Annotated in this window: 49 protein-coding genes and 8 pseudogenes (1 of these 57 running past the window's edge); 18 read left to right on the top strand and 39 right to left on the bottom strand. The window is 57.4% G+C overall.

The window, feature by feature from the left end; genetic code table 11:
• The 5 genes and pseudogenes from M3I56_RS31430 to M3I56_RS31410 form a co-directional block, all read right to left on the bottom strand.
• Positions 1–604, bottom strand: partial view of an IS4 family transposase gene (locus M3I56_RS31430; protein WP_254357246.1) — the 5' portion only. The gene continues 422 nt to the left of window position 1, outside the view; the window shows 604 of its 1,026 coding nt (coding positions 1–604); it begins with the start codon at positions 602–604; its stop codon lies beyond the left edge, outside the window.
• Between the two features lie 2 nt (positions 605–606).
• Complete coding sequence (locus M3I56_RS31425; RefSeq protein ID WP_254357245.1) at positions 607–1,230, bottom strand: tyrosine-type recombinase/integrase; 624 nt, start codon at positions 1,228–1,230, stop codon at positions 607–609.
• A gap of 8 nt (positions 1,231–1,238) precedes the next feature.
• Positions 1,239–1,607, bottom strand: a complete 369-nt coding sequence (locus tag M3I56_RS31420; RefSeq protein WP_254357244.1) for a site-specific integrase — start codon at positions 1,605–1,607, stop codon at positions 1,239–1,241.
• A gap of 2 nt (positions 1,608–1,609) precedes the next feature.
• Positions 1,610–1,930 (bottom strand): hypothetical protein, encoded by a 321-nt coding sequence (locus M3I56_RS31415; protein WP_254357243.1) that lies wholly within the window; start codon positions 1,928–1,930, stop codon positions 1,610–1,612.
• A gap of 126 nt (positions 1,931–2,056) precedes the next feature.
• Positions 2,057–2,491: pseudogene (locus M3I56_RS31410) on the bottom strand (ATP-binding protein); the annotation flags it as partial.
• Here M3I56_RS31410 and M3I56_RS41755 point away from each other — a divergent pair.
• From M3I56_RS41755 to M3I56_RS31400, 3 genes and pseudogenes are all read left to right on the top strand, one after another.
• Positions 2,464–2,649: pseudogene (locus tag M3I56_RS41755) on the top strand (DUF5372 family protein); the annotation flags it as partial. The pseudogenes M3I56_RS31410 and M3I56_RS41755 sit on opposite strands and share 28 nt — an antisense overlap.
• Before the next feature lie 142 nt (positions 2,650–2,791).
• Positions 2,792–2,980, top strand: coding sequence for a hypothetical protein (locus tag M3I56_RS31405; protein WP_254357242.1), 189 nt, complete (start codon positions 2,792–2,794; stop codon positions 2,978–2,980).
• Positions 2,967–4,886 carry a recombinase family protein gene (locus M3I56_RS31400; protein ID WP_309249197.1) on the top strand — a complete coding sequence of 640 codons (1,920 nt, stop codon included), beginning with the start codon at positions 2,967–2,969 and terminating at the stop codon, positions 4,884–4,886. The genes M3I56_RS31405 and M3I56_RS31400 overlap by 14 nt, the downstream gene beginning before the upstream one ends.
• A gap of 192 nt (positions 4,887–5,078) precedes the next feature.
• Here M3I56_RS31400 and M3I56_RS31395 read toward each other — a convergent pair.
• The 22 genes and pseudogenes from M3I56_RS31395 to nodB form a co-directional block, all read right to left on the bottom strand.
• Positions 5,079–5,405, bottom strand: a pseudogene (locus M3I56_RS31395) (ATP-binding protein); the annotation flags it as partial.
• Positions 5,406–5,420: 15 nt separating this feature from the next.
• Entirely contained in the window at positions 5,421–6,974 is a 1,554-nt protein-coding gene (gene istA / locus M3I56_RS31390; protein ID WP_254357241.1) for an IS21 family transposase, read from the bottom strand.
• Positions 6,941–7,825, bottom strand: a complete 885-nt coding sequence (locus M3I56_RS31385; RefSeq protein WP_254357240.1) for a tyrosine-type recombinase/integrase — start codon at positions 7,823–7,825, stop codon at positions 6,941–6,943. The genes istA and M3I56_RS31385 overlap by 34 nt, the downstream gene beginning before the upstream one ends.
• Positions 7,822–8,787, bottom strand: a complete 966-nt coding sequence (locus tag M3I56_RS31380; protein WP_254357239.1) for a tyrosine-type recombinase/integrase — start codon at positions 8,785–8,787, stop codon at positions 7,822–7,824. The genes M3I56_RS31385 and M3I56_RS31380 overlap by 4 nt, the downstream gene beginning before the upstream one ends.
• An 806-nt stretch (positions 8,788–9,593) precedes the next feature.
• A complete protein-coding gene (locus tag M3I56_RS31375) occupies positions 9,594–10,370 on the bottom strand; it encodes a glycosyl hydrolase (RefSeq protein WP_133191097.1) in 777 nt (258 codons plus the stop codon).
• Positions 10,371–10,463: 93 nt separating this feature from the next.
• Positions 10,464–11,318 (bottom strand): sterol desaturase family protein, encoded by an 855-nt coding sequence (locus M3I56_RS31370; RefSeq protein ID WP_133191099.1) that lies wholly within the window; start codon positions 11,316–11,318, stop codon positions 10,464–10,466.
• A 758-nt stretch (positions 11,319–12,076) separates the two neighbouring features.
• Positions 12,077–13,008 (bottom strand): annotated as a pseudogene (locus tag M3I56_RS31365) (IS5 family transposase); the annotation flags it as partial.
• Between the two features lie 559 nt (positions 13,009–13,567).
• Entirely contained in the window at positions 13,568–14,914 is a 1,347-nt protein-coding gene (locus M3I56_RS31360; RefSeq protein ID WP_254357238.1) for a carboxyl transferase domain-containing protein, read from the bottom strand.
• 71 nt (positions 14,915–14,985) lie between these two features.
• Complete coding sequence (locus M3I56_RS31355) at positions 14,986–16,326, bottom strand: amidase family protein (RefSeq protein ID WP_133189704.1); 1,341 nt, start codon at positions 16,324–16,326, stop codon at positions 14,986–14,988.
• Between the two features lie 35 nt (positions 16,327–16,361).
• Positions 16,362–18,050: an NAD(P)/FAD-dependent oxidoreductase gene (locus M3I56_RS31350; RefSeq protein ID WP_133189702.1), complete on the bottom strand. Its 1,689-nt coding sequence runs from the start codon at positions 18,048–18,050 to the stop codon at positions 16,362–16,364.
• A gap of 661 nt (positions 18,051–18,711) precedes the next feature.
• A complete protein-coding gene (locus tag M3I56_RS31345; RefSeq protein ID WP_254344031.1) occupies positions 18,712–21,756 on the bottom strand; it encodes an efflux RND transporter permease subunit in 3,045 nt (1,014 codons plus the stop codon).
• A gap of 11 nt (positions 21,757–21,767) precedes the next feature.
• Positions 21,768–22,919, bottom strand: a complete 1,152-nt coding sequence (locus tag M3I56_RS31340) for an efflux RND transporter periplasmic adaptor subunit (RefSeq protein ID WP_254316868.1) — start codon at positions 22,917–22,919, stop codon at positions 21,768–21,770.
• Between the two features lie 94 nt (positions 22,920–23,013).
• Entirely contained in the window at positions 23,014–24,513 is a 1,500-nt protein-coding gene (locus M3I56_RS31335) for an efflux transporter outer membrane subunit (protein ID WP_375541821.1), read from the bottom strand.
• 186 nt (positions 24,514–24,699) lie between these two features.
• Entirely contained in the window at positions 24,700–25,317 is a 618-nt protein-coding gene (gene cysC, locus M3I56_RS31330) for an adenylyl-sulfate kinase (protein WP_254316866.1), read from the bottom strand.
• A gap of 77 nt (positions 25,318–25,394) precedes the next feature.
• Positions 25,395–27,125, bottom strand: coding sequence for a nodulation protein NodU (nodU, locus tag M3I56_RS31325; protein WP_309249196.1), 1,731 nt, complete (start codon positions 27,123–27,125; stop codon positions 25,395–25,397).
• A 1-nt stretch (position 27,126) separates the two neighbouring features.
• Complete coding sequence (gene nodS, locus M3I56_RS31320) at positions 27,127–27,756, bottom strand: nodulation methyltransferase NodS (RefSeq protein WP_254344029.1); 630 nt, start codon at positions 27,754–27,756, stop codon at positions 27,127–27,129.
• 85 nt (positions 27,757–27,841) lie between these two features.
• Positions 27,842–28,432: a NodA family N-acyltransferase gene (locus tag M3I56_RS31315; protein WP_254357237.1), complete on the bottom strand. Its 591-nt coding sequence runs from the start codon at positions 28,430–28,432 to the stop codon at positions 27,842–27,844.
• A gap of 218 nt (positions 28,433–28,650) precedes the next feature.
• The gene (locus M3I56_RS31310; protein ID WP_254357236.1) at positions 28,651–29,382 is read right to left on the bottom strand and encodes a sulfotransferase; all 732 of its coding nucleotides are present in this window, start codon (positions 29,380–29,382) and stop codon (positions 28,651–28,653) included.
• 107 nt (positions 29,383–29,489) lie between these two features.
• Positions 29,490–30,278, bottom strand: coding sequence for an ABC transporter permease (locus M3I56_RS31305; protein WP_254357235.1), 789 nt, complete (start codon positions 30,276–30,278; stop codon positions 29,490–29,492).
• A 3-nt stretch (positions 30,279–30,281) separates the two neighbouring features.
• On the bottom strand, positions 30,282–31,196 hold the full coding sequence (gene nodI / locus M3I56_RS31300; protein WP_254316860.1) for a nodulation factor ABC transporter ATP-binding protein NodI: 915 nt from the start codon (positions 31,194–31,196) through the stop codon (positions 30,282–30,284).
• A gap of 64 nt (positions 31,197–31,260) precedes the next feature.
• Positions 31,261–32,496, bottom strand: a complete 1,236-nt coding sequence (gene nodC, locus M3I56_RS31295; RefSeq protein WP_254357234.1) for a chitooligosaccharide synthase NodC — start codon at positions 32,494–32,496, stop codon at positions 31,261–31,263.
• 427 nt (positions 32,497–32,923) lie between these two features.
• On the bottom strand, positions 32,924–33,589 hold the full coding sequence (gene nodB / locus M3I56_RS31290; RefSeq protein WP_254344028.1) for a chitooligosaccharide deacetylase NodB: 666 nt from the start codon (positions 33,587–33,589) through the stop codon (positions 32,924–32,926).
• A 245-nt stretch (positions 33,590–33,834) separates the two neighbouring features.
• Here nodB and M3I56_RS31285 point away from each other — a divergent pair, with 245 nt between their 5' ends.
• Positions 33,835–34,743 carry a LysR family transcriptional regulator gene (locus M3I56_RS31285; protein WP_133189678.1) on the top strand — a complete coding sequence of 303 codons (909 nt, stop codon included), beginning with the start codon at positions 33,835–33,837 and terminating at the stop codon, positions 34,741–34,743.
• 8 nt (positions 34,744–34,751) lie between these two features.
• Here the strand turns inward: M3I56_RS31285 and M3I56_RS31280 are convergent.
• The 4 genes and pseudogenes from M3I56_RS31280 to M3I56_RS31265 form a co-directional block, all read right to left on the bottom strand.
• Positions 34,752–35,522, bottom strand: a pseudogene (locus M3I56_RS31280) (IS5 family transposase).
• A 51-nt stretch (positions 35,523–35,573) separates the two neighbouring features.
• Positions 35,574–36,887 (bottom strand): acetyl-CoA carboxylase biotin carboxylase subunit family protein, encoded by a 1,314-nt coding sequence (locus M3I56_RS31275; protein WP_254357233.1) that lies wholly within the window; start codon positions 36,885–36,887, stop codon positions 35,574–35,576.
• Positions 36,888–36,901: 14 nt separating this feature from the next.
• The gene (locus M3I56_RS31270) at positions 36,902–38,125 is read right to left on the bottom strand and encodes an ATP-grasp domain-containing protein (RefSeq protein WP_254357232.1); all 1,224 of its coding nucleotides are present in this window, start codon (positions 38,123–38,125) and stop codon (positions 36,902–36,904) included.
• The gene (locus M3I56_RS31265; RefSeq protein WP_254357231.1) at positions 38,122–38,835 is read right to left on the bottom strand and encodes a hypothetical protein; all 714 of its coding nucleotides are present in this window, start codon (positions 38,833–38,835) and stop codon (positions 38,122–38,124) included. The genes M3I56_RS31270 and M3I56_RS31265 overlap by 4 nt, the downstream gene beginning before the upstream one ends.
• Positions 38,836–39,291: 456 nt before the next feature.
• Here M3I56_RS31265 and M3I56_RS31260 point away from each other — a divergent pair, with 456 nt between their 5' ends.
• The 8 genes and pseudogenes from M3I56_RS31260 to M3I56_RS31225 all read left to right on the top strand — a co-directional run bounded on the left by M3I56_RS31260 (position 39,292) and on the right by M3I56_RS31225 (position 47,060).
• A complete protein-coding gene (locus M3I56_RS31260; RefSeq protein WP_133189672.1) occupies positions 39,292–40,224 on the top strand; it encodes a LysR family transcriptional regulator in 933 nt (310 codons plus the stop codon).
• Between the two features lie 439 nt (positions 40,225–40,663).
• Positions 40,664–42,310, top strand: a complete 1,647-nt coding sequence (gene nifA, locus M3I56_RS31255; RefSeq protein ID WP_254344022.1) for a nif-specific transcriptional activator NifA — start codon at positions 40,664–40,666, stop codon at positions 42,308–42,310.
• Between the two features lie 229 nt (positions 42,311–42,539).
• Positions 42,540–44,033, top strand: a complete 1,494-nt coding sequence (gene nifE, locus M3I56_RS31250; RefSeq protein ID WP_254344020.1) for a nitrogenase iron-molybdenum cofactor biosynthesis protein NifE — start codon at positions 42,540–42,542, stop codon at positions 44,031–44,033.
• Between the two features lie 22 nt (positions 44,034–44,055).
• Positions 44,056–45,411 carry a nitrogenase iron-molybdenum cofactor biosynthesis protein NifN gene (gene nifN / locus M3I56_RS31245; protein ID WP_254357230.1) on the top strand — a complete coding sequence of 452 codons (1,356 nt, stop codon included), beginning with the start codon at positions 44,056–44,058 and terminating at the stop codon, positions 45,409–45,411.
• Between the two features lie 55 nt (positions 45,412–45,466).
• Positions 45,467–45,880: pseudogene (gene nifX / locus M3I56_RS31240) on the top strand (nitrogen fixation protein NifX); the annotation flags it as partial.
• Between the two features lie 75 nt (positions 45,881–45,955).
• Positions 45,956–46,156 carry a CCE_0567 family metalloprotein gene (locus tag M3I56_RS31235; protein ID WP_254344035.1) on the top strand — a complete coding sequence of 67 codons (201 nt, stop codon included), beginning with the start codon at positions 45,956–45,958 and terminating at the stop codon, positions 46,154–46,156.
• Between the two features lie 15 nt (positions 46,157–46,171).
• A complete protein-coding gene (gene fdxB / locus M3I56_RS31230; protein ID WP_254344017.1) occupies positions 46,172–46,477 on the top strand; it encodes a ferredoxin III, nif-specific in 306 nt (101 codons plus the stop codon).
• 16 nt (positions 46,478–46,493) lie between these two features.
• Positions 46,494–47,060 carry a nitrogen fixation protein NifQ gene (locus tag M3I56_RS31225; protein WP_254357229.1) on the top strand — a complete coding sequence of 189 codons (567 nt, stop codon included), beginning with the start codon at positions 46,494–46,496 and terminating at the stop codon, positions 47,058–47,060.
• Between the two features lie 340 nt (positions 47,061–47,400).
• Here the strand turns inward: M3I56_RS31225 and M3I56_RS31220 are convergent, their stop codons facing one another.
• A complete protein-coding gene (locus M3I56_RS31220; RefSeq protein WP_254344037.1) occupies positions 47,401–47,589 on the bottom strand; it encodes a hypothetical protein in 189 nt (62 codons plus the stop codon).
• A 551-nt stretch (positions 47,590–48,140) separates the two neighbouring features.
• On the opposite strand from M3I56_RS31220, the pseudogene M3I56_RS31215 reads away from it, so the two are divergent.
• Positions 48,141–48,358: pseudogene (locus tag M3I56_RS31215) on the top strand (IS66 family transposase); the annotation flags it as partial.
• 112 nt (positions 48,359–48,470) lie between these two features.
• Here M3I56_RS31215 and M3I56_RS31210 read toward each other — a convergent pair.
• The 7 genes and pseudogenes from M3I56_RS31210 to nifV form a co-directional block, all read right to left on the bottom strand.
• On the bottom strand, positions 48,471–48,956 hold the full coding sequence (locus M3I56_RS31210; protein WP_254316852.1) for a hypothetical protein: 486 nt from the start codon (positions 48,954–48,956) through the stop codon (positions 48,471–48,473).
• 76 nt (positions 48,957–49,032) lie between these two features.
• On the bottom strand, positions 49,033–49,332 hold the full coding sequence (locus M3I56_RS31205; protein ID WP_254344013.1) for a ferredoxin family protein: 300 nt from the start codon (positions 49,330–49,332) through the stop codon (positions 49,033–49,035).
• On the bottom strand, positions 49,329–50,642 hold the full coding sequence (locus M3I56_RS31200) for an FAD-dependent monooxygenase (protein WP_254344011.1): 1,314 nt from the start codon (positions 50,640–50,642) through the stop codon (positions 49,329–49,331). Before M3I56_RS31200 ends, M3I56_RS31205 begins: the two co-directional genes overlap by 4 nt.
• An 11-nt stretch (positions 50,643–50,653) precedes the next feature.
• Positions 50,654–51,766, bottom strand: coding sequence for an electron transfer flavoprotein subunit alpha/FixB family protein (locus M3I56_RS31195; RefSeq protein WP_254344009.1), 1,113 nt, complete (start codon positions 51,764–51,766; stop codon positions 50,654–50,656).
• Entirely contained in the window at positions 51,763–52,614 is an 852-nt protein-coding gene (locus tag M3I56_RS31190; protein WP_133189650.1) for an electron transfer flavoprotein subunit beta/FixA family protein, read from the bottom strand. Before M3I56_RS31190 ends, M3I56_RS31195 begins: the two co-directional genes overlap by 4 nt.
• Positions 52,615–52,699: 85 nt before the next feature.
• Positions 52,700–52,924: pseudogene (locus tag M3I56_RS41750) on the bottom strand (nitrogenase-stabilizing/protective protein NifW); the annotation flags it as partial.
• A gap of 68 nt (positions 52,925–52,992) precedes the next feature.
• Positions 52,993–54,129 (bottom strand): homocitrate synthase, encoded by a 1,137-nt coding sequence (gene nifV, locus M3I56_RS31185; RefSeq protein WP_254344005.1) that lies wholly within the window; start codon positions 54,127–54,129, stop codon positions 52,993–52,995.
• Between the two features lie 407 nt (positions 54,130–54,536).
• Between nifV and nifB the strand changes: the two genes are divergently transcribed.
• The 5 genes from nifB to M3I56_RS31160 all read left to right on the top strand — a co-directional run.
• The gene (nifB, locus tag M3I56_RS31180; protein ID WP_375541820.1) at positions 54,537–56,138 is read left to right on the top strand and encodes a nitrogenase cofactor biosynthesis protein NifB; all 1,602 of its coding nucleotides are present in this window, start codon (positions 54,537–54,539) and stop codon (positions 56,136–56,138) included.
• A gap of 67 nt (positions 56,139–56,205) precedes the next feature.
• Complete coding sequence (locus M3I56_RS31175; RefSeq protein WP_133189644.1) at positions 56,206–56,400, top strand: 4Fe-4S binding protein; 195 nt, start codon at positions 56,206–56,208, stop codon at positions 56,398–56,400.
• Positions 56,401–56,464: 64 nt separating this feature from the next.
• Positions 56,465–56,869 (top strand): iron-sulfur cluster assembly accessory protein, encoded by a 405-nt coding sequence (locus M3I56_RS31170; protein ID WP_254344002.1) that lies wholly within the window; start codon positions 56,465–56,467, stop codon positions 56,867–56,869.
• On the top strand, positions 56,866–57,315 hold the full coding sequence (locus M3I56_RS31165; RefSeq protein ID WP_254344000.1) for a nitrogen fixation protein NifZ: 450 nt from the start codon (positions 56,866–56,868) through the stop codon (positions 57,313–57,315). The genes M3I56_RS31170 and M3I56_RS31165 overlap by 4 nt, the downstream gene beginning before the upstream one ends.
• A gap of 32 nt (positions 57,316–57,347) precedes the next feature.
• The coding region (locus tag M3I56_RS31160; protein ID WP_254357248.1) for a helix-turn-helix domain-containing protein at positions 57,348–57,671 on the top strand (324 nt) is incomplete at its 3' end.

Genomic DNA, 57,671 nt, shown 5'->3' with positions numbered 1-57,671 from the left:
AGCGGACTGGCAGGTTGGTGATCAGTTTCCATTCGATACGAGCACGCCCGGCCGGCGGATCGCGCTCCTGTGCATGAAGGACTGTTAGCTGTAACTCAGGGTAGCGGCTCTGCTTGCCGATGGGCGGCAGGACAGTCATCTGCTGATAGCGCAGTTCAAGCGTCGCGTTTATCGGATGGCCCTTCGCATCTCGAAGCTCGACGCGATGGAGTCCCTTGACCTGAACATGCTGCATGGCTTTGGAGATCGTGTGCTGCCCATCTCCCGCGAGCCTGTCGACGCAGGTACGCACGAGGAAGTAGGTGCACAGATCGTATGCGGTACAAAACAGCTCGTAGATGTCGCTTTCCCGGTCGCCGATGTGAATGCAGCGCACAGGGTCATCGAGAAGTTGAGTCGACTGGCGCATATTCTCAAGCCAGCGCCAGCTTTCCTTTTCCTCAATCGGTACGCGGGTGGGATTGATATGACGCTTAGAGGGGCGCCCGGGATTCGTAAATACCTGAAGCTTCAGGTATTCACGATTACCCACACCCTGAATATAGGCGAAGCGATGGCCGGAGGGCCTTCTGCAGCGACCAACCCCAGCCATCGCGATGCGCATAATCAGAGAGTTTCGAGGAACGTCATGACCTTGTCAGTCGCGTGGAATCGTGGCGTACGCTGTCCGGCAGGCCGCAGGCGGCCTAACGCTTCTTCCTTGTGGGCAAGGCTGGACTCCATGTAGATGTGCGTCGTGTCGATGCTTTCATGGCCCAACCACAGTGCGATAACGCTGATGTCGACGCCAGCCTCTAACAGATGGGTCGCCGTCGCGTGTCTTATCACATGAGGCGAGATGTGTTTTTGACGCAGACTCGGACAGGCGAGCACCGCACCGGAAACCGCCTTCTGCAGGATGCGGTCGATGCCGTTACGGGTCAGTTGCTCGCCGCGAGAATTGGTGAACAGATGCGCCGTAGGCGCGGCATCCTGCTCACGCATCCATTTCCTGATCGCATCGGCGGTCCTGACCCAGAGTGGGACGCATCGCTCTTTTCGACCTTTCCCGTGGAGCTGCACGAAACTGCTACGGATGCCGAGTTCGACCTGGCTGCACGCCATTGATGTAATCTCAGAGACCCGTGCACCAGTGTTGTAGATCGTCAGCAGCATCGTGTGATCACGTCGTCCGCTCGACGTTGAGAGGTCGGGGGCACCAAGAATCGCTTGAATTTCGGCGCGTGACAACGCGCAGATCAAACGGCGATCAGTGCGCTTGGTGGGGATCGCCAGTACGGACGTGGATAGTCCCGCAAAGTCGGGTCTGGATATCGCGACCCAACGAAAGAACGAATGGCTGCCAGTCTAGCGTTGCGAGATCTCACCGTGTTATTGCGCTCCACCTCAAGACTGTCGAGAAACGCGAGAATGACTGCCGGATTTAGCTGATCGAGCTTAAGCGCAACCGGTTGGATATTCATCTTGGTGGCGATGAACCGGAGAAGGAGGCGAAAGGCATTGCTGTAACTCGAGAGCGTTTGTGGGCTGACGTTTCGATGCGTCAGCAGATGCTTGATGAAGAATTCCTGGAGCAGTGGCCCAACAAGTGCATCGGAGTACTTCACGATCAATCTCCCAGGGCGGCGAACACGCGGAAGCGGTCCGATGCGCTGCCCAGTAGTTCAGGTGTTGCAGAGACGTACCAGTAGCTTTCTCTGGGGCTGACGTGGCCGAGGTAGACCGAGAGCGTCGGAGCGAGTTCTGCTGCCGAGGCCCCATCTTCGTACCATTGTGTGAGCCGATGAACGGCGAACGAGTGCCGCAGGGAGTGCAAGGTCGGGCGTCGTCCATCGGGTAAATGCAACCCGAGCTTCGCCGTTGCGCGCGCAAACCACCGCCCAAGGGAATCATGATCGAGCGGTTGTCCCCAATCTGTGACGAAGAACATCGGTGCCCGCCTTGCATGACACTTGTGTGCGTATTTCGGGGAAGTTGAACGCCCGTTTCGGTGAAGTCGAACAGGCCAGGAGGGAAGTGCTGCGTAGTGCTTAGATTGTACTGCGCGTGTTCGAGATCAGGCTACTTTTTGATCAGGTGCGTTCTTCTTGCGCATCGAATCGCCCTTCAGCGGGAGCTTGTGAGCCTGATGGACGAGGCGGTCGAGGATTGCGTCGGCGAGAGTCGGGTCTTGCAGCCAGGCGTGCCAGTGGTCAAGGGGCAATTGGCTTGTAATGATCGTGGATCTCGTGCCGACGCGATCGTCGAGCACTTCGAGCAGATCGTTGCGCGCGCCCTGGTCGACGTCCTGCAGTCCCCAGTCGTCGAGCAACAGGACGTCCATCTTGGCGAGCTGCGCGAGCCGACGTGTAAAGCTGCCGTCGCCGTGGGCGATTTTCAATTCCTCGAACAGCCGCGCGACGCGCACGTACAGCACGGAGAAGCCCTGTCGGCAGGCCTGCTGGCCGAAGGCGCAGGCGATCCATGTTTTTCCGGCGCCAGTCGAAGCAGTCACATACTGCCCGTGAACAGCTCGTAGAGCTGGTTCGCATCAACTATCCGTTCCATCCTCGTGCGGGTCAGGAGGTCGAGGTACTTGGCCAATCCAGGCACGGCTCAGAGGACTTCTTTATCGTCCGACAGCCCGACGGCACGAGGACGCATCTTCCACAATGGATGACGCTGCCGACGGCCGGCGACGTTCCCACGCACTTGCCACCGCGGTTGCCATTGCGTTGTTTGCTGGCATTGCGCCGCGAACTCGACTCTGCCTTATCTTCATCGACGACAGCCCTATCACACGGAGGCGTCGATGAAGCCAACCCCGCCACGAGCGCACCCGCTCGTGCAGACCGACCTGTTCGACGCCGTAGCCGCGTCGATGCCACTGGCGAACCTGCAACAGCATCACGACGAACTCGTCGAACTGCTGAGCCAGCTCCTGTGGCAAGTGGCAAGCCAGGCAGACGTTTCGGAACGACCGGAGGATGATGATGAGTAAGATCAGCCCTGATCATTTGGCGCGCGGCGCCTACGTATACGTACGACAGTCCACCGCCGACCAATTGCGCAACAACCCCGAGAGTCGCCGACGGCAATACGCTCTGGCGGATCGGGCGCGCGGACTCGGTTGGACAGAGGTCGTGGTTATCGACGACGATCTCGGCGTGTCCGCCGGAGGCGTCGCACGGCCGGGTTTCGAGCGACTGCTGGCAGCGATCTGCGGCGGACACGTGGGCGCAGTGGTCTCCATCGAAGCGTCGCGTTTGGCGCGCAATGGTCGTGACTGGCACACGCTGCTGGAATTTTGCGCACTAGTGAATAGCGTCATCGTGGACGAGGACGGCGTCTACGATCCGCGCTGCGTCAACGATCGGCTGCTGCTGGGCATGAAGGGCACGATGTCGGAGATGGAGTTATCCTTTCTGCGCCAACGGTCCGTCGAAGCCATCAAGCTCAAGGCTGCGCGAGGTGATCTTCACACGACGGTTGCCATCGGCTACGTGCGCAGCGAGGGAGACCGGATCGAGCCCGACCCCGATCTGCGTATCCGCGAGGCGATCACGACAGTGTTCAGCCGATTGGCCCAGGCTGGGAGCGTGCGCCAGACGCTGCTGTGGTTTCGGCAAGAGCACATGGAACTGCCCGCGGTCGTCTACGAAGAGGGACGGCGCCGCGTGGTCTGGCGGCTGCCGGTCTATAACACGGTGCTCAAGATCCTCACTAATCCCGTCTATGCCGGTGCTTACGCGTTCGGTCGCACCGAAACGCGAGTGCGGATCGAAGCCGGCCGCAAGTGCATCGTGCGCGGCCATCGTCGTCCTCAGGACCATTGGCAGGTCTTGATACAGGACCACCACGAAGGCTATATTGACTGGCATACCTACGAGCACAACCAACGCGTGATCGCCGACAACACCAACATGCGCGGCAATATGGCCCGCGGCGCGCTGCGTCGCGGCGAGGCCTTGCTGGCAGGGTTGCTGCGATGCGCGCACTGCGGGCGCAAGCTGCACGTTGCCTATAGCGGCCGCAACGGGAACACGGCCCGCTACCACTGCAGGGGCGCCGCGATTAACCACGGAATGGAACATGGTTGCATCTCATTCGGCGCTCTACGCGTGGACGAGTCGGTCTCCCGTGAAGTACTGAGCCTGCTACGTCCGCTCGGGGTACAGGCAGCGGTTCGCGCTATTGAACAACGGGCCGACGACGGCCACATAAAGCGGCGACAGCTCGAACTCGCGTTGGAGCAAAGCCGCTTCGAGGCAGCGCGTGCGCAGCGACAGTTCGATGCCGTTGACCCGGGCAATCGACTGGTAGCCGCCGAGCTCGAGCGGCGCTGGAACGAGCGGCTCGCCGAGGTCGCCCGGCGCGAGGCGGGGATCGAGGCATTACAGAGCCACGCTGACTCGAGTCTGACGCCACGGCAGCGTGAAGAACTGATGGCGCTGGGCACGGACTTGCCGCGTGTGTGGTCTCATCCTTCGGCAAGCAACGAAGTGCGCAAGCGCATCTTGCGCTGCGTTCTCAAGGAGATTGTGGCACGCGTGGTCGAGACGCATATTGAACTTGTCATTCATTGGCAGGGCGGCGACCATACCGAATTGAGCGTGATGAAGAACCGCAACGGACAGCACCGCTGGGCCACCGATATCGAGGTCAAGACTCTGATCACGCAACTCGCACGCCAGCTAAATGACGCTTACATCGCCTCGCTGCTGAACCGTCTCGGCCATCGGACTGGCAAGGGGCATACCTGGACAGAGATGCGGGTACGCTCGTTCCGAAGCGACCACCACATTGCGGTCTACCGAAGCGGCGAGCGCGAAACGCGCGGCGAACTGACGCTGGAGCAAGCTGCTGAAGCTCTCGGCACGAGCAAGATGACAGTACTCTGCGCATGATTAGCGCCGGCACACTAGCGGCCAAACAGGCCTGCAAGGGAGCACCCTGGATCATCAAGGCCGTCGATGTACACCGTCCCGAGGTCTGCGCATTGGTCCCAACCCGTAGCGCGGGTCCGCTACCAGAGGATCCGCAGCAAATTCCCCTTGAACTTCAATAACGTGGCGAGGTGAGCATTATGTCGCGTGCTCGGTTGGCCCTGTCAGGATGAGGTTCTGTGCATTGCGGATCCAGTCACAGTTGGCGAGTGTGGCGACGATACTCTTGTCGAGCCCACGGCTCTGCCGGTACTCGATGTCCTCAACGCAGGCTTGTGGATTCTTGAGTTTCGCAGACTTGAGCAATCGCTCAAGCCGCCGGGTATCGCGCCAGGCGATCTCACGATCCACGACCATGCCGAAGCGTTCCTCGAACGACAGGCTCGTGCTGGCCGTCAGCGTCGCCTGTTCCTCGAACGCGCGAGCCATGCCGTCCAGCTTGAGGGCCTTGAGCTGGGAGAGGGTTTGCTGCATCAACATCGTGACCTCCTTGGGTCAGTGGTAATACTTGGGCCCTCGCACGTTCTCGTGCAGGGGCGACCGCCATTCGGTGGCCCCGTTTTGTGGCAGTGGCTGCTTGTCGGAGCCGGTTTGCAGGATGGTGCGCACGGACCGCTGGGTCGGCGCGCCAATCACGAGTGCGCGCTGGCACGCCGCTTCCAGCCGCTCCTTACCGTACTTGCGCGACAGCGACAGCAGACCCAGGCAGGCGCGGTATCCCATTTCCGGGTGCGGACGGTTCGTCAGCAAATGCCTGACGATGGCCTCGGCGCTGACGCCGATTGATGCGCCCCAGTTCAGCAACCGGCTCGGGGTCCATTCCATGTGGGCGCGGTAAGCCGCAGGCATATGCTCGGCTACGGTGGTGTACTTCCCCTTGAGCCGACTGCGAGCGTGGGCGGCGACGCGCTTGCCGCCGTGCAGGACTTCCACACCGTAACGCGTTACGCGCGCGTGCACTTCCTGACGCACAAGACTGTGCGGTGCGCTGTAGTAGTGACCGTCGACCTCGATGTGCGCGTCAATGTTGACGCGGCACTTCTGGAAGGTGGCGATTTCGTAGCGGCGCGTCGGCAGCGGGCGCAGCGCCGGTTTGTCGAGCCGCTCGAACCACTCGCGTCGAGTGCCATCGAGCTTCTTGAACGGCCGAGTATTCAGATCGTTGATCAGCCCGGCGATCGCCTTATTCAGTTCGGCCAGACTGTAGAACCGGTAATTCCGGAGGTGGGCGAGAATCCATCGTTCGACGATCTGTACGCCGACCTCGACCTTCGCCTTATCCTTCGGCTTGCGCGGGCGCGCGGGCAGCATCGCGGTACCGTAATGGCTCACGAAGTCCTGCGTGGTCAGGCCGAGCGTGGGTTCGTAGCGGTCGGCGTTCGAGATCAGTGCCCTCGGGTTGTCGGGCACAAGCAGCCTTGGCACGCCGCCGCAGAACTCCATCGCGTCAATGAGGCCGCCGATCCAGTCGGGTGTCGCTTCCGAACGCGTGGCGCACGCATACGTGTAATTCGATGCGCCGAGCACGGCGACGAAGATGTGCGCCTTGAACGCAATGCCGCCGGTGCGATCGAGAATCGGCACCGTTTGCCCGGCGTAGTCGGCGAACAACTTCTCACCGGCGTAATGTTGCTGGGGCATCGACCGCTTCAACGTCTGGGCCCAGTCCTTGTATCGCTGACAGAACTGCGTGTAGCGCAAGGTCTTCTGGCCGGGGTTCGCGCCAACGTACTCTTCCCACAGCAGTTGCAACGTCACGCCTTTGCGGCGCAACTCCCGATGAATCCAGGCGCAGTCAGGCTCCATGCGCTTGCCTGCGGCCATTGTCGGAACGGCGCCGTTGACTAGCAACTGCTCCAGCTCTGCCTCGGACAGCGGCTCGATCTTCGCCCAGTCCAGGCCGGCCGAGGCGGCAAGCTGCAAATATTGGGTAATGGTGCCGAGCCCGACCCCGAGCGCGCCGCTCACCTGCCGGTGAGACAGATTACAGGTCCATTTCAGGCGAAGCACATCTTTTATTTTGCGCATGGTCGTCCGGTGAGCCGGCATCGTCGGGTTCTCCCAAAAGGAGCAACCTTAACCGCCGGCCGATTGAGCCATCCGCAGTACCGCCAACCAAAACCGCGCCTTTCGTTTCGGCTCACCGAACACGCATTTCGGCGGAGTGAATAGCCGTTTCGGCGGGCTGAACACCGATTTCGGGAAGATGAACACGCGTTTCGGAGCGCCGAACACCGATTCCGGAATACCCCGAAACCGTTCGACTTCAACCGAAATCCGTGTTCGACTTCGCCGAAATACGCACACTTGTGTCCCCGTCGGCCGGCGTACTGCCTCAGATGAGCTGCGGTTGTTGGATGCAAGGGTACGATGCGTGCCTTTTTGAATTTACTTTCGCGAACAACGATATGTGGCAGATCTTCCCCAAGGTGCACGTCGATCGCCTTGAGGTGTAGAGCTTCGCCGATACGTAACCCGGAACTGGCAAGCAACCCCAAGATTGCGACGTAGGCAGCAGATCGCAGACCACCCCGCGGTCGCGCAGTCGTCGCCAGATTCAGGATCGATTGCAGTTGTGCAGCGCTCAGAACGTACGGCGGATTGCGACGTGGAGTTGCCAGCAGATGTTTGCCGGGTACCGAGGTCGCTGGATCGACAGCCTTTACGAAGCGCAGAAACCCGCGCAGGGCACTGAGGATGGCAGACTGGCTCGACGGTGCACGGCGAACCCGCATGATCCATTCGATGACATCAGTAGTCTTTATCGATTCACCGGCGCGATCGTGGATAATGTCCTTAACGAAACGTGCGAGCGTTCCGCTATAGGCTTGCCGGTAACCCAGCAACTTGCGGTCTTCGACGTAGCGGCTCAGCAGCTCCTGAAGTTCCTCACCGTTCATGATCTGTCTCCCGGCCACGGCATGGCGATGCGCGACAGCGATGACAGGTCCAGCTTCGCGTAAATGGCGGTGGACTGAAGGGATCGATGACCCAGCACATCGGCGATGTTTTTGAAACTCGATCCGCGTGTCAACATGGTTGTTGCCACGGCATGACGTATCAGGTGTGCTGAACCGCGTGCGGGAGCGATATCTGCTCGAATCAGGGCTCGCCGGACGATCTTGGAAATCGCGCTGGAGTCGGTGAATGGCTGCGACGGCGGAATCGCTTGCAGAAATATCGTCCTGTACGATGATGGAGGACGCTCCCGTTTGAGGTATGCCAGCAAGGCGCGCCCCACATCTCGGGATAATGGCAGGTCACGGTCACGACGGGTCTTGGTTTCACGGATATGAATGACGCCGCAGGCCCAGTCAACGTCATCCAGACTGAGGCGAGCGACTTCGGCAGCACGCATCCCGGTTCTTGCGAGCAGCAGCACTATTGCCGTATTCCGCAATGGTTGAAACGTCGCAGCATCGCCCACGCATTTGATCAGCCGATCGACATCGGCGCACGACAAACGCGGCGGAAGCGTCGCATGACGCCAACGCCGAATTCGTGGAAGCGTTTCCTCCAGACCGGGCTGCGTCAATCCCCTGACGGCGAGAAAGCGCAACATTGCGCGCAGCGCGACGATCGGTGAATTCGATGGCCGCCGCTTCCTGATCGAGAATTCGTGACGCAGGTATGTGCGGAGATGTTCGGTTGAAAGGTCTTGCCAATTCGGCGGACTGTCACCGCACCACTCATCCAGGAAGAGTTGAACGAACCGGCCATACTTCCTTCGGGTGCCCTGCGCCAGACCCCTGACGGCGCCGAGGTATGAATCAAACTCGCTCAGAAACTGGGCTGCGGTCGTGATTGATGGCAAGCGCGCTTCGGGGTATTCCTTCCCGCGCAACAGTTCCGGATGCGTCATGGTCTTCTCCTTGCCGGCCATCATGGCCGGTAGGAAAAGTTCAGGAAATTATGCGAACCTTTGCCATCCTGTCGATCTTGCACAGCGCCGCCTCAGTAATGCAGGGCGCTTTCGCCGTCACCGAGCTTCGCCTAATTCAGCGGTGGGGGTAATCGTTAATATCTGAAGCTTCAGATATTCGCGAATCCCGGCCGACCCTGCTCTAAGCAGCACGAAACAAATGGGCGCGCGTGCAGTGCACCGGTCGTCGTTACATGATGCTCACCCGTAACAGCGGTGGTGGCACGGTGCGTTTCTCGCTCACGCTCAACTGGTCGCAAACGAGCGTCCGGTCGACGGCTAGGCGCCGCTGCAGAACGGCCAATGGATACATGTGGCCGTGACGCTCTCGGGCACCACTTTCACCCTGTATTACGCAATGCGGCCAACTTCGCTACCGCTCTTCAAGCGATAAATCGTTATCCCTGCAAGGCGCGCTAGCCGAATTAGTGGGCACTTTAGCGCTTCTGTGAACACCGTTAGCAGAAAATGTGAGCCGCAACACCCGGCTTCTTCTCCGCAGACTGTGTCAAAGTGATGCCCATCAGATTGGAAATGATGGGCATCACTTCGATGTCGCCCTCAGCCGCCGTCTATAACGGCCGGCACGAGTCGCTTACCCTGCTCCTGCGCCACCGCACGGATCGCTTGACGTCAATCAAATTTTCGCCGTTGGGAAGAACGACGGTCATCCCGGCTGACCGGTTCCGAGAATTCTGCATTACCAGCGGATATAAATATACAGGCGAGGACGGGAGGCGCCGATATCACTCCGCGGTGATGGAGAAGTTTTTGGACGCGAAAGGCAGACCGCCAGGCGACGACGTTATCTCGAAGCCGTACTGAACATCGCCGAGCACGACATCATCGAAATAATTCCGCGACTTGAGGTAATTCATGAATGCCAGCACGTCGAGCGTGGTGTGGTCGGTCTTTTTTGTGCGAAGAAACGAATAGACCGTGTTACTGCTATTGCTGCCCACGTAGACATTCCAGTAAGCGCCCGACAGCTGGACATCTTTCTGAATTGGGATCGCGCAGCCGGAAAACGTCCAGTTCGCGGAAATCGGTTTTACGTTGCCGCAGCCATCAGGGGATCCGGTATAGTTGAGCCAGATCATGATTTCATGCGCGTTGTTTCCGGCCCAGATATCGAAGGTCGATTCCCAAGCGCCGCTAGAAGGGGTGATCGCTGAGACGACAGCAGTCAGCGACTTAAGCGAACTGAGGGACTTGTTGACCGCATATCCGATGTGTGGATAGGACTTGATGTGGCCGGTGTCGGGTTGATTTGAAGAGACGCCCCAGTCAAGGTTGCTGTTGGCCCAGATCGTCTGCTTGCCTGCAGCGACACCTTGGCAGGGCGACCAGACGTCATTGTTGAACGTGTAGCTTCCGTAGGAGCTGGAAGCAAAAAGGAGATCGGACGGATAGCAGGACGAGGCTTCGGGCGAAGTTGCAGACCAGGCCTCGGCCTGTGCTTCTGCACTGCAAACCATCAAAGCTGTGGCGGCACAGCCGGCGAGGAATGGCATTCGCTGCATAAGGTTGCTGTCTCCTATAGGGTCGATGATGTCAGTCGAGATTGGTCTCCCTTGGCTTTTAGCCGCGATATGAGCCGTAACATTGCCGAACTGTCATTCATTCCCTTTGCCACTTTTGATTGCCGGTCGGAACCAGCGGCGTTGGTCAAACGGGAACAGAACGTAGTCGCGAACCGTATGCGGTTCCGGTTGGTTGCGAAGACCCACTTCCGGCCATTCCTCTTTTTCCGGCCAGTATGCAGTGCGAAAAACTGTGTCCCAGATGGTGGTGAAGAATCCATAGTTTTGGTGCCGGTGATGCGATTCCATTGAGTGGTGAATGCGGTGAAACTGGTTATCGCCGATGATGTATCGGAGCGGCCCGAGATTCACACGCGTGCTGGAGTGAGAAAGATGCGCCTGAAAGCTAATTAGCGTCATGGCAACCGCGGGCACGACACCGGACTTGAAGTGGATTAGCGCGAGTGGCAGTGCTACAAACATCGCGTAAACAATCGGTTCGGAAATGTGATGATTACAGTTCCATGCAGTCAACTCGCGGATCGAGTGATGAGTCGCATGCAAGCGCCACAGGAACGGAATTGCGTGCTGCGCGCGGTGCATCCAGTAGTAAAAGAAGTCGCCGGCAATTGCAACCAGAACGCCAGAAAAAACCGCCATAAACACCCCGGCGATCGTGTTGCCGGAATGGAGCAACGCCCCAAAATCCACTGTCAGGAGTGGTTTCACCCCTAGCCATTGCAGCCCCATAGCGTAAAGGTGCCAGATTAATGCACCACAACCGATGCGGATTATCCAGTTCCGCACGCCCCGAATGTATGACGAAAAACTGTAGCGGTAGGCCGGGAAGATCAGCTCGAGTACGACGCAGACGTTAGCGAAGACCATCACGAGCTCAAATGAGTTCACGAAGAACAGGGCCATCTGATCAATATCGACAACGTGCATTCATTTGCTCCGGCGAATCGGCGCTCTATGCGCGAGCCTAGGTAAAAGTGGTACTGGCCAGCCAGCGGCCTGACAGCTGTCGGTTCACAGGTCCGAAACTATTTGGCCCAGCGTATCCTATAAATGCCGGCTCGGCATGCAATTGGAAGTGCGGGCGGTAGTGCACGGGTTGCACCTAGCAGGTCAAGCAACATCAGGACCGTAGTACTTCAAACCATAACAGTGACGACTACACAGCAGGTTCTAGTATGCATCGCTTCGCGCCATTGTGAAAATTGATTGTTTGGATCGGAAACATCCGCGTTCTAAATGCCGTTTGCACCTCAGTACGTAAGTACTGGCGGCATTCAGCCACAACGGATTTGTTGCAAGAGTTGATTGCCACACTGTTCACCGACCCTGCTCTTCTACGACACGACGGCAATCTGATCGCGGTCGACCGTCATTCCTATACCGCCACAGTGGGGTTGGCGTGGCACGAAACCCACAGCGGCGAGTTCGTCTCTCGGGGACATCTGGCCACTGGGACAAGCGAGAAACGACAGCTGGCATTTAACGATTTGATTTTCCTGGCTGCCGCACCGATATAGTCCTACATCATAAATTGAGCGGATGGCGAGGTACGAAAGAACCGACGATCGCTTGTAAGGCGTCCTCTATGGGACCAGTTAAGTGGTGTACTCGAGGCGGCGTTGTTGCATAAATCGAGCATAGGGACGAAGTGGCCTCCATGTTTTCAACCTCAGGCCATACGAACGGACTGCGGGCGGGCGGGCGAGCGCCGCCATGCGGTTGAGCACGCCTGCACGAATCGATACCTCGGTCGCCTGGGAGCCGATCGCGCGCGCCCACAGGCAGGGGCCCGTGAGTATCTTGAGGCGGTACATCAGGGTCTCTGCAAGCGAGCGCCGGTGGTAGCCGCTCTCTTGCTTCCATTCGCTCCTGCTGCTCTGGGCGATTGCATCGATGGCCGCATTGCGCCACGCCGCACCGGGCGTGCTGTCAGGCCAGGGCATTGCGCCCTCGCGTGGTGGAATAGACGGCGTAGCGGCGCGCGCGGCAATCTGCGCGTGGCACGGCCTGGTGTTGTAGGCGCCGTCGCCACCAGCGGTGTCGATCGCCACGTCAGCGGGAATCTGGTCGAGCAGATCGGGCAGCACTTCGCCATCTCCCTCGTCCTGATGCGTCATCAGCGCGGCGCAAATCTGGCCGGTGTTCGCGTCCATCGTCAGATGGACCTTGCGCCAGGTGCGGCGCTTGGACCAGCCGTGTTTACGGACCTTCCACTCGCCTTCGCCGTAGACCTTCGGTCCAGTACTATCGACGACGAGGTGCAACGGCTCGCCGGTGTGCAGCACTGGCAGCGCGACCTTCAGGGTCTGCGCGCGGCGGCACCGGCAAGCCGGCGAAGGCAAGCTGCCCAGGCTGAGCGCGAACCCTTGGAGTGCGCGCAGTGGCAGGCGAAAGACCTGCTTGAGGCCGAGCAACATCTGCACGAGCGCATCCGGGTAGACGCAGGGGCGGCCACGGGCACGTACGTCCAGCTCGGGGGGGGCGCCGCGAACAGGCTTGGGTCGATCTAAACCGTCACGTCCCCTCGAGCAATGAGGCCAGCGTTGTACTGCGCCCAGTTCTTGACGCGGTATTCGGCTTTCGAACTCGATTGCTTGCTGGTCGTGTCCTTGCGCATCTTCTCGGCAAAAATCGAGAATGTACGCAGGAAACCGAACTGTTATCAGAGCCACGCCCGTACGGTGTTGCGCGTAAACGTCAGCATGTCGCGGCCAGATTTATGCAACAACGCCACTCGAGGCGGTAATGTCAGAAGTCCCGGTGCTGGACTGACAACGCCGACGATTAGCGGCTGATAGCAAATTCGCTGGCACGCGCGACGGTCTTCGCCACGTTGTCCCCGACAGACGATCGGGTGAAACAGGGACATGCGCGCAAATTACCGACACGATGCAGGAACTCGGGCATGGCAACGTACGTGGAACGTCGCGATGGCAGTAAGGCGCAGGCGCGCAACTTCACGTGAGCACCTGAGTTTCTGCGACCTTCTTCCAAATTCTGCGGCGGCAGTCCGGTTCTATGTAGAGGTAAACGATCAGGTATGGCTGATTGCGCATCGTCAGATGCCTCGATTTTGCTCAAACTTCCTGAGGGCTTTTGATGGTGCAAAATGGTCCTCTTCGAGGCGCCATTGCGCGCGGCCGTACGCTCAAATCTTCCGTGAGGAACAGACCGTGTCACGTCGGAAACAGATATCTGACAACCTGTTGTCTAGTTTCTTCGATTTCTATTACGTCTGTAATCAGGCCATCAGCCTTCAAGAGATTTGGATTCTGGATCTCGTCCGATAGCTTTCGCATAGTGTCTTTAATAGCGCCTTCAGCACCAGACATCACTTTGCTCATCGTGTCCGCGCTAAAAACGCCGATGTGCGCCTGGGGATACGCCAGCACGGCTATTGGATCGAATCCGGGGCCGCTCATCGCATACACGCCGCCGGTGTAGGCTTTTCGGACGACAAGGAGTAGCTTAGGTACGTTGCATCTGACATGTGCTCTGAACAACTCCGCTGCTGCCAAAAATATGCCGCTATTTTCAGCTTCCCTGCCTATCATGAACCCGGGAACGTCGGCAAGGAAGATGATTGGCATGCTGGTCTTTGCAGCAATGTTTATCATCTTTGCCATCTTGGCCGCGGATTTCCGGTGGATGGCGCCGCTGTTGAATCGCGGGTTGTTTGCCACGATTGCCGCGAAATGTCCCTTAATGCGCGCATAGCCCGTCAGTGCTTCTCGCGCGTATTCGGCGTTTGTTTCAGTGAAGCTGCCTTTGTCGACAAAAGAGAGCAGCAAATGATGCATGTCGTAGGGGGTGCGGTGATTGGATGGAATCAGATTTTCAAAATCGACTGCGTCGGGTTCCTCATATTCAAGCGCTGTGTCTTTGACGAGGCAGCGTAGAAAATCTCTTACGCATTCAAATAAACGGCGTTCATCTTTGAACGCGAGCTGAACTGACCCCGAGCCCCTGCAGTGAACGTCTGTTCCGCCAAGCGAATACAGATCTGACTGCTCAGCCAGCATCGCCTTCACCATATCCGGACGGCCCATACATAGAGCCCCTTTCTCAGTCATCAACACCAGATCGGCGAGCATAATCGGAAGAGCCAACGGGCCTGACGTCGGTCCTAGTATTGCTGAGATCAGCAGATTGGCTTCTGCGAAGTCTGCAAGCGACGCGCTGACCCTGCCCATGCCTGCTGGAGACAAAAGCAATCTCGACATATCCGACGAGATTACTTTCGTTGTATCGAAACTGCCCACCTCTCCCGGATGATCCTGAATGTAGATCAACGGAGCCCGCTGGTCCCGGGCGTGATTCACTGTGCTTATGATTTGCTCGGCGGTACGCCATTGTCCGGCTCCCTTGAACATACAGTCTTGTCCACGATTCATGACCAGAAACGACTTGACCGAATTGATTAGTCCCTCGCCGCAGAGGAAGTGGGCGTCCGCTCTTGGATAATGGTCCACAAAGCTACCCGCGTCAAAAAGCATGCTTATTCTTTGCGACGAAATCTGCATGGATTGCTTACCTCCGAGCAGTGCGTGAGCGTTTGGAAGTCCAGCGCCAGCGCGGCTGAAAGTCGCGTACGCTACGAAGCAAGAATCTCTTCCACAGCGGCTGCCATCAGGAGGAGCCGGCGGTCTTGGCCGCGTGCGGCATCAAGGCTTATTCCCACGGGTAATGCATCGTTCGGCGCCACAGGCAAGGTAATGGAGGGCATTGCGACATTGCTGGCGAGGTCGGTGTTGCGTATTACGTCTGCGAACAGTCCTGGACGCTGTGCATCGCTAACGTGAGGAGTGCTGCGCGGGACAGTGGGATAAGCGAGAAAATCGATCCCTTGGGCGTTGAGCAGCGCATTCATTTGTAGCCGCAAAGCGTTAATGTTCTGTACTGCGGCGGTATAGTCTTTCGCGGAGATCAGACTTCCGTCAAGGTGTTGGTGAATGATGCTCCTCACGCACTTGTCATGGATGTTGTCGAACACAGCATTAACCCTACTTCCCCATCCAAACGAGAGCAGTGCGCGCGGAAAGTCCGTAAAAAATTCGTAGACTGGAATAGTAAAAGTGCCGAACTTATTTAATTCGGAAACAACCGCGTCATCGAGGTCGACGCACTGAAAGCCTGCGCGAGTGAGACGCCTGATCGCCTGCCAGCAATGCATCCGAACATCATCATCCAAGTCGTCCCACATGGAGCGTGGAAGACCGATTCGACAGCGAGTATTTGTTTGTTTTGACGGGATTTGGCTATCGGAGCTCAGCAAGTCGTATAGAAACAAAGCGTCTTTTGCCGTTCGCGTCAGGAGGCCCGGTGAATCCTTCGTGCGTGAAACCGGAATGATTCCGGCTGAAGACCAACGGCCACTTGTTGGTCTGAAACCCGCTATGCCGCAAAAGGCCGCAGGTATCCTCACCGAGCCGCCAGTGTCGGTTCCAATCGCCATCGGGACAATACCCGCTGCCACAGCTGCGGCGCAGCCGCCGCTGCTTCCGCCGGCCAAATGGCCCGGAGCCGCCGGATTGCCCACGGTTCCCCAATGGGGATTGACGGACGTGATTCCAAAGCTCAGTTCATGCATGTTGTTCTTGCCGGCGACGACGGCGCCGAGGGATTTGAGCTTTCTGACCACAAGTGCGTCGCGTGTGGCTATACAATCTTCCATGCCCGGTGTCCCGGCGGTTACAGGGAGTCCCTTGACGCAGATATTGTCCTTTGTAGAAAAAGGAATGCCGTAGAGTGGCGCGCCTCTCAGATTGTCCCTCGCTCTCGCGAAGTGCGCCTCCGGGCTGCGAGCACGTATGAAACAGTTTAGATGTGTCTGGTTAGCTTCGGCGTTCAGTGCGCGATCCCGGATCTCTTCCGCTGTAACTGTTCCAGACATTATGACGTCGCAAAGCGATTCAAGAGTGTTTTGAAAATGCATGAAATTTTGCACGTGGGAGGTCGGGGAGTGCGATATTAGTAGCAGTAGGCACTGCGTATATCGTCAAGAGGGTTGCCAGGTAAAAGATCACCCCCGACGCTACGTATAACGGCGCATGCGCTGTTGATCGCTGTCTGCACGGCTCCCTCAATCCACCCACCGGTGAAAGAACAGCCGCATCCTGCCAAGTAGAGCCCTGTATCGCTTGCTGGATCGTTTGCCGTCTGGAATTGAAAAAACAGACGCTGCGAATAGACATCCTCACCTGGGTAGTTGAGCTTGAAGGCGCCGGACGAATGCGGATCTGTCAGCCAGTCATGATGGAGGACGCAGCGTTCATAGTCCTCATCTGCAGGGACGAGGTGACGCGCAAGTTCTGGATGGAAGGTAGACAGGTCGTCGACGAAGCACTCGCACCGCTCCTTTTTGTCTGAAACACTCAGCAACTTGTGAGCGTCGTCCTCCCAAGTGTAGCTGAGCAAAACCACACCCCGACCATCTGGATTGTGAGGTTCGTAATCAAGGCAGTATACGCCTCGTGCGAAGCTGTCAGACTGGATGGTGACGGGCAGTTTCTTGTTTATCCAGAACTTGTCTCGGGTGAGCATGAAGAGCTTTGACGATCCAGTCAGGTGAGTTTCTCTGACTGCTCTGGAAACGTCGCGGCTGAGAAACGTTTCGTCATCTGTCAAGCAATGAACCATCTGCATCGCCCTGTTGTTGCTGGTGACGATCACCCGGTCAAAGGTCGCAATTTCGTTATTGTCGGTCACGAGCTTGATCTCTGCACCTTCTTTGTAGATGCGACCGACGCCGCTGAAGCGAACCCGTTCGGCGACGGTGCTTCCATAAATATTCTCGTTTGCAATACGTTCAGCCAACGTTGAAATTCCGCACGAGATGAGGCGTTGATCGTCCATGTAACCGTTAATGACGAGACGCAAAATTTCGGTGAATCCGGCCTGATAGACGGAGAGAAAACCACCCGAGCCAATCCCAAGAGATCCAAATAGCTCGAAGTCGTACGGCCTTTCCCAAGCAGTACCTCCAGGCGGGCAAGGACCCGTGAAAATGGTGACGATGGCGGCATAGAACGAACTGTCGCGAAATAAATCCAGCCATGTTTGCCACGCGGCGCATGCCTCATTAAAGCGCTGCGATTTCAACATGGCCGTAATTTCGGCCGGCGCGACGAGAGATGTGCCATTGATCACGCATCCATCCTGCAAGAGAGCTCTCCAGCCTTCGTGTACACGCCTGAATAGAGGCGGTGGGGGATTTCCGGCCGGCCAGATATGGCGAACGCCGCGATAATGTAGTTCCGTATCAACGACTCCAGGATCGGGGAACGATGCTGTGGTGGGAATATCGTACCGGTCAAGGTAATGAAAAAGACCGGTCGCACTTGGAGGAAACCGCATTGCGCCCATTTCGGCGATGAGATCTGGGTGCTCTGAATCAAACGGCTGTGACCACAACCTGCCGCCAATGCGATCGCGAGCTTCAAACACAGTGACGTCGCCTACACCTGCTCGCATCAGTTCGTTCGCGGCCACAAGGCCGCTGACGCCTGCCCCCACGATAGCAACGCGTGGACTTGCGATATCCGAGGAAAGCGTTCCGATTGCCCCAACAGATGCGCCCCGCTCCAAAAACGGAGCATAGTCATACAGTAGATCGACGGTCGGCGATGGAACTTTCGAAGATGTGACGTAGTTTTTCATGGATTCCTCTCCTGTAATGGCAATGCATCGAGGCGAAAGACGATGATGGCGGGAATGACGCACGCATCTCGATAGAACAAGTCGAGATCCTATAATTCGTTGCCGATAACGTGTTGCTCGTCAGTAGAAAATGCCGCGCCGGAATGTCTATGCAATCGACGATAGCAATCTCCTGTAGCGGAATCAAGCAAGTAAAATTGATGTCTTTAGCAATCTGACGCGGGCTATGGATAGTTGTGTCGATAGTGTGAAAATGGAGGTGCTATACCTGAGATCCGACAATGTGCTCTGGGTCAACCTTAAGGGCGGTGACAACGATGGACTTTTCATCGGGTCAGAAACCTCGTCGCGCCCGCGCGTTTGCGTCGGGTCACGACGCCAGCACCTTGATCCATGTGCCATTGCAAGCGTGTGACGCTTCATTGTTCTCTTTTCCATCTCATTGCCTGTGAGCTCAATAGCGCTCGACGAGCACGACCAGTGGACCTTCCAGCATTGGCTTCCCTAACTGCAGAAGGGTGGGTTAGGCGTGCTCCACGAAATCCAAAGCCAAGCAACGCATCGCTCGTCCTCACACGGCAATTACGCTGACGCACGGGTGCCGGGGAGTGCGTATTTGGAATAGGCGAAGACATCGCTACTGCACAGATGGACAACCAGTTCATGACTGGTCTTTTGGCGTCCCTTGATGATTTGCACCCAGCAACATATACATTGCCGGTACGACGAATAGTGTGAACGCAGTGCCGATCGACAGTCCGGTGAAGATCACCAGGCCCATTGCGTTCCGGCCTGCTGCGCCCGCGCCCGAGGCGACGACTAAGGGCAGTACGCCGAGCACCATGGCGACCGTCGTCATGAGGATCGGGCGCAGGCGTGCACCTGCGGCTTCCTCCAAGGCTTCTCGCTTACCGCGGCCCATGCGCTGAAGCTGGTTCGCGAACTGCACGATAAGAATCCCATGTTTGCTGACGAGCCCCATGAGCGTGACAAGTCCGACCTGCGTATAGATGTTGAGCGTCGAAAAGCCGGTATTGATGAAGACGAGAGCACCGAAGAGCGCCATTGGGACGGATACCAAAATGACTAGCGCATCGCGGAAGCTTTCGAACTGCGCTGAAAGCACAAGGAACACGATAATCGTTGCGAACGTGAGCGTGACCAGGAAGTTACCAGAATCTTGCATGAACTGGCGCGATAGCCCTGCGTAGTCGGTGTTGTAACCTGCCGGAGCTGCGTCGGTCGTGGATTTACGAAGGAAGTCGAGAACTTCGCCCTGGGAGACGCTAGGTGAGATCACAGCGGAGATCGTTGCCGCATTGAGTTGCTGGAACCGATTGATCGATTCGGGGACGACCGTTTGCTTCAGGTACGCAACCGTCGCCGCCGGAATCATGTTGTCGTCCGGCGTGCGCAAGTAATAGTCGAGTACCTGTGACGGATTCAGTCGATCTATTTGCTGGACTTGCGGAATCACCTTGTATGAGTGGCCAGCGATCGAGAAGTAGTTTGCGTAGTTACCGCCGAGTGCAGCGCCTAGCGCCTGTCCCACATCGCTTTGCGTGAGGCCGAGCGACGCGATCTTGTCGCGGTCAACCGTGACGACGGCTTCAGGCTCGTCGATCCTTAGATCGCTATCGACAAAGAGAAACATGCCACTTTCACGCGCTTTCTGAAGCACGGCTTTCGTCACCTCGTCGAGATTCTCGAAGGGCTCTGTCGTGCTGATCACGAATTGCACGGGGAAACCCTGTGCGCCCGGCAAAGGCGGGAACTGGAACGCGGCGACACGAGCACCAGCAACGCTATTCCACCTCTGCTGAAGGTCCTGTTGTAGGTCGGTTGCGCCTCGTTTCCGCTTGTCCCACGTCTTGAAGAGCACGCCGCCGAAGCCCTGATTCAATGTCGGCAGGCCGGTCAACTGAAACATCTGGGCATACTCGGGCAAGCGCCTTGACATTTCTAATACCTGATCGGCGTATGTCTGCATTTGCTGGACTGTGGCATTAGGCGGCCCCTGGATCAGCGATAGCACGATGCCTTGGTCCTCCTGCGGCGCAAGCTCTGCTTGCGATGTCGAAAAGAGATACACGGTTCCGCAAAGCAGCATAACTCCCATGACGACGAACACGGAAGATGTGTCGAGGGCCGCATGCAAGAGCCGGGCATAGCCGGCATGCACACGATCTAGCTGTCGATTGACGAAAACGGCGAAACGCCCGGACTCGTGCACGTTCCGGAAAATGCGCGAGCACATCATCGGCGACAGGGTTAGCGCAATCACGCCTGACACCGCGACGGCGCTCGCAAGGGTGAACGCAAATTCAGTGAACAGGGCGCCTGTCAGGCCGCCCTGAAAGCCGATAGGCAGATATGCGGCGATCAGCACGGCGGTCATTGCCAGAATCGGGCCGCCAAGCTCGCGCGCGGCGGCTAGCGCGGCTTCCATGGGAGGCTTGCCTTCATTCATGTGGCGGTCGACATTCTCAACGACGATGATCGCATCGTCGACCACGAGCCCAATCGCGAGCACCATCGCGAGTAACGTCAACAGATTGATCGAGTAACCGAGCAACTGCATCATGAAGAACGTGCCAATCAGCGAAAGCGGCATCGCGACCACGGGTACGATGACGGCGCGCAAACGGCCGAAGAAGAGGAAGATAACGGCCGTGACAATCAGTAACGCCTCGACGAGCGTCTTCACTACTTCATCAATCGCGCTGTTGATGAAGTCTGTCGCGTCGTAGACGATATCACCAGCCATCCCCGTCGGGAACCGCTTTTGCAGATCGGGAAACACCGCTTTAACGCGTCTGGCCACATCGAGCACGTTTGCGTCAGGCGCTACCTTGATTCCGATAAACACAGAACGCTTGCCGCCGAATGCGACGCTGGAATCGTAATTGTCCGCGCCTAGCACGACATTGGCAACGTCCTCGAGACGCACTATCACTCCGTTCTTCTGTTTGACAGCCAGTTTCTGAAAGTCCTCCACCGAATGGACATCGGTACGCGCGTTTAGACTAACGCTGGTCATCTGGCCTTTCGTTGTGCCGAGTGTCGCGAGGTAGTTATTGTTGCCGAGTGCTGTGTAGACATCAGAAGCAGTGACACTATGCGCTGCGAGCTTGGTTGAATCGAGCCATGCGCGCAATGCGAACTGGCGACCGCCCAGTATCTCCGCGGTCTGCACGCCCTGAATGGAGTCGAGCTTCGGCTTCACGACGCGCAGCAGATAGTCGGTGACATTGTTGGGCGGCAGCACGTCGCTGTAGAAGCCCATATACATCGCGTCGGTGGTCTGACCCACCTGCATCGTCAGCACCGGCTGCTGGGCCTCGCGTGGCAACTGGTTACGCACTGACGCTAACTGTGTATTGATCTGGGTGAGTGCGCGGTTCGGATCATAACTCATGCGTAGCGTCGCGTTGATCGTCGACACGCCCGTGCTGCTTTTCGACGACATGTAGTCAATGCCCTGCACCTGAGCGATGGCCGCCTCCAGCGGCTGCGTGATAAACCCAGCCATTGTGTCGGCGCTCGCCCCGTAATAGGAAGTGGTAAGCGTGACTACGCCCGTCTGGGTTTGGGGATATTCACTGACCTTCAGCGTGGAGAGCGAACGCAAGCCTAGTACGAGGATCAGCAGGCTCAGCACTGAAGCGAGGACCGGCCGGTTAAGAAAAATGTCGGTGAATTTCATCGGGCGGCCTCTCACTGCTCCTGAGGCGTCGGAGCAGGGCTGTCCGCAGGTAGCACACGATTATTGATGACGAGCGGTGTGCCGTTCTGTAGCTTGAGCTGACCGCTCGTGACGACCTGCGCGCCCTCGTCGAGACCCTTCAGGATCGCCACCTGATCGCCGCGCGTGGGCCCCGGCGTCACGAATACCTGTTGCGCCACCGGCATCGTTTCACCGTGCGCGTTTTTGTGCTCGCTCGGTCTAATGACGAATACCGTTGCACCGTACGCATTGTGCGCGATCGCGGTTTGCGGCAAGGTCAGATAGCGCTGCTCGCTACCTACATCGATCTTCACGTTCGCGTACATGCCGGGCAACAGCTTGCGCTCGCGGTTGTCCAGGACGGCTTCGATCTGCACGTTGCGCGTCGTGCTGTCCACGCGCGGATTTATCGCGCGGACTTGGCCGCCGAAGCTGAGGCTCGCAAATGTGCTCGTATTTACGGCGACTTGCTGTCCGGCCTCGAGATGCCCCAGTTGCTCCTGGGGTAGATGAAAGTCGACGTAAATGGGATCGACGGCTTGCAGGGTAACAATTGCGTCCCCCGGGCTGATGTACTGGCCGGGATTAACGGTGGTGATCCCCACGCGTCCTGCGAAAGGTGCGCGAATGGTTTTCTTGGCGACGAGGGCAGCTTGCTGTTCGACTTGCGCCCGTTTGCTCTTCAGTTCGGCAGTGTCGGCATCCAACTGCGCTTTTGAGATGGCCTGAATCTCATACTGTGCCTTGTCGCGCGTGTAAACCGTTTGCGAAAGGTCCGCGGCAGCTTGTAGCGATGCGAGCTGTGCGCGATCAGAGTCGTCGTTGAGGCGCAGGAGGACCTGTCCAGCTTTCACCTCCTCTCCGGAACTGAATTCGATCTCGCGCACGAGGCCTGCCACTTCTGTCGTCACGTCGACGCCGCGCACTGCGCGCAGGCTGCCCGTGGCGGAAAGCTGTGGCTGCCAAGTCTGATAGCTGACCACAGCTGACGTGACCGTGGCGGCGGCCATGCCATCGCGCATCATGAATTTTTTAATGGTATGCGCTTTGTAAAGATTGAAGCCGATCAGCGTGCCGAGCAGACTGCCCACGCAGATCAGCATGATGATCATCCGTTTTCCTGTTGGTCTTTTCGTCGTCATCGTAGTGTCCTTGCACGGCAAACTCTCGAGGCACGAGCGTCTTTAGCGCGCTGCCCGGGAAACGTATGCAGCGCGCAGCAATCGTCATGAGCATTCACTGGGAGCGGAGACCGGCGTTGGCATGCCCCTTCTCGTCATACGCCGTGTCATTCCACCAACTACCACCCAGTGCCTGGAATAACGCGGCTGTATCTGCATAGCGAGCTGCTTGCGCCTGCGCGAGATTCACGACGGCCTGCTGATATTGGCGCTGTGCGTCGAGCAGCGACAGATAGCTGAGTCCGCCGACTCGAAACTGTCCGCGCGTCACATCCAGTGAACTGCTAGCCGCGCGCGAGGCTTCGGTTTGCGCGGCAAGAGCAGCCGCGTCGTGATCGAGTGCGCGCAATGTATCCGCCACATCTTCGAATGCGAGCAGCACGACTTGCCGATATCGCGCGTTGGCCTCGTCAAATGCGGCTTCCGCCGCCCTTTTCTTTGCGGTCAACTGCCCACCATGGAATATTGGTTGGGTGAGTCCCGCGCCGATGTTCCAGATCATGTCGGCATACTTCAGCATGCCGGCCGGCGTTAAAGACTGCGGGCCGTAATTCGCGGAGAGCATGAGTTGTGGATAGAGGTTTGCCGTGGCGACTCCGACCTCGGCGCTCGCCTGGTGCAGCACGGCATCGGCGGCCAAAATATCCGGCCGCTGCCGGACCAGCGAGGAAGGCAGACTGACCGGCAAGGTTTGCGGCAGCGTGAACATCGACATCGTGAATTCGGGCACACCTGTTTCGCTCGGTAATCTGCCCGAAAGCGCGGCAAGCTGGTGTCGAGTCCGATCAAGCGACTGCCGCAGCAGCGGTAGCGTCGCCCGTGTTTGCGCGACTAGCGTCTCTTGCGCGAGCACGGCAATCCGGTCCACACCGCCGAACTCGAATTGCTTGCGCAGAACGCCAAGCTGCGTCTCCTCGTCGGCCACAATGTTCTCGGTCGCGCTGATCTGCTCACGCAGCGACGCTTCCTTGACGGCAGTCGTGACGATGTTTGCCGACAGTGCGAGGTAGGCGCCTTGCAGCTGAAAGCGCTCAAAATCGACCTGTGCGCCCAGCGATTCGAGCTCGCGCCGAACACCACCAAACAGATCCAGATCATACGAAACACTTACTGATGCGTTGTATAGAGTCAGTATTTTGTTGACGTTGGGCTGCCCCAACGTCGCGCCGTTCAGCTTTTCACGTAGAGCGTTGGGCTTGGCATCGACAGATGGGTAGAGTGCGCTCCCTGCTTGTGCGCGCAGATCCTCGGCGGCTCGGCGTAGCGCGGCACTGGCTGCTGCGATCGTTGGGCTGTGTTTAAGTGCTTCGCTTATCAGCGTGTTGAGCGGCTCGCAGCGATAGAGCGTCCACCATTGAGCAGGCAGGTCGCCGCCGGCCGCGAACCGCTGCTCAAGTCCCGCTTCGCCCTGCGACGATGCCGTGCGATCAGGTAAAGGCGTCGGTGTGTAACGCTGAATCGTGGGTGGCGCTGGAGGGTGGTATTCGGGGCCGACCGTGCAGCTGGCCAGCGAGCCGAGCAGTGGAAACACTCCAGCGATTACTGCGGCACGCATGACAACCGGGCCTGTTGTGCAGTGAAAAGCTGCCGCGCAAGATTGCGGACGCAAACGTGCACGACCGGAGCTGCAATGGACCTCGTCATTCATCTATCTACCTGGCTTGTGAGCGATGAGTGTTGTCAATATTTGGATGCAGAACTCCCCCTGGTTCAACGGTGTTGCTGCGAAGCGTGTATGCAATCACGAATGATGGCAACGGTCAGAACTGTGGAGCCAATTCAGGACCATATCGGCACCTTCGTCGACGGACTTACAACATGTGTCAATCAAGACGTCTGGATCTGTCGGCTCCTCATACGGGGAGTCGATGCCAGTGAAGCGCTGGATTGCGCCGCGCCTTGCCAGCCGATACAACCCTTTAGGGTCACGGGCCTCCGCCGCGGCTAAACTCGCGTGAACATGGATTTCGGCGAAATTATGGCTGCCCGCCGTAGACCGGGCGAGTTCCCTATCGCGGCGGAACGGCGAGATGAGGCATACCAACACTACGATGCCGGCGTCGGCCAATAATTTTGCGACCTCCGCGACGCGCCGTACGTTCTCGTGACGGTCTGCATCGGTAAAGCCAAGGTCTTTGCATAGACCGAGCCTGACGGAGTCGCCGTCAAGAATGTAGGTGAGTCGGCCGGCTGTATGGAGACGCGCCTCCACGGTGTCAGCAATAGCCGACTTTCCCGCGGCTGATAGGCCGGTAAACCAGAGAATGGCCGGTGTTTGCCGAAGCAAGCGTGCTCTTGCCTCCGGGGGAACCCGGAAGCCGTGCGCATACAACTCTGAAGTCGAAGGCTCATTCGCCATACTTGCCTACTTAGATCGGTGCGGTCGGGGTATGAGCTTGCGCTCACTTGTTGCGGCATTGCGGTGAAGATCCCAATTCATGCAACCCGAAAAGATTTCGGCTCGTCGACTGACGCCGATATCTCGTTTCTGCATGTCTTGGTGAATAGAAGACCATTGCACCAAACGTGTTCGACACCTCCCCATTCACACGCCGACGCAGCATCGGGGAAAAAGCCTCGTCCCAGGTGGTTGGCGCTGGTGTTGCACAGCAAGGGAAGGCCTGTGAGCTTCTCGTATTCGATTAGCAACTGCGCTACAGGGTGTTCGGATGACCTTGCAATGGTCTGCAATCGCGCAGAACCATCGAGATGCACGACGGCAGGTATCCTGTCCCGCCATTCGTCGCGTGTTTGATGATCGAACAGCATGTAGGGATCTGGAGTGCCTGGGAGAAATACAGCAGGCGCCCGGTCTTCAAGACATATGGGCGCCACAGGACGGAAATATTCCCGATGCTTGACATCGTTGAGAAGAGCCTTCATGCTCGGCGAAGTCGCAGCGGCGAGAATACTTCTCGCCCCAAGTGCTCGGGGGCCCAGCTCGGCGCGTCCGGCAAGGAAAACGACGGGCCTATTTTCGGCGAGAATATGTGCAAGTTCAGCTAGGGAACAAGGTGACGCCGACCAGCCGGCCGCTCGGTTGCCCGTTTTCATTGCGGGGCCGCTATATACCGACCACTCTAACGGCATGAAGCCCTCGTTCGCGGCTATTGCGCAGCATGCGGTGCCGATCGCCGAACCGCTGTCGTTCGGAAAGGGCGGAATCCAGGTAGCATCGAACAAGCCACTTGCGCGTAATGCACTGTTCCATTTGATATTGAGTCCGCATCCGCCGGATATGCACAGGTTGCGCGGCCCAGGAATACAATGGCGCCGCAGAGCCTTTTCCATTTCGCGGACGAGTAGGCGCTCGAGGAAAGTATGGAAAGAGGCGAGTACGTCTTCGGGAGGTTTAGCCTGCAGCTCCGGCACGCATGCGCGGAAGAAATTGCGTATCGCTGCGAGCGATGTACTCGGAAGGTGGAGATTCTGGCGATAGTTTCGCGCAAGTTCTGTGTCGCCTGCAAAGCGTTCAAGGTAAAGATGGCGAAATATAGCAACGATTTCTTCGTCGACTGACCCCAAGGCGATGTATGCCATTAGCTTTCCGGCCACTCCCAGGTCCCACTCCGCACCCGCCGCCTTTGCGTACGGCCCGAAATGATGTCCGGCCGCCGCATACATTTGACCGATGATGGGGAACAGCTGGTCAATGAGCCGCACGTCGTCGCGTCCTACATGGTACAACCGTGGCACCATGCCGCCATCCCACACCAGGCATAACGCAGGTTGCCCAAGTTGTGCGAACGGACTCGTGCAGTATGCGGCGGCGACATGGCCGGACACGTGAGGGTAGCTCGTGTACCGATATGACTTGCCACCGATCAGCAGCCCGGTGCCGTCGACCGAAGCCAGAAGATCGCCGTTTTTTCGTTCCGTATAGGGGGCACCCTCAAGGACGATTGGGGTGGGGCCGCTCAGCACCTGAAACTGCGACGTCACTTCGCCGTCCCAGCCGTCGATCACAAATTCGTCGATGTCGTCAGTCCGTAGACCGTGCTCGGCTAATGCGGTCTCAATTGCATCGAGGTTCCGTATATCGTGATATCTCGGATTGTTGTCCCGCTTCTCCTGTTCGATGCAAAAAACGAGCTTTCCATCTTCGACAACGGCGATTGCTGCGTCGTGTGTCAGCTTGAGGCCACAGATGCGCATGGTATCTTTCACCCTAGCAAGGGAAATCTGATTGATGGGAAAAATGCACTGCGTTCTGGAAGCGTGCGAGCAGGCAATCCTCATTGGACGACTGGCCGACGCACTCGACTCGCTCAATCTCGGTGAACCGTTCGTTTAGCATCTTCAGCACCGTTTCAGCACCAGCAATATGTCCCCAGCGTCGACAATTGGCGTCACGCGCTGAACCGAATATCAACTGGCCGTCAGGCGCGAGTACGCATGCCAGTTTGCGGATAGCATCCCGCACTTCGGCGATGTCGGCGAGATAGTAGAAAACCTCCGCGACTACGATCAGTTCGAACCGCTCTGCGCTGGAAAAGTGCTGGACGTCTGCAACGATCCAGTTCACGTTTGGCGGGTAATTTAGCCGCTTGCGTGTCCTCGCAAGCGCTTGCGGCATCACATCCATCACGGTGAGCCGCTGACAGTATGGCGCCAATTTCTCTGTGAACGCGCCGCCGGCACATCCGACCTCAAGAGCATGGGCAACGGGACCTTTAGAGAGCGATAATCGAAGCATGTGCATATGACGCTCATGCTCGAACGGATTACTGTCCAGTTGCCACGGATCGTCCGCGTCCAACTCCCGACGCAACAAGTCAAAATGCGTTACGTTTTTCAATTTAGCTTACCTGAGAGTGTGCGTTCAAATCTCGTTGCAGGACAGATCGAGGCGCTGACCGCATGTCCGGTCAGATGCAGGCGAGTCATAGCTCAGGGCCATTGCGTTCGATTTCAGTCCCGTGCGGCCACTCACTCATATCCCTATCAATCGGCATAATCACCGCCAGTACATCTTCAACACGTGTTGCCGGCAAATCGAGGTGAACGTTGGGAAGCGTTGAACGGACGCGAACCCCCGAGATGATCGTTCCCATTCCATGTCGACATAACCTGGTGAAGTGGTTCTTCAAAGCATGGCGGACGGTGCCGAATGCGAATGGCACGCGAAGCTCCTGCAATACAGGATACATCGCGCGAATGGATTGGCTGATTCCGAGCCCCTCTAGGTCTGGCCGCACTCCATACAGACCCAGTTCCGCCACCAGCACGTCGGTTGCGCCAACCTTGATGAAGCGGCGCAACGAACCCATGTGCGCCGCCACACCTTGCGAATCGTAGGCAATGGCGCGGAGTTCGGGCCTCGCCCCGGCCCAACTTCGACCGCCGTCGAACGGCTTTGCATTGAACGGTCCGGTTGGACCATACGTTATCCGGAAAAACTGGGCCAATTCGAGATGATCGGAAAGCTGGAGCTCATTCTCCCAGCACAGTTTCCACTGCACCTTTGAGGACATGGAAAGTTACCTTGTTCAGTTGCGTTTACGCGCAACCCGTGGCGTGCGATTGCCCAGAAGGCGGAAGCATCGCATTCTGGATTTTGCGCCAGTAGGAAACGCAAAGATCGTAAAATGAATCTTTAGATAGCAGACTTGTTAGAAGGATAGATTTGGTGCTGTTTCTATGGAAATGAACATGGGCGAACATGGGTCATGCGATCACGAGAAAGTCCATCTCACGCTGTTTCAAAAAATCTCTCATAGTGCCCGCGACTGAAGTGACCTTTCAACTCGTCGAAGTTGAGTACGGTTTGCTCCAGAGGCCGTACTTCCTGCCTTTGAAGCGCCGTCCTGTGAGAGCAGGGATGCACGGAAGTCCCAAGGAACGTCTGCACCGCTTCCATGCATCGGGCGGGGTCATCGAGGAGGTTTTCATAGTCTATTGAAAGCAGATTCTCTGGCGCAAAAGAGTCGACGACTTGACGATGAAAATCGTCTGCAGCTTTGAAGTAGGCTTCGCATAATTCAATAGTCAACGCGACCTGCGGAGGCGGAGCTGATCCATTGTCCGAACCGTACTTCAGCCATTCACCACTTTGTCTCGCTTGCACCAGGGATCGCAGAGATTCCAGCGTATTCCTGCGGACTACAAGCATCGCCTTCAGGCATGGCCACCGTGCCAATTCTTCAAAGAACCCGGGGCGTTCCAGAAATTGCGGCTGATTGATCTTGCAACCGATATGCGTGGCGTACGCCTTTCCCTTTTGGACCGGATAGCGAAGATAGGCAAGTTTGAGAAGTTCCCGATTGCTGCACCTAAACCGGTTGGTGTCAGGCCAATTGGTGTCGTGGGTGTTGAGCAACTCGCCATTGCTCAAAACGTTCGGATGAGCATTCAGCAGTTCTTCCAGATAGTGAGTGCCGGTTCTGGGCATCCCGAGAATCACGAATGGCTGAGTTTTCGGCATGAAGTGGGTCATGGCGTGCATTTAATTAGGTTGAAAGCGGTGGTTCGGATGTAGCCCCAGTCCGACGCTTATCACAAGACTGCTTCTGAGGCGCAACGCCGTCAGCGTCAAGACATCAGGCGGCGGCGGACCAGTGTCGCAGACAGGAAGAACGGCAGTATTGTGTAGACACAAAGCACGCAAAGATGCAGCCCCATGTCGCCGACCGGACGTGCAAGCATCGCCGGACGGATCAATTCAACGGAGTGGGCAAGCGGCAGGAACTGTGCAAGGTATTGAAGCGCGGCAGGCAGTTGGCGCACAGGGAAGACGACACCACTCAGGAACAACATGGGCGTAAGCACAAGCGTCTGGTAGAAAACGAAATAGTCATAACTCGGCGCGATTGCGACGAGTACCATTGCCACGCTCGCGAAAGCGAGGCCAGTGAGAAAAACGACAGGGATCACAGATACGATGCTCGAAAACGCCGCGTAACCGAGCGTCGCCGCAACCACCATCACGGCGGAGCCCGCGAGAAGGGCTTTTGTAGCGGCCCATGCCAATTCGCCAAGAATAACATCGCCAATTGTCAGTTGGGTGCAGAGCACGGCTTCCCACATGCGCTGAACTTGCATGCGAGCGAAGGCAGCGTAAATCGTTTCAAAAGTCGCTGAGGTCATGGCGCTTGTCGCAACCATTCCAGCCGCTAGGAACGCAATGTAAGGAGCGCCGTCGATGTGACCTATCATTATTCCGACGCCGAAGCCGAGACCAAACAGGTACATCATCGGGTCCGCCAGGTTGCCGAGAAGGGAGATAAGTGCCGCTTTTCTCCACGCCAGATAATTGCGCCGCCATACAGTGCGCCAGTTCCGAGCGTTGCCGGGTAGGGCAATCATAAACTCTTCGCGCATTATTCAATCCTTCATTTCTCGTCCGGTCAGCCGAAGAAAAACGTCCTCCAGGTTCGCGGGACGTTGCACAATACGCAGACCTGTGCGCTCGCGCAGTTGCGTGCACACCTGTTGTGGATCGGCCGTGTAGCAGAACAGTGCATCACCGCTTACCTCTGTACGCTGCGCAAACGGCATCAGCAGCGTTTTGAGTTCATGTGGGTTGCCGCCATATATCTCGAGAACGTGACTTCCAATCTGCTCGTGGATTAATGCATCAGGTGCCCCCTCAGCAATGGTGCGTCCTCTGTCGATTACACATAGCCGATCGCACAATCGCTCTGCCTCTTCCATGAAATGAGTAGTGAGAAGAATTGTTTTGCCGCGTGCGAGTAAACAGCGCAATCGATCCCAGATGAGGTGGCGCGCATGCGGATCTAGCCCAGTCGTCGGTTCGTCCATGACAATAAGTTGCGGATCGTTGATGAGCGCGCGTGCAATGGTTAGGCGGCGCTTCATCCCGCCCGATAACTCGGTGACGCGTGCGTGAGCCCTGTCCTCGAGGCGTGCGAACTGCAGCAAGGATGGAACCACCGCCTCGATTTCGCCTGTGCTCATCCCAAAGTAGCGCCCGAAGAGCTGCAGGTTCTCGCTCACACTAAAACCTGGCTCCAGGTTGTCGAATTGCGGAACGACACCTATGCGCCTGCGCGCCAGGCGTGCCCGCGCTGGCACCGGTTCTCCGAGGACGGTAATCACGCCTGCGTCAGGCAGCGCCATACCCAGCACCATTCGCGTGGTAGTGCTTTTGCCGGCACCATTAGGCCCGAGCAGACCGAAGCACTCGCCGGGTTCCACACGGAAGGACAATCCATCGACAGCAAGCTTACCGCCGTAGGATTTCCTTACACTCGAGAAGGTGATCGTTGCATTAGACATGGAGCCAGAACTGTATACAGACCACTGTTTAAGGAAGATTCCGCAGCGCGCGCGACGCTACGCATTACTCGCTCTTGGGAACACGGTGCTCGCCGCGGTCTTTGACGGCAGAACTGCGGGAAAGCCAGTCACTGTTGTCCAAGGTACATAGAGCGTATGCCTTTACAGGAAGCAGCAGCAAAAGATTGATGAGTGTGTGCACTGAAAATCCAAGAAATCGAAGCTCCTGGGCGCGAATGGCAGCAACGGAGCAGCGGACCATCGTCATTGAAGCAATAACGAAGCCTGCCTGCCAAGGAGCTGTGGCTGTGAGCACGATCTGCAGAAAGCCGGAGATCATTGAAATGGCGAGCAGCAGAGAGCCAATGTTCTGCGCTACCACATCAAGAGTTAGGTAGCGGTCAAGACGAGGCAAAAGGCGAAGGGCGAGCAGGGTGTCACGATAGGTGCTGCGCGCCCAGCGCAATTGCTGGCGCAGGTACGGTCGCAGCTTATCTGGAACCACGGTCGCGGCGACTGCATCTCGAACGTACTCCGTCCGATAGCCCGCCGCGAGCATGAGAATTGTCAGATGGCGATCTTCGCCGAAATCGCTGCGCTTGCCCCGGAACATTTGCGTTTCGTACTGGTCCAGCAGAAGAAGAAGCGCTGTGCGCCGGTATATTGCACACGGTCCGCAGCAGCACATCACAGCGCCAAAGCGCGCTTGAGCCGCGCGCTCCTCGTTGCACGCAAGCCAGTATTCCATATCGATCAGGCGGGTCAGCCACGTGTCGCGGCGATTGCTGGCTACCAATTGACCCATGGCTGCACCGACCGATGGGTCGCTCATTGTCAGCACGAGTTTCTTTACTGCGTCCGGCGCCAGAGTGGTGTCCGAGTCTACGTTAAGTATGAGCTCTGAGGTCGAAGAACGTATCGCGGCGATTTGCGCTTTGCGCTTTCCCGCATTCTGTGGAAGAAGCAGGACATTGAATCGCGGATCATGCTCGTGCTCCCGATACACCACGTTCAACGCATCGCGGTTGGCGGATCCATCATCGACCACGTGAACCCTGATGGCGCCCGCGTAATCCTGGGCGCCAATCGAGTCGAGACACGCCCGTAGCGTTTCTGGGTTTTCGTTATAGCACGGGACGATGATGTCGATGTCCGGCAAATACTCGGTGTCGGATATCTTGATGCATGCAGGTGGGCCGCTAGTCGGCAGAGTGTGAAGAACCTGCGCGCTTTTATAGATCGCCGAAAGTGACGCGTATAATAGGACAGATGTCGTGTTGATTGCGGCAGGAATGTTCATCGGGGTCGGTGTGCTAGGAGACGTTGGGATTCTCAGTACAGGCCTGCCGGGAGCGATGGCGCGGGAGTCAGGCACGGTAATACCATCTAGGTTCACGCGCGATTCGAGGGGCAATTATTCTCGTGCATGTAGAGTTGGCGTTTCTTCATGGAGCAGGAAAGACGCTGTTATAGCGTGCGAGAAAAATGTCCAGTAACGTACCTCATGGTAGCGAGGTCGACAAAACGCTTCCATCGGCGTCGGCTGAAAGTCAGATCAGCCTACGCCTTCTTCGGGGTCAGTATTTCCTTAGTTCTAGCCATGATCGTCAGCGCGCAGACCACGCGCATACTTATCTATTGGTAAGACGTTTCTAATGGAGTATATCGTCCACTTGTCGAGCAGTTTGGGGTCAGAGATGCTCGTAAAGCGAGATTTTCCATTGAACTTACGGAAGTGAACTGATGACGAAGCCCCTTTCCTTCAATCCTAGAATCAGGCGCGATAGTGCTATGACAGTCTGCACGCGCGAAGCATCGCGATGATGCAAGTCGCACTCTTCGGGAGGAGCCCCGTCGTGCAGCAGTACTATCGAGCCGGGCAGAACGGATGTCAGTACAGAATCGACAATCGCCTCGGCACCCGGACGGGACCAATCTCGTGGATCTACCGACCAGTGGAGTGACATTAATCCCGCTTTCATGGATTCGGAGGTAACGTCGTTCGTCCATTTGCCATACGGCGCGCGCATATATCGCACCGCTGCCGCTGGGCAAGCACGCTGGATAAGCGCGTTCGCTTCTGCTATCTCGTGCCGTATTTGACCTGGCTCACATTTCGACAAATCCCGATGGGAGAGGCTGTGATTCGCGACATCGTGGCCTTCCGAGACCATGCGCCGGATCAGTTCCGGATACTCAGCCGCGTAGGCACCGAGTACACAGAAGGTTGCCGGTACCCGTTGCCGCGCAAGCAGATCTAGTATTTTCGGGGTCCATATCGGGTGTGGTCCGTCGTCAAAGGTAAGGTAAACCTTACGCAAACCGTTACGTTCGCGCTCGTTTGGCACTTCCGCAATAGATTGCAGCATTTCACAATCGCTCAGTCTTCTCATGGTCTTCCACTTATCTTTGGATGAGTCGCCGTCTGCCTTGGAACCAGCCACAGTCGCAATCGCGAAATGCCGCGTAGTAGCTCAATATCTGGGAGTGGATGTCGAGAGTTGTTCAGTACAACGACATTAATACTCATATCAATGACTTGCATGTCAAGCTGAATTGCCGTAACTTTGCGGTACCTCAGTTAATTTGTACAATCGATTCTGTCGATGTGCTTCATCCATAACGCGGATTATTAAAAATGCGCTTCAAAGGCCTCGATCTGAATCTTCTCGTCGCGTTGGACGCATTGATGGCGAAGCGTAACGTCACGCTTGCTGCACGCGATATCAATTTGAGTCAACCTGCCATGAGCGCTGCGGTGTCGCGGTTACGAGACTATTTTCGCGACGACCTCTTCGTGATGAGAGGCCGAGAGTTTGTGCCCACGTCACGAGCGATAGAGCTTGCCGGACCGGTGCGGGAGGCTCTATCGCATATCCAGCTTTCCATCATCTCGCGCGACGTTTTCCAGCCGGCCAAGTCGGATCGCCGGTTCAGGGTCTGCCTCTCTGATTTCATGACGCTCGTCTATTTCCAGAAGGTCATTAAGCGCGTTGCACGCGAGGCTCCCGCGGTCAGTTTCGAATTGATTTTCCCAGACGACGAGCCTGGGGATTTGCTGCGGCGTGGCGACGCCGATTTTTTGATTCTGCCCGATCTATTCCTGCCGGATACTCACCCGAAAGCGCCGCTCTTCGACGAGAAGCTCGTGTGTGTAGGCTGTCCCGCCAACAAGCAGTTGTCGGAGCAGCTTCCGCTTGACCGGTATATGTCCATGGGACACGTGACGGTGAGGTTCGGGCGGGCACGCAGGCCTACGATCGAAGAGTTTTTCCTACTAGATCTCGGTCTCAAACGGCGCGAAGAGGTCGTCGTCCCGACCTTTCACCTCATTCCGGCGGTGCTATCGGGTACCCGTCGCATTGCGACGATCCCATTAAGGCTTGCCAGGCATCTCGGGGAGGCCTCTCCTCTGCGGATCGCCGAAGTACCGCTCCCGCTATCCACTTTTACTGAGGCTATCCAATGGCCTGCGCTGCATAGCGGTGATCCTGCAAGTATCTGGATGCGAGAGCTATTGCTGGAGGAGGCGCAAAGTCTTGTTTAGAGGCGGTTTCATAAAGACTGTTGAGCCCGCTGAAGGATGTTCCAGCAGATCAGGCAACAGCCGAGTTTGAGAAACGTTTCATGAATGTCGGCGCGACGTTCGAAGCAAATACGTAGACGGCGGAAGTTGTGCAACCAGGCATGTGTACGTTCGACGACGGATCTTTCCACGGCCACTGCCGTGGGGGAGGCCGCGTCGCGCGATGCTGGTGGGAATGCTGCGCCCGTGAAGAATGCGTCGGTATTTGTCGTGGTCATAACCCCGGTCAGCGTAGGCGCGGCCGGGACGGCTCAAAGGCCTCCCACGCACGCCGCTAATCGGTACGATGGCCTCAATCAGCGGAACAAGTTGGGTGGCGTCGTTACGATTGGCGCCAGTCAGGATTGCCGCGATCGGTGTTCCGTGGGCGTCGGTGGCGAGGTGGTGCTTGGATCCTGATCGCGCTCGATCAGTGGGATTCGGGCCAGTTTTCGCCAGCCCCAACTGCGCGAATCGACGACGAGTCGACGACCACGCGCGAGAAATCGGTCTTGTCGACCGCCCTCAACTTCGCCAGGATGCGTAGCCTGCGCCAACAACTGACGCCGGAGCCGCCCCCCATCTCGGCTGGCAAATCTCGCAAGTGGATACCGGTCTTCAGCACGAACAAGATGCCGGTCAGCACAGCCCGATCCGGTACCGGTTTGCGGGCCCGGATGCTTGAAGCGCCGTGGCTTCGCTGGTGGTAGCAGTGGCTCGATCAGTGCCCACAGTTCGTCGTCGATGATTGGTTTGCCCATCTCCTCGATCCTGTTGATACGACGATCGAGGTCAACGGGTTACGTTACGAGTTAACAGCCCCTATGAACTCTTTTGAAACCGTCTCTTAGGGTGATGTCATGTGTACTGCTATTCGGCGAGCCCACGCTTTCGGCCAGCGTGTATCGGAAATCGCGCAACGTCGCGCGAATTGCCCTGTCGATTTCTTCCTCCGATGCGCCGCGATAGCGGAAGCGTGCGAGGATGTTGCTAGAGCGGCGGGAACCGTTGAATAAGTGACGTCTCACCGGGAAGATAGATTCGTAAAGCCCCGGGATAGCGTTCGGCAATTGTGCGTCGACGAATATCTTGCCGACGGGCTCTGGCAGCATCAAGAATCCACCGCGTGTGGGCGAGGTTGACGCGACTGACGCCGCCTGCGCCCGTGCGGCGAACCGCGCCTCGTCACCTGATTGGTGGGTGACCCAGAGGTCGAAGAGGTCGACGCCGTACAATTCATGGAAAAGAAAGGGGATTTCCCCGCTGCCGACACGGGCACCGACTTCCAGAAAATAGAATCCGTCGCAAGCTCCGATTATCTCGAGATGAAACGGTCCATTACTCAAGGCGAGCGCTTTCAGGCATGCCGTCGCAAATTCAAGCACAGCATCATTGAGCGGCCCCGGGTCGAGCATCACCGAGCCTAGGGGTTTTCCTTGTGCAAACTGAAGACGGGTGTTGATGTAGCGGGACGCGCGCGCAATTAACCATGTGTTGTCTCGCACGAAACCGTCAACGTGATAGACGGGCCCTTCGATGTACTCCTCGCACTCATACTCAACCAGCGGTAGTGTCGGCCACAACATATCCAAGCGCGTACGGGTGTCGATGAGCCGTACGTCTAGGCTTGCGGCTGCGGTACGTGGCTTTACAATGATCGGAAAGCGCATTACAGGGGACGAATTTGCTTTCGCAAAGGCCACATCTTCCAACGCTGCAACGCGTGGCACACGCAGGCCCGCGGCAGCAACGGTATGCTTCATAACGGCCTTGTCACGAAAGCGGACGACGGTATCGTGAAGGTCGCCAGGTATATTGAACGAATTGCGCAGTCGCGCGGCCTTCAGAAGGTCGAATTCGGACAATGCGATCAGCCTGTCGATGCCGCCGAGCGCCGCTTGACAGGAGGTCATCGCCTTATGCAGCGCGTCTTCATCGAGGATGTCGGATAGCTCTTCGACGTGCGCGGTTTGAGAGGTGTCGAGCGCAGCCGCGCCGTTCGGCGTGCAGATATAAGCGACGTTATTCGCCGCATGATCGATGTAGCGATGGTAAGCTGCAAAGCCGTCAGACCAGCGGTTAAGCACGACTATGCGGCTACGCGGGGCGGGGTTGTTGGTTGTCATGAAGGGCAAACCGTTCAGATATCTTTACAGGCCCGGCGGGATCCGAGCGTTCTCAGCGCTTCGGCAAGGCGCAAATCAAGGGTCGGGCGATCTGGCGCGATGAACAGCACATGGCCGACACGGCCGCTCATCGCCACTCGCAGTGGCACTGTGCCGCCGATATGAGAATGGACCTCCACCTCCTGGAAACCTGGTATGGCGCGAACGCGTTCGACGGCGGCCGCGTCGCCTACAGGTGTGAAGAACCGTACGCCGCTAACACACACGGCAGGTTTTGCATCGGCGTCGGGGGCTGGCTCGGGATCGCCGAGGTGGCTGCGTATCGCTATTTCCGGCAGAGAGATTGACCTGCTGAGTTCGATCAGCCGATAGATGCGATCACCTCCGAGGCAGGCCGCGATCTTGATCAGCACCGGACCGTCACGTGTTATGCGCACTTTGGCGTGGAAAACACCGACGGTCAGTCCAATCTGCGCCGCGGCGTGCTCGACGTAATTGACGAGCGCGGCTCCTTGGTCCGCGGTCAAAGAGGCTTCGACAAAGTGGCCCAATTTTGTGAAATTCTGCTCTGCGCCCAAGAGATTTTCGGTTACTGCGACGACGCGGGGTCCGTGCTGGCTGCCGACGTAGCCTTCGACGCAGTACTCTGGGCCTTCCAGATACTGTTCAAGGAGCAACACGTTGCCGGTCTTATGGTCGATATCGACAACGCCGTGATGCATTGCGCAATCGACCGCAAGTTGCAACTGGGAAAGAGAATTGACGTACGTCACATGCATGCCTCCGCCGCGGACAGGCTTGAGGACGGCTGGAAAACCTACGTGTAAAGCGGCTGTCATGACGTCGCGATGATGTGCGATGAGGGCGAACACAGGAACCGCCAGTGCGGCGGCGGCGAGATGCATGCGGCTGTAGTATTTATCGCGCGTGAGTGCTGCCGCTTCCGGCTGCAAATGTGGAAGACCGTGGAGCGCCGCTGATTCAGCTGCTACGCCTGTTGCGTATTCGCAACCGGGTACGATCGCATCGACGCCGATGGCGCATGCGGCGACCGCCACGGCGTTCGGCGAGGCAGTGTCTACCATCGTGTACGGCACCGTAGCGGCCTGCAGTTTGCGTGACAGGGGGGGCTCATCGCAGTTGGCCGAAAACACGTGGGTGGCCACGCCAAGGCGCACAGCTGAGGCGACAAGCGCGGTCCCGGACGAACGCGGCTCAATCACGATGATGGCGGTCATTTGAATGCTGCCTGTTCTGTGCCGGGTTCCGGCCGGGGTAGGGTCGCGACACGCAACTCTTCGAAATACTCGTGAATCATTCCGACAAAGTTGTTCAAATAGATCTCTGCTTTCCCCATTCCGCCCCAGCCGCCGATCGCGAGCTTCAGAGCGATCCATGTGGAGTCTTCCAGGCTGCGCGATTCGGCGTACTCAATGTGGCTGAGCGTACCTTTTACGTAGTCGTGCCCGAATGCGCGCGCGGCTGATTCCGCGATGACCTTGTTGTAGCGGCCCGAATACCATGCCTGCAACCAGCTCCAGAGCATCGTAGGGAGGGGGCCATCGCGGACGATGCTGAAGTAGAGATATCCGATTAGCTTGTCTGTACTATTGAATGGTCTAATGCTGTCCACGCTTGCTGCGGTCAGGCCGAACCGCTCGAGGTCATGCAGAAGATGGGATTCTTGCCCATATTCTTGTGCGAGGTGCTGCGCGAGCATCTGCGCGAGCGAGTTATCCTCGCGGCCGATTTTGTAAAGCGCGAACGCGCCTACTTCGTTGTTGAGCCGGATGCGTAACACGGTTTCGACGAGATGGCGGCGATAGTACTCACTGTCGATCCAGTCGCCGCGGTGGAACGCAACGGTTTCCGGCGAAATCGCGAGTATCTGGTCCATGGCGTGCTTGGCAAGCGCCTCGAAGCGAACCCGATCGTTGGGTGTATTCATGTGATCTCCAGATAAGATGAGAAGGAGCGAACGCGGCGCGCTGGGTTGCGGGTCGGCGGCGCATGAACCGGAGACACGAATTCTCGTCGCACGAAGCAATGCTGACTCCCTCGGATTGCGAAAGTCGCCACGCCTGGCCTCGAAGCTGCGCACCGGTCGTTGTGCGACGAGAAGGCGTTGAAGGCCGACCGCTCTCGGGTGGCCCCAAATTGGGTCGCTCTTTGCAGAGCGGTCTGCTTTGGCAAACGCCATCGCATCGAAATGATTTCTGTCAACCGAAAACTGGCCCAATCGTCTCCTTAAACACAGCGAATACTTTTTGCAACACGTATCTAGGCATCATTCTCATTCGTTTTTTGCTCACCCATGCTCTCTACGTGGGCGACGGAAGCATACTAACTGCAGCGGTATGCGTGGTATAAGCTGATAATGTTTATGTTTGAATGAGGGAAATTGATGATTCGCGATCTAGACAGCACGCTACTGCGTACGTTCGTGACGGTAGTGGAAGCCGGCAGTGTGAGCAATGCTGCCATGGAGCTACATCGTACACAGGCTGCCGTCAGCATGGCCCTTCGGCGGCTCGAAGACACAGTCGGCCAGCGCCTCCTTGAACGTTCCCCGCGCGGCGTGAAGCCGACCTCTGCGGGCAACGTTCTGTTGCCGTATGCACACAAGCTGCTCGAAATTGGCCTTGCGGCCCGTTCCGCCCTTACTTCGGGTGAAGTTGCGGGCACCGTGAAAATCGGAATTCCCGAGGACATCGCAATGAGTCACCTCCGCCATGCACTGCGGCAATTTTCGACATTGTTTCCTGATGTAGCCCTGGAGATCGTCGTTGATGCGAGTCCGGCCTTATCGCAGCGGCTCATGAGCAACACACTCGATTTCGCGATTGGTGATCCAGCTCTGATCCCCGCGGAACCGCTCGTCACCTGGCGACATCCCCTTCGCTGGGCGGTTGCGCGCACGCGCAACGATAATCTCGGAGACGGTCCGCTGCCGATTGTTGCATTCGGCGGTGCATGCCGGTGGCAGGAGAGCTATTTTGCCACGTTGCTTGAAGCAGGTATCGCTTGGCGCGTGGCCTGCAAAAGCACGAGCCTCTCTGCGGTTCAGTCAGCCGTTGAGGCTGGGCTCGGCGTTGCGCTGCTTCTGGACTGGCAGGTGCGCCGCGATACGATGCGTGCGATCGATCACCGTGCAGTGGGGTTGCCGCTGCCGCCGGTGGCGGAATTCGGTCTCTTTAGTCCTGGGCGCTTAGAAGACCGCTCGTCTGCGGCCAACGCACTTCAGCGTTTTCTTTTCCGTTCGCTGCAACTGAGTACTCTTGGAGACAGTGCACACGACGGAGCGTCAGCAGGCTTGCCACCGCGTGCTTCAAACTGATGAGCCTCTGAGACAAACGCGTCGAAGGGCCGAACTTCGGCGCGCCAAATGGAGGTGCAGACGATAACGTCCTGTTTTTTGAATCCAGCATTAACGCAAAGTGACGCGTATTCTCTAATTCACGCGCAGTCCTGCTATTTCCTCACAAATCAAGTACGCGACTCATACATTTAAACATAGACTGCCGCACAGATCTAAATTTGTCGCAAAACCTACGTTTTTTTTCGGTAGTATCCCATCTGCGCACAAAGATACCTCGTGTTCTTTGTCACATTTCTGACGCCGCGACTGCGATTGTGTCGTCTCTGTCTGCTTTTGTCGGATTTCGTGCCCGTTGCGGCAAGAATTCACCGTGGCTTGCGCAAATGTAGCGCCGCCATTCATTGTGTTGGGACCCGGGTCCCGCGGCGCTAACGTGCAATTTCCGGAGTTCAGATTTATGTCGCATCTCGATGTCAATGAGAGTCATCTCAATTTTGATGTGGTCTACGAAGTAGTAAAGACGTTGACCTCGTCACGAGATACCGAAAGGACGTTGGAGACATCTTTGCGTTACCTCTCATATGCGTGCGGATGGCGCTCCGCGTTTATTGCGGTCGCTGAGCCAGACGGCCATCTGGGCGGCCTGTGTGGCACGGGGTTGTCAGCGGGCTGGCGTGAACGTCTGCGTTTCCTGCCCAATGAGGGGGTATTGGGGCGAATACACACCAACGACTCGGCTGTGGTGGTGGCGAGACTGCGTGATGAACCACTCTTCGTGGACAGCATCGAGATGTTTGACGGATTGGAAGGTGAGCATGTGGCACTGCTCGGGGCGTCGATCAGGTATGAAGGGCGTCCGCTCGGCGTACTTGTTGCGTTCTGCGAGAATACGGACGGACAGCGCGTCTTTGCTAGCGACCTCCAACTCATGAAGGTCGTCGCGGCGTCGATGGGCCAGGCACTTCTGCTTGATGGTGCGTCGGGGCAGATGCACCAAACCGCGCGACAGGAGATGAGACGAGCGGTCTATGCTGACCAGACTTCGTATCGTATCGACAATGTGCTCGGAGAATCTGCCCCTATGCAACGCGTCTTTTCGCAGGTTCATCAAGTAGCGCCTACGCGGACGACGGTGCTTTTGCGCGGCGAGAGCGGAACTGGAAAGGAGCTGATCGCGCGCGCGATTTATGGGTTATCGCCCCGCAAGGACCAGCCGTTCATCTCAGTGAACTGTGCGGCGCTCACTGAAACACTGCTAGAAAGCGAATTGTTCGGCCATGAGAAGGGAGCGTTTACCGGTGCGCAATATCAACGCAAAGGGCGTTTTGAAGTGGCACACGGCGGGACACTTTTCCTCGACGAGATCGGCGACATTTCGCCTTCGTTCCAAGCCAAATTGTTGCGGGTTTTGCAGGAGCGAGAGTTCGAACGGGTGGGTGGCACCACCCTGGTAAGAGTCGACGTTAGGCTGATCGTCGCCACGAACCGCAACCTCGAACAAATGGTGAAGGCGGGGGAATTTCGTGCGGATCTCTACTACCGCATCAACGTCGTGAGTATCCTTTTGCCGCCGCTGCGCGAACGCCGTGAGGAAATTCCGGCAATGGCGCAGCACTTTCTGGACCGCTTTAACCGCGACAATCGTCGATCTTTGCATTTCAATGAACAAGCGTTTCGGGTTCTGTCCAGCTGCTACTGGCCTGGCAATGTGCGCGAGCTGGAAAATTGCGTTGAGCGTACCGCGACCATGGCGGATCACGACACGATAGATCGATTTTCCTTTCTGTGCGAGAGAGGCCGGTGCCTCACCAAAGAACTGCATTACATCGAACGAGAAGACGCTGTGCGTCCTGCCCGCACATTGGACGCTACAAACAGTGAAGTGCCGAATGCCCTGTCGAGCGTAAGTGCCGGTGATTGGAATGAGGGTAGCTTCGAGACGCGAAGCGGTAGCGACATGCCGGGGAGCGAGCGGGAACAGCTTGTGTGGGCAATGGAGCGCTGTGGATGGGTACAAGCGAAGGCCGCACGACTCCTACATATCACGCCGCGGCAGATCGGCTACGCACTGCGTAAACACGGGATCAAGCTGCGCCGCTTCTGACGGCCGCGGCGGTTGCGCGCATGCACTTGGAGAGACTGGGCGAGAAGACTACCGGCAGGCAGGCTCTTGCCTGTCGGATCACTGTAGTGATTGGTTGAACTTCTTCAACGCAGGTAACAAGAACGACAAATCTGGCTTCGGCATAGCGCCGCTATGACCGCTAACTTGGGCTGCGATGGTGGTACGCAATTTGCCTGCAGTCGTGGACTTCTATCGTCAGGACTCTACGATGTGGCTAAAGACGAGCGCTGTCGAGATCTTCAACGAACCGGGTTGCGCAAAGAACCTGGCGAAGAGCGAAAAGGAGCGCAAGCAAGGCTGTTCGAAGCAGGTTTCGCCGGGGGCGGCCGCCGGCGGATGCGCATTCGACGGCGCGCGGATCGCATTGCAGCCCGTGGTCGACGTTGCACACTTGGTGCACGGGCCTATTGCATGTGAAGGAAACTCTTGGGACAACCGCCATTCGGCATCGTCTGGGCCGACTCTCTACCGCACCGCGTTCACAACCGATATTAACGAACTCGATGTAATTTACGGTGGCGAGAGGCGGCTCTTCAGGAGTCTGCGTGAAATTTTCGAAAAGTACGATCCGCCCGCCGTGTTCGTCTATCAGACGTGCGTGACCGCATTGATCGGCGATGACATAGACGCCGTATGCAAGCACGCGTCGGAAAAGTTCGGTAAACCCATCATACCGGTGAATGCGCCCGGTTTCGCAGGATCCAAAAACTTCGGCAACAAGCTCGCAGGGGAGACGATCCTCGATTACGTCATCGGCACGTGCGAGCCGGCGTACAAGACACCATTCGATATCAATCTTATCGGTGAATATAACCTCTCGGGCGAGTTGTGGCAGATAAAGCCGTTGTTCGAGGCGCTCGGCATCCGGATTCTGTCCTGCATCTCGGGAGACGGCCGCTACAGCGAGATCGCGAGCGCACACTGCGCGAAGGTCAACATGGTGGTGTGCTCCAAGTCCATGCTCAACGTTGCGACAAAAATGCAGAAGCGCTACGGTATTCCATACATCGAGGGTTCATTCTATGGAATTGGCGACATGAGCGACGCGCTGCGCGGGGTCGCGAGGCTACTGGTGGAGCGGGGTGCGCCGGACGATCTTATCGTGCGCACCGAGCACCTTGTCAAGGCAGAAGAGGCGCGCGTATGGGGGCGCATTGCTCCGTACAGGCAGCGGCTCGATGGCAAACGTGTGCTGCTCATCACGGGGGGCGTGAAGTCATGGTCGGTGGTCGCGGCGCTGCAGGAGGCCGGGCTCGAGATCGTCGGCACGAGTGTGAAGAAAAGCACGGAGGGGGATAAGGAAAGAATCAAGGAGATCATGGGCGATGAGACGCGCATGGTCGACAATTTGACGGCGCTCGAGATGTACAACATGCTCCGGGATGCGAAGGCCGACATCATGCTGTCTGGCGGGCGCTCGCAGTTTGTCGCACTTAAGGCGCGCGTGCCGTGGCTCGACGTGAATCAGGAGCGACACCATCCATACGCTGGCTACGAGGGCATTGTTAAATTGGTGCAGGAGATCGACCGTGCAATCCAGAACCCAGTCTGGCAGCAGGTGCGTATTCCTGCGCCGTGGGACGACGAAGGGCTAGTGCATCGCGAGGGGATTCGTAAGTCTTCCGCGCACATCAATCCGATTCCGCGGGGCGCAGACGGTGAGGCCTACGATTGGAACTTCCGCGCGGCGGTATCGAGTTGAGTTTCAGAGTGGGGCACATATCATGGCGATAGTCGTCGAGTCTGGAAAAGCCTGTACCGTTAATCCCCTAAGAATGAGTCAACCGCTCGGCGCGACGTATGCAGCCATGGGTCTTGATGCATGCATGCCGGTAATGCACGGCTCGCAGGGCTGTACGTCCTTCGCGCTCGTACTACTGGTGCGCCATTTCAAAGAAGCCATTCCGCTGCAAACAACGGCGATGAGCGAGGTCACCACGATTCTCGGCGGATACGAGAACGTAGAGACAGCGCTGCTGAACATTCGCAAGCGCGCGGCGCCTAAGATCATTTTGCTCTGCACGACGGGCCTGACTGAGACGAACGGCGAAGATGTGGAGGGGCACCTTGCGATGGTGCGAAAACGCAAGCGCGAACTGGACGATACTGAACTCATCCTCGTATCGACACCGGACTATATTGGTGCCTTTGAGGACGGCTACAGGCGCGCTGTGACCGCGATCGTCGAGACACTGGTGAAGCCGTTGCCGACGGTGCCTCAGCAGATCAATCTGGTGCCGGGAAGTCATCTATCGCCTGGCGACATCGACGAGCTTCGCGAGATTATTTGCGCATTCGGACTGGACCCGATTGTGCTTCCAGATGTTTCCGGCTCCCTCGACGGCCACCTTGATTCTGCGTGGCGTGGCACGACGCTGGGCGGAACGACGATTGATCAGATCCGTGCCGCGGGGGCTTCGTCGTTCACAATTGGCGTGGGTGAGCAAACGCGCGACGCCGCCAAGACGCTCGAAGCAATTGCCGGCGTGCCGTTCGAGATCCTCGAGCGGCTTACGGGGCTGGAGCCGAACGACCGGTTCTTGCATCGCCTTGCACAACTTTCGGGGCGTGCAGTCCCGGCCCGGTATCGCCGGCAGCGCAGCCAGCTACTGGATGCGATGCTCGACAGCCATTTTTATACTGGCGGTCTCAAAGTGGCGATCGGTGCGGAGCCGGACCTGCTGCTTTCGATCGGTTCGCTGCTCCGTGAAATGGGTGCGGAACTATCTGTTTGCATCAGTACCACTGCTTCGGCATCGCATGCGCTGTTGCCGGCAAGCCAAGTCATATTGGGGGACCTGGAGGACATGGAACGAGGCGCGAATAATTGCGACCTGCTGATCACGCATTCGCACGGCAGGCAGATGGCCGGTCGCCTCGGAAAGCCGCTGATGCGCGCGGGCTTGCCGGTGTTTGACCGCGTCGGCAACGCCCATCGTTGCCAGATAGGTTATCGCGGCACAATGAATCTTATTTTCGAGATTGCCAATCTCATGGTCGAGAGGATCTCGCAATCTCATCCGGGCGACTGGAAACTGCCGCAATCATTGGGCGGTCTTGATGTTTCGGTTCCGGGTTAGGTTTAAGAGAAGGGTGTTACATGCCGTAACTTGAACTTTATGAGGAGACCAGCGCATGAAGATCGCATTTGCGACACAGGACAAAGTGCACGTCGACGCTCATTTTGGCTGGGCGAAAAGCATTGCGGTCTACGACGTGACGACGGAAGAGCATACACTTTTACAGATTTTTGATTTCGGCGACAAGCTGGTGCAGGACGGCGATGATGAGAAACTTGCGCCGAAGCTCGAAGTGATCCGCGACTGCGCGATCTTGTATGTCGCGGCCATAGGCGGTACTGCGGCTGCGCGCGTAGTAGCACTTAATGTCCATCCCGTGAAAGTGCCGCAGCCGTTGCCGATCGAAGAAATTCTAATCAAGCTGAGCAGGGTTCTGAAAGGCACGCCGCCTCCGTGGTTGCGCAAGAAGCTCACCAGGGAACGTGGCAGATCGTACGATTTTGCAGGGGACGATGAGTTGCCAACTGGCCAAAACCGATCTTCGAGTATGGCGGTTCATGTTGCCAGTGACGCCTGTAGTGCGTCGTCCGATAAGGAGGGCATGATGAGTAACGATTCGCGGGAACTTAAGACGCGCCTGAAAAGACTCAACTCGTTGGCCACGCAGGCGAAGATGGATCTGCACGATCTGTCAGAAGAACTTCCAACGGGTTGGGAGCAGATAATGGTAGTCGCGCAACGCTGTCACGACGCGCATGACGCGCTGATGCAGGCACGTCAGACCGCAGTTTCGGCTTCCGATTAAACTCCGGATCTCCAAATGAGCCATCTTTTTAGCGTGATACTCCCAAGCGGAGAGGTCTGGATACCTCGCTTTGTAGATTCACTCGATGAACAAAAATGCATCGGTTGCGGGCGATGTTTCCGGGTGTGTTCTCGCGGCGTACTTCAACTGTTAGGCATCGATGAAGCGGGGGATCATGTTCCACTGGATGACGATGAAGACGAGGACGAGCATGAAAAGAAAGTCATGACAATTGCGTATCGAGGTCTCTGCGTTGGCTGCACGGCATGTGCGAAGATATGCCCGAAAGGATGCTACACACATGCTGCGGCTCAAGTGTGAGCAAGCGAGGATTCCTATGGATTACTACGCGGCGTTAATGCGCTATGCGAGAAACCCGGACGACTTGACGGTGCTTGCGGTCGCCGGTGTGCTCGCAGCCGCGGTCGACGAAGGCGGTACGGAAAGATTGCCTATCCCCGGACTGGATGCCGAGGAGACACACTGGCTGCTTGCTCGCTGGTTCCCCGATGCTGAGAGTTCACTGGGCCTTTACTTTGGCGCGCCGGCTGCAGATTCACAACCAGGACCGTCTTATGACGACATCGATCTTGTAACGTTGTTAAAGACATACGCCAATCCGGTGGCAGGCACAACGACCGAGATCCATTGCATTTCTCACGCACTGGCCTGCGCTTGCGCAGGCAAAAAACATTTGTGGCAGGAGCTGCGCCTTTCTTCGCGCGGCGAATTGTCGGCGCTTATCGAGTACTGGTTTCCGTCGCTTGCTGAAAAGAACGTTCACGGCATGAAGTGGAAGAAGTTTCTCTACAAGGAACTTTGCAGGAGCGAGGCGTTGAACGTGTGCCGGGCCTCAAGCTGTGGGGAGTGTGCGGAATATTCTAGTTGCTTCGGGCCGGAATGATTTTGCGGATCAGTGGCGACTCGGATTAGTATAGATATATTTGATGCCTTCTTCTGACGGTTGCAGGATGAGTCACGTAATGTATGTGATGTGGTGCACAGTACGGCGAGTGATATGAATCCAAAACGATTAGGAATATTAACGTTAGTCGGCGGGGAACAGTTATGAAGAAGTTAAAGAGGGTGCTCTGTGGTGCTCTGATGGTCGCTGCGCTGGCGGCGGCGGCGGCGCTGGCTTCTGCTGCCTCGGAAAAGGAATGCGCGTGGCTAAACGCGGAGAGCCCTTTAGAGAGTTTTACCGTTTACTGGTGGCCCGGCGGGGGGTGCCCCTATGTGGTTCGTCAAGCGGTTGGGGCTGACTTGGGTTCGTAAAAGGTGCCGTCTCGCAGCATAGCGAACAGGACGTCGCAGCGGCGCCGTGCCAGTGCGATGGTGCCGTCAGGGTGCTCAATGACGGCGGTGACAACGTGCAGCATCTTATGGACATCGATGCCGGCAACGCGTCGGTAGAGTGGAGACAGTCCTTCCATGTCACTCTCCTGGGGCTAGAATGAAAGTGACGCACAGGGCATCGATGAACTGGAAAACGCCTCGGACTCAGTCAGTCCGGGTCTCTTTACCGTTTGTGCTGCGGCGACAAGCCGCGCAACTGTTGGGGGTGCGAACCAGTTCGGGTAGGCCTGGTTATACACGGGGTCGGGCCACCATTGAGATTGCGGTCTTTGGTGTGCTGTGCGCCACTGAGGATTCTGTGCCTTGCGGAGCTTTCATGCTTGGGGGCGATGCCGAATTAAATCATGAAAAGGTTATACAGAAGTGGCGCAGTAGCAGCCGTTTGTCCGAAAGCGCATTGAGCGATGCACCTGCGTGATGGGTGTTAACGGGCGGATTTTCGCGTTTCGCAATTTACTCTCGACTTTTCGAATGCAGATTCGTAATGAGCCGGGAGCGTGGGTGGACGAGGAATTTGAAACACTGGATCTGGGTGACCCGAGGCGGACTGGCGACAGCCGGTCGATGCGGCCAGACCCTGCAGCGCTTCGTGAACGTATGTGACAACGCACGCGCGTAAACTGCCTGCATGGCATCCAGCGACGCTACGCTTCCGGACGACATCGAGGCCGTGAAGGCTCTCGTGCTTGCACGTGAGGCGGCGTTACGTGAGCGCGAAGGTGATCTGCGGATCTGCGCGATACTGTGACGACGCTCCAGAAGTCGCTCTCGGACCGGGCGCTTGAAATCGAGCACCTGAAGCTGTGGATCGCGAAGCTTCAGCGCATGCAATTCGGGCGCAAGTCAATGTAGCTTGCCCGGCCGGATTGAGCAGGGGACGAGGATTCGTCGCCAGATTGCCGGCCTGATGTATTGGAGGGACTTCACGCGAGGTAGGCGGCTGGCCTGCCGGTAGGGCTTATCGGCGCCCGGACTGCGCGAGAAGGGCTTCCACCACGTTGAAGCCGACGCAGTCGGCCGGGTCCAGCCGGCGCAGCTTGGCAAGGAGCTTTAGGGCAACCGCGCGTTCGCGGCGGCGAACGCTGATAAAGGCCAGCGCCTTCAGCGTGAAGAGCCAAAAGCGTGCCGGTCCAGGAATCGTGAAATCTGTGTCGCCTGGCTGTACCGCACACCAGTCAATGTCAATTGACGCTTCCCGCGCTGCAGCTGTCAAAGCCTTGGTTGCAACTTCCTTCGCCTCGCCAAGCTCGCCCCGGTTCGCGTGAAACTTGTATAGCAGATAGTAGGGTGGCAGGCAGCGCGGGTGACAAATAACGGCGGTCCACAATGCAGCGGTAACATCGTCACAGCGGCCGCCACGTGTGTCCTCGATTAGGTGCAGTACGGAAGGAGGCACGGCGCCGCCAAACAGATCTGTCGACTCAATGCCAGTAAGGAGATTCATTGACTTGCTCCGAAACGATAAGGCTTCTGACCCTTCCTGTGATAGGCGGAAGCCGAAATGCCGAGGTCGTATTCGTCTATCCAAACTTGAACTGGATTCCGTGGCCACCCCTCGGGTACTCCCAAGAAAGGTTGTGGTGTTCCCTGCATAGAATGCGACAACTGCCGCACTCAAGGCAGCCGTCGGTAATTAGTGTCACGGCGCCGTTGTTCTCGTTCCGATAACAAGAAGCGGGGCAGACGAACGTACAGCTTTTTTCGCTACATTCATTAATGCAGGTCTCGGGATTTTTTATTTGGACGTGTGGTCGGCCGACGTCAACGCGGTAACGGTTTTGGAATAGCTTCTCGTCGATGTTCACAGTAAGTCTCGTCATCGGAAGGCCCTCCAGAGTTTGTACGCGTCGCCCACCAAGCCTGTTAGTGAGCGACTTTTGCGGAAACTCGCCATGACCTCACCCTTCTTGGTCTGCTTGTCCACGCCGTCGACCGTAATCATTGTCCGAGCCGCTTTGGCGACGAGATCAGGATATGTGGTGAAAAAATGCGGATTGCGATGCAAGATCTTCGGCATGTCTCGGTACTTGAACAGGTCCTTCATCACGAAACTCTTGTCGAGCGCGGCCTTGTACCCGGAGAGGGCGCAAGCCCGATAGCTGTGGCCTCCGCTGGCTTTTGCGGCTATCGCGGTCTCCGCGGCGAGACGTCCTGTCGTCATGGCAAGATTAGAACCTTCGCGATGTGCGGAATTGACGAAGCCACCGGAATCGCCGACGATCATCCAGCCATTGCCGTACACTTCCGGGATTGCATTGAAGCCCCCTTCGGGGATCAGATGCGCACAGTACTCCTTCATTTCACCGCCGGCGATGAGCGGGGCGATGGACGGATGACGCTTCATTTTTTCGAGCAACACATACGGGCTTGTACGGTTCGAGTTGTTTTTGAAGTCGCTCAGCATACAGCCGACGCCGATTGTCAGCGACTCCTTGTTAGTGTACAAGAAGCCGGTTCCAGCCATGCCGTCGGTGATTCGGCCGACCATCTCAATGACAACGCCCTCGTTATCGGCAACGTTAAAACGCTGGCAAATTATTTCCTCAGGCATAAAGAGAATCTCCTTCACAGCCAGCGCGACATTGCCCGCCTTGATTTCGCCGTGAAAGCCTGCCTTACGCGCCAATGTCGAATTGACGCCGTCCGCGAGGACCACGATGTCCGCATAGACTTCGCCGTGTTCGCGGTCGCATTGCACACCGACAACCTGGTCTCCGTCCACAATCAGGCGATTTACCGTGGTCTCGCAGATCAGCAAAGCGCCTGCTTCACGTACTTTCGATGAAAACCACTTGTCGAACTGTGCCCGTATGATCGTGTAGCGGTTATATGGGGGATTGTTGTAGTCTTCGCTGCGCGCGTGCGTGCCGACAAACGAGGTATCATCGAGCATCCACAGGCGCTGCTCGATGATGTGGCGCTCGAGAGGGGCATCGTCGCGGAAGTCTGGAATGATCTCTTCCAGTGCATTGGCGTAAAGAATCGCGCCCTGAACGTTTTTGCTTCCGGGATACTCGCCGCGTTCAATCTGAAGCACTTTCAGCCCGCCTTTCGCCATAACGTAGGCTGCGGCGTTGCCTGATGGTCCAGCTCCGACCACAATGGCATCGAATTTTGGGGAGGTTATCATGTTTGTTTTCCTTACGAGTCTAGCCGCTGCGGTGTCAGGTGCTGCTTAAAGGCCTGTGTTAGTTCTGGTAGTACGCGCATTGCGTCCCCCACAACCCCGTAGTGTGCGTAGTCAAAAATCGGGGCGTTTGGGTCGGTGTTGATTGCGACGATGACGTCAGAGCTTTCCATTCCGACCCGATGCTGGATCGCACCAGAGATTCCCGCGGCGAGATAAAGCTTGGGCCTGACAGTTTTGCCGGTTTGTCCGATCTGGCGTTCGGCTCGGACCCAACCCGCCTGAACGCATGGGCGGCTGGCGCCGACTTCGCCACCGAGCACCTGCGCCAGCTCGAATAGCAGCTTGAAGTTCTCGCGATTCTTGAGTCCCTTGCCGCCGCTCACGATCACGTCCGCGTAGGCGAGGTTGATTTGATCGCTCGTTTCGTCGGGGATGAAGTCAAGCAATTTAGTTACTATATTGGCCTCGATCATCCCGAGCGTTTCCTGCACGATCTCGCCACTGCGGCCTTGCTGCGCCGGCGGCATGGACATGACTCGTGGGCGCACAGTCGCCATCTGAGGGCGAGATTCGAGCGTCATGATCGTACATAGCAGAGAGCCGCCGAAGGTCGGCCGCGTCGCAGCTAGTGCACGCGAGGCGGGATCGATATTCAACTCGGTGCAGTCGGCTGTAAGGCCAGTCAGAAGCCGTGTTGCGACAGAGCCCGCGAGATCTCGGCCCATTGAAGTCGCACCGAGCAACAGTATCTCGGGGCAATACTTGCTAACCAGATCTGACAGGCCTTTCGTGAACGGTTCATTGCGATAACCGCGCAACACCGGATCGTGGATGACATACGCTTTGTCCGCGCCCAGGGTGAACGCCTCAGCGGCAAACTGCTCGAGTGGCTCTTCAGTACCGCCGAGTACCGCTACAGCGACGTTGCTGCCTAGTTTGTCGGCGAGCTTGCGAGCCTCACCGATCAGTTCCCACGATACGCTGTGCGCTCGGCCACGGTCGTGCTCGATGAAGACCCACACGCCCCGATAGTCTTTCATACGGTCGGGAAGTTCCACGTTGCAGCCGTTAGCCTGTGCGATCGGCGCACCCGGTTTTTTTTTCCAAGCAACAAGCGAATTCATGCATTCCTCTCCGTGAGCCGCAGGTCCGCCTCCAGCGTCGGATGGCGAGTGAAGATCTTATGCACGAGTTGAGCCGCCGCGTCGTGGAGACTCGACTCGTCGAATTCGATCATCTCGGCATCTTCTTCACGCGGCGTTGCGCCGAACACCTTACGTACGACGGTATGTGAACCCTTCAGCCCGATCTTGCTGACGTCATCGATCCCGGCCTGCTCGCGGTTCCACTTGCGTACGGGGAAGCGAGCGGCATGGATTACTCTGGGCAGTGTTGCGAAACGCAGATCGTTCGTGTTTTCAAGCATCGTAACAAGGCACGGCAACGCAGTCTCGAGTACCTGAACGCCCCCTTCAGCACGGCGTTCGACCATGATCGTGCGTCTGACGAGGTCGATCTCGAGGATTCTCGACACGTAGGTAAGCAGTTGGATGCCCATGCGCGTCGCGATGCCCGGGCCGACCTGGGCTGTATCACCGTCGATCGTTTGTTTGCCCGTAAAGATCATATCCACTGAGCGTTCACTCGCGATCTGGCGTGTCGCGGCGGCCAACGCATAAGAAGTGGCGAGCGTGTCGGCGCCGGCGAACGACCGGTCGGTGATGAGCACGGCGTCGTCTGCACCGTAGCTGATGCATCTACGCAGTGCGTCCTCGGCCTGTGGTGGTCCCATAGAAAGTATCGTGACCCATGCGCCGAAGCGGTCTTTTAGCCGCAACGCTTCTTCTAGCGAGAAGAGATCGTAAGGGTTGACGATTGCCGGCACGCCTTGCCGCATGATGGTGTTGGTCACAGGGTGAACCCGAATCTGAGCAGAATCCGGTACTTGCTTGATGCAAACGACAATATGCATTGAGGCTCTCCTGATCAGAGGCCGCTGCGTGCCGACAGCAACGCGCACAGGCTTTTGAGGAAGACGACATGCCGGTCTGCGGCCTTCTAACGACTTTAAACACTCGTTGTTCAGGGGGCCTGGATACAACGAAGTCGTCGCAGGCCTTCCGCAGCAAGCCGTGATAGGTAAGCCGTCGCGGGGGCGGCGTGTCGTTCTGATATTTGATGTACCGAAGGAAGCGTTTCATGATGTGCAGGCGGTTCAACTTCACTATTCTTTCGTCGAGGGCGATGCAAAAGACTCGGAAATCCTCCATAGATGAAAGTGGACGAAGTTTCGAATAAGCTCTTCCATGGGTTTGCTCCTCCTAAGTCCGTTTTTCGCTATGAGCAGCCTTCAGGACGCTCTGACTAGCGTGCTCCGTGACTCACTTAAAAAGCGGCGGAGATCGATTGCGCTAGGCGGCTGCTTATGTTGCGTGGCGAAGGCGCGGATGCGCGGTAGCAGTAGCGGCACAAGCCGCTCCGATACCTTCAGGCCCAAAGCGTCATATGCGTCACGCACGCCTTGAGACCCAGAATGTTCGCCGAGCACCGTAGACCGTTGCCGGCCCACCTCTGCGGGATCGAATCCTGCGTAGGTTGCGACGTGTTTGGAAAGGCCGTCCGTGTGAATTCCCGCTTCGTGAGTAAAAACGCCTCTACCGACGATGCTTTTTCCAAAGGAGACGGCTCGGCCCGACGCATGTTCGACCAGCGACGAAATAGCGGGCAGCGCTTGAGTGTCGACCCCCGTATCTCGTCGCAGAAGATGACGTGCTCCCATCACGACTTCCTCTAGCGCCGCGTTGCCGGCTCGCTCGCCAAGACCGTTGACTGTGGTGCTGGCATGTGTTGCGCCTGCCGCAAGGGCCGCTAACGTGTTGGCTGTGGCCAGCCCGAGATCGTCGTGCGCATGGATTTCGATCTCGAGGTCCACGGCAACGCGCAGCGCCGCAATCGCATGGTATGTCTCAAACGGATCCAGCACGCCAACCGTGTCTGCGAAACGCAAGCGCTGAACCCCGTGCTGCTGTGCGCATTGAGCCACTTCGATGACAAATGAAGGATCCGCGCGCGAGGCGTCTTCCATGCCGAGAGAAATCGTTGCGCGACTTCCGATTGCTATGTTGACAACTCGCGCAATTTGACTCAGAACCCACGTACGCGACTGCTGCAGCTTGTGGCGCAGATGAATATCCGAAACAGGGATGGAGAGGTGAACGATGTCGGCATTGCAACGCAATGCCGCCGCGAGGTCGCCTTCGGTGAGGCGTCCCCAAACGATTATACGGGAGTCGAGATTTAACCCGGCAATTTCCGCTATGCACGCCATTTCCTCGTCGCCCATTGCGGGAACCCCGACTTCGAGTTCCGGCACGCCGGCCTGAGACAGGGCGCTCGCGATCGCGCATTTTTCCTCGACGCGAAATGCAACACCTGCAGTCTGCTCACCATCGCGGAGCGTCGTATCATTAATAATTGGAACATGCATGTCAAGTCTCCCGAGAGATGTCGATAGCGCTGCAAACATCGTGCCAATGGGATGCTACGGCCGGAGTGCGGTTCTGTTTGACCCTGAAATGCGTCATGTCGGGAATCTGAGTACGTGGTGTGATAAGTCGCGTCGGGAATGTCCCATTCCCAACAGTGTCGCGCTTGAACCTGGCCGATCGGGTTATCGGCGCACGCAGAAGCGGTTGCTTTTATCGCGAGTAATTCAAATGAATAAGAACTGAGACACAGCGCCAGCGCAGCTGGACTACCCATGTGTCATGGCGACGGAGCACGGCGATGCTCTCGGCTTCAAGTATCGTCCGCTCGCACATCGTGCGTTTTCGCGTTGGCATGGATTTCGCTGTGAGCGATGGCACGCACACTGTTCATTGCGGAGAGATATCCATGCACGATTGCGCAAATGCCGGCGCTCTGATCTTGGCCGACGGCGCCAGAGTCACACACATCATGCCATCGGTGTCGGCCGCGGATCCAATTGCCCGATACGGCCGCTCTGATTCAAATGGCGCACCAGGCGGGTCAAGTTGCTGTTCGACCGACGCACCAAAAAACATCAGTGTGGAGGTGTGGGAAAAGGTTAGAGATCACCCGTGTTATTCGGAAGAAGCGCATCGCCATTATGCGCGCATGCATGTCGCAGTGGCGCCCGCCTGCAATATCCAATGCAACTACTGCAACCGAAAGTATGATTGTTCGAACGAGTCGCGGCCTGGTGTGGTATCAGAGAAGCTCACGCCGGATCAGGCCGTGAAAAAGGTGATGACCGTCGCCTCGAGGATTCCGCAATTGACTGTCGTCGGGATCGCGGGCCCGGGGGATGCACTGGCCAATCCGAACAAAACGTTCGACACCTTTCGTATGCTTCGCGAACTCACGCCGGACATTAAGCTATGTCTTTCGACGAACGGGCTTTCGCTGCCTGACTATGTCAACGAAATTTGCGATTACGGCATTGATCACGTGACGATCACTATCAACATGGTCGACCCTGTCATCGGCGAAAAGATCTATCCGTGGATCTTTTGGGATCACAGAAGAGTCACGGGTGAAGAGGCCGCGCGAATTCTGCACGAGCGTCAGATGCTAGGGCTCGACATGTTGAGCGCGCGTGGCGTACTTACGAAGATCAACTCGGTACTCATCCCTGGCATCAACGACGAGCACCTGGTCGAAGTGAATCATGAAGTAAAGAGGCGGGGGGCATTTTTGCACAACATCATGCCGCTGATCTCGGATCCTATGCACGGCACGTATTTCGGTGGCCGTGGCCAGCGCGAGCCTACCGCTGGCGAGTTGAAGGCCGTGCAGGACGCCTGCATGGGCGGCGCGGCCCTAATGCGCCATTGCCGGCAATGTCGTGCAGATGCCGTAGGCCTTCTGGGCGAAGACCGCCATCACGAGTTTTCGCTCGCAAGCATCGAACACCTGGACGCCGTGGACACGCTTGAGCTTGGCCGTACACGTCGACACCGCGTCGACGCCGAATGCGATGGAGAGTGCAAGATGAAACATAAGACACGAGGCTTGTCAGGAGCGACCCGGGTGCTAGGCGATGTCGAGGTGCGGATTGCCGTTGCGACGAAGGGAGGCGGGCTCGTCAACGCACATTTCGGCCATGTTTCCGAGTTCCAGATTTTCCAAGTCAGCGCCGCTGGAGCCCTGTTTGTCGCGCACCGCCGCGTGGGCGCTTATTGCCGCGGCGGCGATGGCGCTGAGGATGACTTGGTGCCGATCATACACGCGATCAACGATTGCCATGCTGTGCTGGTTGCAAAGATTGGCTTGTGTCCACGGAAGTCGCTATTAGAAGCGGGAATCGAACCCGTGGATATGTACGCCCACGAACCAATCGAAAAAGCCGCGCTTGCATGGCTCACCGACTATTGTGGCCGTCTCGCGACTGGCGAAATTGACCACACGGGCCGCGGCGACACGGCAATACCACAGATCGGATTGACTAGGGTGGGCGAAGATGCCCCTGTTTGAGCGGCAGGTAGCGTAGTCGTCACGACGTGCTCGATTACACAGGAAATCATCACAAGGAGTGCCTGGTATGGCCCTAAAGATCATTGCCTCCGCCTGCACTGGCTGCTCGGCGTGCGAGCCGCAATGCCCAAACGTCGCCATCATCGAGAAAGGCGGCGTCTTCGCAATCGATCCGCGGAAATGTACCGTGTGCGAAGGGCAATTCGAAAGTCCGCAATGCGTGGCAGCGTGCCCTGTGGACGGGTGCATCGTGCCGGCCTAGCGCTGCGGCTCCGCTGCTTTGCGCAGTGTTCCCGACGATTATTCAATTCGACGATTTCTAAATCATGTTGCCAAATTTTGCAGTGACACCTGCCGCCGAAAAGTTCCTGCACCGTATCGTGCGCTTTTCCGGGCTGCCATCCGGTGCGGGCGTCCGTATTTGTGTGAGTACCGGCGGTTGCTCCGGATACGAAGCCGAACTTAGCGCCGCCGACGATGCGCAGCCCGGTGATGAGACTACGGAGATCAATGGACTGCGGATTTTCTTGTCGGCAGAAAGTCGGCTGTTGCTCGACGGCTTTACCGTCGACTTCGTCGAAACACAAGACAGGTGTGGTCTTGCATTCAACAACGGCAATCAAGCATTTGGCGTCGCCGCGCGCGATGGCGCAGGCAAGTCGAGCGTCTCTCGCATCGACGCGAGTGCGATCGGGCGCGGACTTAACTCATTGCCGCGGGAGGTGTCATGAAGCGTGCATCCCTGTATTTAAATGAGCTGGGCGTGAGGGACGTTGAGAGCGACGATGCAGTCGAACTCGCTTTTCCACCGCGGTTCGCCGTTGGCGAGCGAGTGATTTCACGCGCCGTGATTCGTAACGACGGTACATACAACGGTAAGGCTATGGGGGAACTGCTCGTGAGCCAAGGCGATGCCGGTTATGTCAGCGCAATCGGCACGTTTCTGCAGCGGTTCTACGTCTATGCGGTTCACTTTTTCGAAGGAGACCGCCGTGTCGGAATGCGCGCGAAGGAGCTCTGCACGCTCGACCGCCTGCCGCAGGACGTGCTCGCACAACTGGGGAGGCGCGCCGACGCGCTTCGCTGGATCGGTTCGTGGCACGCCGATATGGAGAAGGAGAACTGCGTGCAGATGCCGACGCTAAGCGCCGTGCGTACTAGTCCATTGCGTCATTGAATTGGCAACCCATCTGTGCTCAGATATCGGTCATGGGAAAAATGAATCTGACGGATACCGAACGCGAACAACTTCTGTCTGCTGCGCGCAGCCGGACGGTACGCGCGGCGGACGTGCGACGCGCAAAGTTGATCCTGATGCTCGAGGACGGCGAATCGCGCGACAGCATCATGCGCATACTTTGCTGTGACTCGCGCTTCATCTCGCGCTGGTCGGGGCGCTTCCTCAGCGAGCGGTTGGCCGGCATGTACGCCCGGCATCCCGGGCGCGCGCCCACGCAGCCGCCGGCCAGACTGGAAGCGCGGGTGCTCAACCGTACCCTCAAGCACAAACCCGCCGACGGCTCGACACACTGG

The sequence above is a fragment of the Paraburkholderia sp. CNPSo 3281 genome, assembly GCF_024206515.1.
GTDB classification, from domain to species: Bacteria; Pseudomonadota; Gammaproteobacteria; order Burkholderiales; family Burkholderiaceae; genus Paraburkholderia; species Paraburkholderia nodosa.
The sequence above is the reverse complement of the archived record's forward strand: the minus strand, read 5'-3'. Positions and strand labels throughout refer to the sequence as shown.

Coding starts and splice junctions, on each gene's coding strand:
- M3I56_RS31415 (WP_254357243.1), bottom strand. CDS start 1,930: ATGTTCTTCGTCACAGATTGGGGACAACCGCTCGATCATGATTCCCTT.
- M3I56_RS31405 (WP_254357242.1), top strand. CDS start 2,792: ATGAAGCCAACCCCGCCACGAGCGCACCCGCTCGTGCAGACCGACCTG.
- M3I56_RS31400 (WP_309249197.1), top strand. CDS start 2,967: ATGATGATGAGTAAGATCAGCCCTGATCATTTGGCGCGCGGCGCCTAC.
- istA (WP_254357241.1), bottom strand. CDS start 6,974: ATGCCGGCTCACCGGACGACCATGCGCAAAATAAAAGATGTGCTTCGC.
- M3I56_RS31385 (WP_254357240.1), bottom strand. CDS start 7,825: ATGAACGGTGAGGAACTTCAGGAGCTGCTGAGCCGCTACGTCGAAGAC.
- M3I56_RS31380 (WP_254357239.1), bottom strand. CDS start 8,787: ATGACGCATCCGGAACTGTTGCGCGGGAAGGAATACCCCGAAGCGCGC.
- M3I56_RS31375 (WP_133191097.1), bottom strand. CDS start 10,370: ATGCAGCGAATGCCATTCCTCGCCGGCTGTGCCGCCACAGCTTTGATG.
- M3I56_RS31370 (WP_133191099.1), bottom strand. CDS start 11,318: ATGCACGTTGTCGATATTGATCAGATGGCCCTGTTCTTCGTGAACTCA.
- M3I56_RS31360 (WP_254357238.1), bottom strand. CDS start 14,914: ATGCAGATTTCGTCGCAAAGAATAAGCATGCTTTTTGACGCGGGTAGC.
- M3I56_RS31355 (WP_133189704.1), bottom strand. CDS start 16,326: ATGCATTTTCAAAACACTCTTGAATCGCTTTGCGACGTCATAATGTCT.
- M3I56_RS31350 (WP_133189702.1), bottom strand. CDS start 18,050: ATGAAAAACTACGTCACATCTTCGAAAGTTCCATCGCCGACCGTCGAT.
- M3I56_RS31345 (WP_254344031.1), bottom strand. CDS start 21,756: ATGAAATTCACCGACATTTTTCTTAACCGGCCGGTCCTCGCTTCAGTG.
- M3I56_RS31340 (WP_254316868.1), bottom strand. CDS start 22,919: ATGACGACGAAAAGACCAACAGGAAAACGGATGATCATCATGCTGATC.
- M3I56_RS31335 (WP_375541821.1), bottom strand. CDS start 24,513: ATGCGTGCCGCAGTAATCGCTGGAGTGTTTCCACTGCTCGGCTCGCTG.
- cysC (WP_254316866.1), bottom strand. CDS start 25,317: ATGGCGAATGAGCCTTCGACTTCAGAGTTGTATGCGCACGGCTTCCGG.
- M3I56_RS31315 (WP_254357237.1), bottom strand. CDS start 28,432: ATGTCCTCAAAGGTGCAGTGGAAACTGTGCTGGGAGAATGAGCTCCAG.
- M3I56_RS31310 (WP_254357236.1), bottom strand. CDS start 29,382: ATGCCGAAAACTCAGCCATTCGTGATTCTCGGGATGCCCAGAACCGGC.
- M3I56_RS31305 (WP_254357235.1), bottom strand. CDS start 30,278: ATGCGCGAAGAGTTTATGATTGCCCTACCCGGCAACGCTCGGAACTGG.
- nodI (WP_254316860.1), bottom strand. CDS start 31,196: ATGTCTAATGCAACGATCACCTTCTCGAGTGTAAGGAAATCCTACGGC.
- nodC (WP_254357234.1), bottom strand. CDS start 32,496: ATGAACATTCCTGCCGCAATCAACACGACATCTGTCCTATTATACGCG.
- nodB (WP_254344028.1), bottom strand. CDS start 33,589: ATGAGAAGACTGAGCGATTGTGAAATGCTGCAATCTATTGCGGAAGTG.
- M3I56_RS31285 (WP_133189678.1), top strand. CDS start 33,835: ATGCGCTTCAAAGGCCTCGATCTGAATCTTCTCGTCGCGTTGGACGCA.
- M3I56_RS31275 (WP_254357233.1), bottom strand. CDS start 36,887: ATGACAACCAACAACCCCGCCCCGCGTAGCCGCATAGTCGTGCTTAAC.
- M3I56_RS31270 (WP_254357232.1), bottom strand. CDS start 38,125: ATGACCGCCATCATCGTGATTGAGCCGCGTTCGTCCGGGACCGCGCTT.
- M3I56_RS31265 (WP_254357231.1), bottom strand. CDS start 38,835: ATGAATACACCCAACGATCGGGTTCGCTTCGAGGCGCTTGCCAAGCAC.
- M3I56_RS31260 (WP_133189672.1), top strand. CDS start 39,292: ATGATTCGCGATCTAGACAGCACGCTACTGCGTACGTTCGTGACGGTA.
- nifA (WP_254344022.1), top strand. CDS start 40,664: ATGTCGCATCTCGATGTCAATGAGAGTCATCTCAATTTTGATGTGGTC.
- nifE (WP_254344020.1), top strand. CDS start 42,540: ATGTGGCTAAAGACGAGCGCTGTCGAGATCTTCAACGAACCGGGTTGC.
- nifN (WP_254357230.1), top strand. CDS start 44,056: ATGGCGATAGTCGTCGAGTCTGGAAAAGCCTGTACCGTTAATCCCCTA.
- M3I56_RS31235 (WP_254344035.1), top strand. CDS start 45,956: ATGAGTAACGATTCGCGGGAACTTAAGACGCGCCTGAAAAGACTCAAC.
- fdxB (WP_254344017.1), top strand. CDS start 46,172: ATGAGCCATCTTTTTAGCGTGATACTCCCAAGCGGAGAGGTCTGGATA.
- M3I56_RS31225 (WP_254357229.1), top strand. CDS start 46,494: ATGGATTACTACGCGGCGTTAATGCGCTATGCGAGAAACCCGGACGAC.
- M3I56_RS31220 (WP_254344037.1), bottom strand. CDS start 47,589: ATGGAAGGACTGTCTCCACTCTACCGACGCGTTGCCGGCATCGATGTC.
- M3I56_RS31210 (WP_254316852.1), bottom strand. CDS start 48,956: ATGAATCTCCTTACTGGCATTGAGTCGACAGATCTGTTTGGCGGCGCC.
- M3I56_RS31205 (WP_254344013.1), bottom strand. CDS start 49,332: ATGACGAGACTTACTGTGAACATCGACGAGAAGCTATTCCAAAACCGT.
- M3I56_RS31200 (WP_254344011.1), bottom strand. CDS start 50,642: ATGATAACCTCCCCAAAATTCGATGCCATTGTGGTCGGAGCTGGACCA.
- M3I56_RS31195 (WP_254344009.1), bottom strand. CDS start 51,766: ATGAATTCGCTTGTTGCTTGGAAAAAAAAACCGGGTGCGCCGATCGCA.
- M3I56_RS31190 (WP_133189650.1), bottom strand. CDS start 52,614: ATGCATATTGTCGTTTGCATCAAGCAAGTACCGGATTCTGCTCAGATT.
- nifV (WP_254344005.1), bottom strand. CDS start 54,129: ATGCATGTTCCAATTATTAATGATACGACGCTCCGCGATGGTGAGCAG.
- nifB (WP_375541820.1), top strand. CDS start 54,537: ATGCACGATTGCGCAAATGCCGGCGCTCTGATCTTGGCCGACGGCGCC.
- M3I56_RS31175 (WP_133189644.1), top strand. CDS start 56,206: ATGGCCCTAAAGATCATTGCCTCCGCCTGCACTGGCTGCTCGGCGTGC.
- M3I56_RS31170 (WP_254344002.1), top strand. CDS start 56,465: ATGTTGCCAAATTTTGCAGTGACACCTGCCGCCGAAAAGTTCCTGCAC.
- M3I56_RS31165 (WP_254344000.1), top strand. CDS start 56,866: ATGAAGCGTGCATCCCTGTATTTAAATGAGCTGGGCGTGAGGGACGTT.